At 63.2% G+C, this 57671-nt stretch carries 51 protein-coding genes and 1 tRNA gene (2 of these 52 only partly in view); 35 read left to right on the top strand and 17 right to left on the bottom strand.

The window, feature by feature from the left end:
* The 6 genes from A3840_RS10965 to A3840_RS10940 form a co-directional block, all read left to right on the top strand.
* On the top strand, positions 1–1324 hold the 3' portion of the coding sequence (locus A3840_RS10965) for an FAD-dependent oxidoreductase (protein WP_082903814.1). Its footprint begins 119 nt before the window's first position; only the last 1324 of its 1443 coding nucleotides appear in the window; its start codon lies beyond the left edge, outside the window; the stop codon is at positions 1322–1324.
* 103 nt (positions 1325–1427) lie between these two features.
* Entirely contained in the window at positions 1428–2855 is a 1428-nt protein-coding gene (locus A3840_RS10960; protein WP_165603170.1) for a sensor histidine kinase, read from the top strand.
* A 125-nt stretch (positions 2856–2980) separates the two neighbouring features.
* Positions 2981–3057 (top strand) — tRNA-Arg (locus A3840_RS10955).
* Between the two features lie 194 nt (positions 3058–3251).
* Positions 3252–4970, top strand: coding sequence for a site-specific DNA-methyltransferase (locus A3840_RS19455; RefSeq protein WP_067456392.1), 1719 nt, complete (start codon positions 3252–3254; stop codon positions 4968–4970).
* A gap of 2 nt (positions 4971–4972) precedes the next feature.
* The gene (locus tag A3840_RS10945; protein ID WP_067456212.1) at positions 4973–6031 is read left to right on the top strand and encodes a virulence RhuM family protein; all 1059 of its coding nucleotides are present in this window, start codon (positions 4973–4975) and stop codon (positions 6029–6031) included.
* Positions 6028–8679: a DEAD/DEAH box helicase gene (locus A3840_RS10940; protein WP_067456209.1), complete on the top strand. Its 2652-nt coding sequence runs from the start codon at positions 6028–6030 to the stop codon at positions 8677–8679. Before A3840_RS10945 ends, A3840_RS10940 begins: the two co-directional genes overlap by 4 nt.
* A 262-nt stretch (positions 8680–8941) precedes the next feature.
* On the opposite strand, the gene A3840_RS10935 is transcribed toward A3840_RS10940, so the two are convergent.
* From A3840_RS10935 to A3840_RS10910, 8 genes are all read right to left on the bottom strand, one after another.
* Positions 8942–11143 carry a phage/plasmid primase, P4 family gene (locus A3840_RS10935; RefSeq protein WP_165603169.1) on the bottom strand — a complete coding sequence of 734 codons (2202 nt, stop codon included), beginning with the start codon at positions 11141–11143 and terminating at the stop codon, positions 8942–8944.
* 127 nt (positions 11144–11270) lie between these two features.
* Positions 11271–11543, bottom strand: a complete 273-nt coding sequence (locus tag A3840_RS19450; RefSeq protein WP_131798304.1) for a hypothetical protein — start codon at positions 11541–11543, stop codon at positions 11271–11273.
* The gene (locus A3840_RS10930) at positions 11540–11794 is read right to left on the bottom strand and encodes a hypothetical protein (RefSeq protein WP_067456207.1); all 255 of its coding nucleotides are present in this window, start codon (positions 11792–11794) and stop codon (positions 11540–11542) included. Before A3840_RS10930 ends, A3840_RS19450 begins: the two co-directional genes overlap by 4 nt.
* A 17-nt stretch (positions 11795–11811) precedes the next feature.
* On the bottom strand, positions 11812–12141 hold the full coding sequence (locus A3840_RS10925) for a hypothetical protein (protein WP_067456204.1): 330 nt from the start codon (positions 12139–12141) through the stop codon (positions 11812–11814).
* Positions 12128–12778, bottom strand: a complete 651-nt coding sequence (locus A3840_RS10920) for a hypothetical protein (protein ID WP_131798303.1) — start codon at positions 12776–12778, stop codon at positions 12128–12130. The genes A3840_RS10925 and A3840_RS10920 overlap by 14 nt, the downstream gene beginning before the upstream one ends.
* Positions 12775–13002: a helix-turn-helix transcriptional regulator gene (locus A3840_RS19300; protein ID WP_109442309.1), complete on the bottom strand. Its 228-nt coding sequence runs from the start codon at positions 13000–13002 to the stop codon at positions 12775–12777. Before A3840_RS19300 ends, A3840_RS10920 begins: the two co-directional genes overlap by 4 nt.
* A 75-nt stretch (positions 13003–13077) precedes the next feature.
* Positions 13078–13755: a hypothetical protein gene (locus tag A3840_RS10915; protein WP_067456198.1), complete on the bottom strand. Its 678-nt coding sequence runs from the start codon at positions 13753–13755 to the stop codon at positions 13078–13080.
* Complete coding sequence (locus tag A3840_RS10910) at positions 13752–15101, bottom strand: tyrosine-type recombinase/integrase (protein ID WP_067456195.1); 1350 nt, start codon at positions 15099–15101, stop codon at positions 13752–13754. The genes A3840_RS10915 and A3840_RS10910 overlap by 4 nt, the downstream gene beginning before the upstream one ends.
* A 306-nt stretch (positions 15102–15407) precedes the next feature.
* Here A3840_RS10910 and A3840_RS19060 point away from each other — a divergent pair, with 306 nt between their 5' ends.
* The 3 genes from A3840_RS19060 to A3840_RS10900 all read left to right on the top strand — a co-directional run bounded on the left by A3840_RS19060 (position 15408) and on the right by A3840_RS10900 (position 16678).
* A complete protein-coding gene (locus A3840_RS19060; protein WP_082903813.1) occupies positions 15408–15695 on the top strand; it encodes a DUF2188 domain-containing protein in 288 nt (95 codons plus the stop codon).
* Positions 15696–15862: 167 nt separating this feature from the next.
* Positions 15863–16198 (top strand): hypothetical protein, encoded by a 336-nt coding sequence (locus A3840_RS10905; protein WP_067456192.1) that lies wholly within the window; start codon positions 15863–15865, stop codon positions 16196–16198.
* 168 nt (positions 16199–16366) lie between these two features.
* Positions 16367–16678: a hypothetical protein gene (locus A3840_RS10900; protein ID WP_131798301.1), complete on the top strand. Its 312-nt coding sequence runs from the start codon at positions 16367–16369 to the stop codon at positions 16676–16678.
* A 111-nt stretch (positions 16679–16789) separates the two neighbouring features.
* Here A3840_RS10900 and A3840_RS10895 read toward each other — a convergent pair whose 3' ends face one another.
* Entirely contained in the window at positions 16790–17773 is a 984-nt protein-coding gene (locus A3840_RS10895; protein ID WP_067456186.1) for a LysR family transcriptional regulator, read from the bottom strand.
* Positions 17774–17933: 160 nt separating this feature from the next.
* Here A3840_RS10895 and A3840_RS10890 point away from each other — a divergent pair, with 160 nt between their 5' ends.
* The 8 genes from A3840_RS10890 (at position 17934) to A3840_RS19710 (ending at position 26472) form a co-directional block, all read left to right on the top strand.
* Positions 17934–19511 (top strand): ABC transporter substrate-binding protein, encoded by a 1578-nt coding sequence (locus tag A3840_RS10890; protein ID WP_067456182.1) that lies wholly within the window; start codon positions 17934–17936, stop codon positions 19509–19511.
* 62 nt (positions 19512–19573) lie between these two features.
* Positions 19574–20554 (top strand): ABC transporter permease, encoded by a 981-nt coding sequence (locus A3840_RS10885; protein WP_067456178.1) that lies wholly within the window; start codon positions 19574–19576, stop codon positions 20552–20554.
* The gene (locus A3840_RS10880; RefSeq protein ID WP_067456175.1) at positions 20551–21492 is read left to right on the top strand and encodes an ABC transporter permease; all 942 of its coding nucleotides are present in this window, start codon (positions 20551–20553) and stop codon (positions 21490–21492) included. Before A3840_RS10885 ends, A3840_RS10880 begins: the two co-directional genes overlap by 4 nt.
* On the top strand, positions 21489–22460 hold the full coding sequence (locus A3840_RS10875; RefSeq protein WP_067456173.1) for an ABC transporter ATP-binding protein: 972 nt from the start codon (positions 21489–21491) through the stop codon (positions 22458–22460). Before A3840_RS10880 ends, A3840_RS10875 begins: the two co-directional genes overlap by 4 nt.
* Complete coding sequence (locus A3840_RS10870) at positions 22457–23455, top strand: ABC transporter ATP-binding protein (RefSeq protein WP_067456170.1); 999 nt, start codon at positions 22457–22459, stop codon at positions 23453–23455. Before A3840_RS10875 ends, A3840_RS10870 begins: the two co-directional genes overlap by 4 nt.
* Positions 23456–24523, top strand: coding sequence for an alpha/beta hydrolase family protein (locus A3840_RS10865; RefSeq protein WP_067456167.1), 1068 nt, complete (start codon positions 23456–23458; stop codon positions 24521–24523).
* A gap of 296 nt (positions 24524–24819) precedes the next feature.
* Entirely contained in the window at positions 24820–26184 is a 1365-nt protein-coding gene (locus A3840_RS10860) for an FAD/NAD(P)-binding protein (protein WP_067456164.1), read from the top strand.
* 138 nt (positions 26185–26322) lie between these two features.
* A complete protein-coding gene (locus A3840_RS19710) occupies positions 26323–26472 on the top strand; it encodes a hypothetical protein (protein ID WP_165603168.1) in 150 nt (49 codons plus the stop codon).
* A 99-nt stretch (positions 26473–26571) separates the two neighbouring features.
* Here the strand turns inward: A3840_RS19710 and A3840_RS10855 are convergent, their stop codons facing one another.
* From A3840_RS10855 to A3840_RS10840, 4 genes are all read right to left on the bottom strand, one after another.
* Positions 26572–27954, bottom strand: a complete 1383-nt coding sequence (locus tag A3840_RS10855) for a sensor histidine kinase (protein ID WP_082903811.1) — start codon at positions 27952–27954, stop codon at positions 26572–26574.
* Positions 27951–28625 (bottom strand): response regulator transcription factor, encoded by a 675-nt coding sequence (locus A3840_RS10850; RefSeq protein WP_067456158.1) that lies wholly within the window; start codon positions 28623–28625, stop codon positions 27951–27953. Before A3840_RS10850 ends, A3840_RS10855 begins: the two co-directional genes overlap by 4 nt.
* 116 nt (positions 28626–28741) lie before the next feature.
* Positions 28742–31855: an efflux RND transporter permease subunit gene (locus A3840_RS10845; protein WP_067456153.1), complete on the bottom strand. Its 3114-nt coding sequence runs from the start codon at positions 31853–31855 to the stop codon at positions 28742–28744.
* A gap of 12 nt (positions 31856–31867) precedes the next feature.
* Positions 31868–33040: an efflux RND transporter periplasmic adaptor subunit gene (locus A3840_RS10840; RefSeq protein ID WP_067456150.1), complete on the bottom strand. Its 1173-nt coding sequence runs from the start codon at positions 33038–33040 to the stop codon at positions 31868–31870.
* 283 nt (positions 33041–33323) lie between these two features.
* Between A3840_RS10840 and A3840_RS10835 the strand changes: the two genes are divergently transcribed.
* Positions 33324–35828 carry a PIG-L family deacetylase gene (locus tag A3840_RS10835; protein ID WP_067456146.1) on the top strand — a complete coding sequence of 835 codons (2505 nt, stop codon included), beginning with the start codon at positions 33324–33326 and terminating at the stop codon, positions 35826–35828.
* Positions 35829–36016: 188 nt separating this feature from the next.
* On the opposite strand, the gene A3840_RS10830 is transcribed toward A3840_RS10835, so the two are convergent.
* From A3840_RS10830 to A3840_RS10820, 3 genes are read right to left on the bottom strand one after another with little or no spacing between them, the layout of a single operon-like run.
* A complete protein-coding gene (locus A3840_RS10830; RefSeq protein ID WP_067456143.1) occupies positions 36017–36907 on the bottom strand; it encodes a DMT family transporter in 891 nt (296 codons plus the stop codon).
* A gap of 1 nt (position 36908) precedes the next feature.
* Positions 36909–39275, bottom strand: coding sequence for a PIG-L family deacetylase (locus A3840_RS10825; protein WP_067456141.1), 2367 nt, complete (start codon positions 39273–39275; stop codon positions 36909–36911).
* A 30-nt stretch (positions 39276–39305) separates the two neighbouring features.
* Entirely contained in the window at positions 39306–40529 is a 1224-nt protein-coding gene (locus tag A3840_RS10820; protein ID WP_067456386.1) for an ROK family protein, read from the bottom strand.
* A gap of 195 nt (positions 40530–40724) precedes the next feature.
* Between A3840_RS10820 and A3840_RS10815 the strand changes: the two genes are divergently transcribed.
* From A3840_RS10815 to A3840_RS10785, 7 genes are all read left to right on the top strand, one after another.
* A complete protein-coding gene (locus A3840_RS10815) occupies positions 40725–41963 on the top strand; it encodes a sugar ABC transporter substrate-binding protein (protein ID WP_067456138.1) in 1239 nt (412 codons plus the stop codon).
* A gap of 71 nt (positions 41964–42034) precedes the next feature.
* On the top strand, positions 42035–42967 hold the full coding sequence (locus A3840_RS10810; RefSeq protein ID WP_067456135.1) for a carbohydrate ABC transporter permease: 933 nt from the start codon (positions 42035–42037) through the stop codon (positions 42965–42967).
* Positions 42964–43824 carry a carbohydrate ABC transporter permease gene (locus A3840_RS10805; protein WP_067456132.1) on the top strand — a complete coding sequence of 287 codons (861 nt, stop codon included), beginning with the start codon at positions 42964–42966 and terminating at the stop codon, positions 43822–43824. Before A3840_RS10810 ends, A3840_RS10805 begins: the two co-directional genes overlap by 4 nt.
* Before the next feature lie 3 nt (positions 43825–43827).
* Entirely contained in the window at positions 43828–45336 is a 1509-nt protein-coding gene (argH, locus tag A3840_RS10800; RefSeq protein ID WP_067456129.1) for an argininosuccinate lyase, read from the top strand.
* The gene (locus tag A3840_RS10795) at positions 45336–46403 is read left to right on the top strand and encodes an ABC transporter ATP-binding protein (protein ID WP_067456126.1); all 1068 of its coding nucleotides are present in this window, start codon (positions 45336–45338) and stop codon (positions 46401–46403) included. The genes argH and A3840_RS10795 overlap by 1 nt, the downstream gene beginning before the upstream one ends.
* Positions 46400–47296, top strand: a complete 897-nt coding sequence (locus A3840_RS10790; protein ID WP_067456123.1) for a carbohydrate kinase family protein — start codon at positions 46400–46402, stop codon at positions 47294–47296. The genes A3840_RS10795 and A3840_RS10790 overlap by 4 nt, the downstream gene beginning before the upstream one ends.
* Before the next feature lie 35 nt (positions 47297–47331).
* Positions 47332–48066 (top strand): glucosamine-6-phosphate deaminase, encoded by a 735-nt coding sequence (locus A3840_RS10785; protein ID WP_067456120.1) that lies wholly within the window; start codon positions 47332–47334, stop codon positions 48064–48066.
* 7 nt (positions 48067–48073) lie between these two features.
* Here A3840_RS10785 and A3840_RS10780 read toward each other — a convergent pair whose 3' ends face one another.
* A complete protein-coding gene (locus tag A3840_RS10780; protein WP_067456117.1) occupies positions 48074–49093 on the bottom strand; it encodes a LacI family DNA-binding transcriptional regulator in 1020 nt (339 codons plus the stop codon).
* A gap of 125 nt (positions 49094–49218) precedes the next feature.
* Here A3840_RS10780 and A3840_RS10775 point away from each other — a divergent pair, with 125 nt between their 5' ends.
* The 10 genes from A3840_RS10775 to A3840_RS10730 form a co-directional block, all read left to right on the top strand.
* Positions 49219–50178 carry a glycoside hydrolase family protein gene (locus A3840_RS10775; RefSeq protein WP_067456114.1) on the top strand — a complete coding sequence of 320 codons (960 nt, stop codon included), beginning with the start codon at positions 49219–49221 and terminating at the stop codon, positions 50176–50178.
* Positions 50175–51326, top strand: a complete 1152-nt coding sequence (locus tag A3840_RS10770) for a serine hydrolase domain-containing protein (protein WP_067456111.1) — start codon at positions 50175–50177, stop codon at positions 51324–51326. Before A3840_RS10775 ends, A3840_RS10770 begins: the two co-directional genes overlap by 4 nt.
* A gap of 109 nt (positions 51327–51435) precedes the next feature.
* Positions 51436–52740: an ABC transporter substrate-binding protein gene (locus A3840_RS10765; RefSeq protein WP_205633366.1), complete on the top strand. Its 1305-nt coding sequence runs from the start codon at positions 51436–51438 to the stop codon at positions 52738–52740.
* A 119-nt stretch (positions 52741–52859) separates the two neighbouring features.
* Positions 52860–53711, top strand: coding sequence for a carbohydrate ABC transporter permease (locus A3840_RS10760; RefSeq protein WP_067456108.1), 852 nt, complete (start codon positions 52860–52862; stop codon positions 53709–53711).
* Positions 53708–54532, top strand: coding sequence for a carbohydrate ABC transporter permease (locus A3840_RS10755; protein WP_067456105.1), 825 nt, complete (start codon positions 53708–53710; stop codon positions 54530–54532). Before A3840_RS10760 ends, A3840_RS10755 begins: the two co-directional genes overlap by 4 nt.
* A gap of 15 nt (positions 54533–54547) precedes the next feature.
* The gene (locus A3840_RS10750) at positions 54548–55621 is read left to right on the top strand and encodes an ABC transporter ATP-binding protein (RefSeq protein WP_067456101.1); all 1074 of its coding nucleotides are present in this window, start codon (positions 54548–54550) and stop codon (positions 55619–55621) included.
* A 93-nt stretch (positions 55622–55714) separates the two neighbouring features.
* On the top strand, positions 55715–56608 hold the full coding sequence (locus A3840_RS10745; RefSeq protein WP_067456382.1) for an SDR family oxidoreductase: 894 nt from the start codon (positions 55715–55717) through the stop codon (positions 56606–56608).
* A 12-nt stretch (positions 56609–56620) separates the two neighbouring features.
* Positions 56621–56881, top strand: coding sequence for a hypothetical protein (locus A3840_RS10740; RefSeq protein ID WP_067456098.1), 261 nt, complete (start codon positions 56621–56623; stop codon positions 56879–56881).
* A gap of 92 nt (positions 56882–56973) precedes the next feature.
* Positions 56974–57618, top strand: coding sequence for a cysteine hydrolase family protein (locus A3840_RS10735; RefSeq protein WP_425388847.1), 645 nt, complete (start codon positions 56974–56976; stop codon positions 57616–57618).
* Positions 57615–57671 carry the 5' end (the start) of a TIGR03885 family FMN-dependent LLM class oxidoreductase gene (locus A3840_RS10730; protein WP_067456091.1) on the top strand. Its footprint extends 933 nt past the window's final position, so 57 of the gene's 990 nt are visible here — the first part of the coding sequence; it begins with the start codon at positions 57615–57617; its stop codon lies beyond the right edge, outside the window. Before A3840_RS10735 ends, A3840_RS10730 begins: the two co-directional genes overlap by 4 nt.

Below are 57671 nucleotides of genomic sequence, written 5' to 3'. Positions count from 1 at the left end.
TGAGCCCGGGGACGGCCCCCAGCAGGCGCTGCGGCTTGCCGCCTTGCAGGCCAGCGCGGCGCGCGCCCATGCGCTGCGCCAGGCCGCGGCGTTCGGCATGGCCGGCGTGGAGCCGAAAATCAGCATGAAGGCGGTGCAGGAGCGGGCCGCGGCCTTGGCCGCCGACCAGGCCCCGGCGACGGACCGAAACCGCTTGGCGGCATTGGGCATCGAGGTCGTTGGCGGCGCGACGCGCTTTGTCGACCGGAACAGTCTCATGGTCGGCGACAGGCAGATCCGGCCGCGCAATATGGTCCTGGCCGTGGGAGCTTCGCCCATCGTTCCGGCCGTGCCGGGCCTCGAGCAGATCAATTATTTCACCCCCGACACGATCCTGGGCAATAGCCGCAAGCTGACCCATCTGCTGGTTGTCGGTGGCGGCGCCTCGGCACTGGGCCTGGCGCAGGCTTTCGCCCGGCTAGGTTCGGCGGTGACCCTGGTGCCGCAAGGCACGCTCCTCGCCGGCTGCGATCCCGAACTGGTCTCCATCCTGGCGCGCAGCCTGGCCGCCGAAGGGCTGCGCATTCTCGACGGGGCAAGGCTCAGCGAAATCATACCCAGGGCTCAGGGTATCGGCGCGGTGGCGAACCTCGCCGATGGGCAGCAGGCCGTTCTGGACGTCTCGCATGTGCTGCTGGCGGCGGGAAATGGCGCCGATCTGGACGCCCTCGACGTCGCCGCAGCGCGCCTGCGTCCTTCGGAAGGGCAGGGGAGCCATTATGCGAGGGGGCCGTTGGGGGAGACCGGCAATCGGCGGGTTCGGGTCGTCGGCACAGCCGCAGGGCTGGACGATTGGCCGGCCGCGCTGGCCCATGGCCGGGCCGTGGTCGAAGCCCTGGTGTTGGGCGCGCCTGTGGAAAAACCAGTGTCGCAACCGGTCCTGGTGCCGACCGAGCCGGCCCTGGCGCAGATCGGCGGGCCTGCCGGATTGGGCGGGCCGGCGCGGGCCGGACAGAAGCTGCTGCGCACCAGCCTGGTCGAAAATGAGCAGGCGCGCGCCATGGGCTCGGCCGAAGGGTTGGCCAAGGTGATGACGGCCGCCGACGGCAAAATCCTCGCGGCCGGCTTTGTCGGGCCTGGCGCGGCGGAAATGGCCGCCTTCATGACGCTCGCCATGGAAAAGAACATCGCGCTCGACAGGCTCGCCCGCCTGTCGCTGCCGCGTCCGAGCCTGCTGGCCGCGGTGGTGGCGCTGGGCGAGGCGGCCGCGGCGGCACGGCCGGGGCCGCCAGGAAACCGGCGTCTAGCTGCGGCGCGGCAGCTGCTTTCGTTCTGGCGGCGATGATCTGCCGTCCTGCTGCTGCGTATCCTCGATAGCGCATGACCAAAGCGCTTTCTCCGGCCATGGGGGCTGACGCCAAAGGCGCGCCTGACATATGATCGAGGCGATGAAAGACCAGATCCCAGCCATCAACAGCCGGTTTTCCGGTCTGTCCAGCAAGCTGATCATCACCATTATCGGGGTGATCATGCTGGTCGAGATCGTCATCTATCTGCCCTCGCTCGCCTCCTTCCGCACCACCTGGCTCGAAGACCGGCTGCGCGTCGGCATCGTGGCGGCGCGCGTGCTGGACGCCGTGCCCGATGTCATGGCGCTGCCGCGCGAGCTGACCGATCGATTGCTGCTGTCGGCGGGGGCCGATGCCATCGTCTATCGGCGGGAGGGCCAGAGCCAGCTCATCGAGTTGACCGAGCCGGTGACGCCGGAGCGGGCCGTGACCGCCGATTTGCGGCAGCGGGACCTGCCCAGCCAGATCGCCGGGGCACTGGACACCTTGCTGGCCGGCCCCGGCCGCACCCTGCGAATCGTGGGGGAGGGCGACATGAACGAAAGCCTGCTCGAGCTCCTGATGCCCGAGGAACCGCTGCGCCGGGAGATGATCGATTATTCGCGCAGTATCGTGCTGGTCTCGCTCGGCATCGCGGCGGTGACCGCCTTTGCGCTCTATATGCTGGTGAGTACGCTGTTCATCGATCCGGTGCTGCGCCTGACCGCCAATATGCTGGCCTTCCGCAAGGCGCCCGAAAACGGCGCGCTGATCCTCAACCCGTCGCTGCGCCGCGACGAGATCGGTATTCTCGAGCGGGAATTGGCGGCCATGGAAAGCGAATTGTTCGCCATGTTGCGCCAGCGGCGGCATCTGGCCGATCTCGGCCTGGCCGTGGCCAAGATCAATCACGATCTGCGCAATACGCTGACCGCGGCGCAATTGCTCTCCGACCAGGTGGCTACGCTCGACGACCCCAAGGTGCAGCGGCTGGCGCCCCGGCTGGTCATGACCCTGGACAAGGCCATCGGCTTTGCCCAATCGGTGCTCGACTATGGCCGGGAGGCGGCCAAGCCACCGCAATTTACCCCCATTCCGCTGCGGGCCCTGGTGGAGGATGCCGGGTTCGAGGCGCGGGTCACCAATAATCCGCTCATCGCCTTCGACAATCTGGTTCCAGAGGATTTCCAGATCGTGGGCGATGCCGGGCAGATCGGGCGGTTGCTGGTCAACCTACTCAAGAATGCCCGCGAGGCGCTGGAAACCGTGCCCGGCGAGGGGCAGGACCGGCTCATTTCGGTGACCGCCGAAGCGCAGGCCGAGAACGCCGTCATTTCCGTTATCGACAATGGACCGGGCCTGCCCCCGCGCGCCCGCGAAAATCTCTTCGTCGCCTTCGAGGGCTCGGTACGGTCCGGTGGCACGGGGCTGGGCCTGGCAATCGCGCGCGAGATTGCCGAGGCGCATGGCGGCCGGCTGGAGCTGGGGGAAACCGCCACTGGCACGCGCTTCGATATCACGCTGCCGCTCCAGCAAACGATCGCCTGATCTTCCCCCGGAAAATCTCACCGGGCCGCTTGCAATGGTCCCGACACCCATGTATGGGTTGCCGCGCTTCAGGAGAAGACGGTTTCAAGTCCGCTCCCTGCAAGCCCGCCGCATCGTCGGCCTGCGCGCCCGTAGCTCAGCTGGATAGAGCACCAGACTACGAATCTGGGGGTCAGAGGTTCGAATCCTTTCGGGCGCGCCATTTTTCTTCAGCAAAATCAGAGACTTGCCAAGGCGTGATTTGCGCGCGATAGTGCTCACGTCGCGCTGAATCGCCACGGAGTCGCCACCGCGAAGCAAATCGTCCCCGTTGGGCAGCTTCCACTTCCCCGGCATTCGCCTGTGGTCAGGTCAGGCCGTGGCGGTTATGAGATGGAAGACTCGGGGGCGCTACACATGCCAACACTGGACTGGATCGGCAAGAAGGCCGTGGTGAATCATCACCGCGATGTGTCCTATCGGTTGATCCATTGCGACAAGGACAAGAGCGTCGGCGACCCGGACGCGGGCAACCTTCTCGTGCAGGGGGATAACCTTGAAGCGCTAAAGGCGCTGTTGCCGTATTACGCGGGTAAGGTGAAGTGCATCTACATCGACCCGCCGTACAACACGGGCAATGAGGGGTGGGTCTACAACGACAACGTGAACTCGCCGGAAATCAAGGCGTGGCTCGGCTCTGTGGTGGGCAAGGAAGCCGAAGACCTGTCACGCCACGACAAGTGGCTTTGCATGATGTATCCGCGCCTGCGGTTGCTGAAGGAGTTCTTAACCGGAGATGGCGTGATTTTCATCAGCATTGATGACAACGAACTTCATGCTCTCATTATGCTATGTGATGAAATCTTAAATGGTCGGAACTGGGTTGGAACTATCGTCTGGAAAAATGCGACGGATAACAATCCGACCAACATCTCGATTGAGCACGAATATATAGTGTGCTTCGCTCGCGACAAAACGAAGCTTCCGAAGGAATGGAAATCCAGTGCTTCTCCGGTTCGTGAAAAAATTCAGGAGAAAGCTGCGCAATTAATCGCAGAGCATGAAGGCGATTTGCTTGGGCTGAAGTCGGCCTATTCGGACTGGTTTCGAGAGAATAAGCCCTATCTTTGGCCGTTTCAGGAGTACGACGAGATAGACACAGATGGTGTCTTCACCGGGAGCCGCAGCGTCCACAACCCCGGCAAAGAGGGATATTTTTACGATATCCCGCACCCACGGACCGGAAAGCCATGCAAGATGCCCTTAATGGGGTACAGATTTCCAGAAGAAACATTCTTGGAGTTGAAAGCGAAAGATCGCATAATCTACGGAAAAGACGAAAACAAAATTATTGAGCTAAAGCTTTATATAAATGAATATAAGTCTAAACTTCCAAGTATCTATGAGCTGGATGGCAGGAGAGGAGCGAACGAACTTCGTTCAATGTTTCCTGATGCCAAAAGGACATTCAATAATCCGAAGCCAATTGAACTAATTTCGGAGCTAATATCTTTTGTCACCAGTGGTGATGACATTGTCATGGATGCATTTGCAGGCTCGGGCACAACAGGGCACTCCGTTCTGGATCAAAATAGTAAGGACTCTAGTGATCGTCGGTTTGTCGTTGTCGAGATGGATGCCGGGATTGCATCCGATATTACCGCCAAGAGACTGAAGAAGGCGGTCGAAGGATACGAGAGGACCGGTCGGAACGGGAGCAAAACAAGCATTCCGCCGCTAGGCGGTGGCTTTCGCTTCTGCACGCTCGGCGAACCGCTGTTTGACGCCGACGGCAATGTAAGCCCGGCCGTCACCTATCCCGATCTCGCCGCCCACGTCTTCTTCTGTGAGACGGGCTCGCCCATCCCGCGCCGGGCCGATGGTTCCTCGCCGTTGATCGGCACGTTTCAGGGCCGGGCGATCTATCTGTTGCACTCGGCGGACGCCATCGGCGTCGCCAGCGCTAATGCCGGCAACGTGCTAACAGCCGCCATGCTGGACAGCCTGCCCATGCCTGAGCCTGATTTCGCGGGCGCGCGGGTGGTCTATGCCGAAGGTTGCACCGTGCCCGATGACCGGCTTTCGCGCCACGGCGTCACCTTCAAGCAAATCCCCTATCAGATAGAGGGGCTTTGACCATGGCCGACAAGCCGACGCCGCGCGAGGGCGAAATCCTGCTTTATACCGGCACGGAAGGCGATATCCGGGTCGAGGTGCTGTTCGAGGACGACAGTTTCTGGCTCACGCAAAAGCGCATGGGCGAACTCTTTGAGGTGACGGTCCCGACAATCAGCTATCACCTGAAGGAGATTTTTGAGTCCGGCGAACTGGTGCGGGAGCGAACGGTTCGAAAATTTCTAACAGTTCAAACTGAAGGCAGCCGCGAGGTGGCTCGCGAAGTCGAGTTCTACAATCTCGACGCCATCATTGCCGTCGGCTACCGCGTCAATAGCCGGCAGGCGACGCAATTCCGAATATGGGCCACATCGGTCCTGCGGGAATACATTGTCAAGGGCTTCGCGCTCGACGACGAACGGCTGAAACTCAATCGGCGGCTTGGCAAGGACTATTTCGACGAACTCCTTGAACGCATCCGCGAGATTCGGGCGAGCGAGCGCCGGTTCTACCTCAAGATCACCGATATCTACGAACAGTGCAGCATCGACTACAGCAAGGACGCGGAAGTCACACAAACCTTTTTCAGAACCGTGCAGAACAAGCTGCATTGGGCGATCACCGGCCAGACGGCGGCCGAAATTATCAAGGATCGCGCCGACGCCTCGAAACCGAACATGGGGCTTCAGACATGGAAGAACGCGCCCGACGGCAAAATCCTGAAATCGGACGTTTCCATCGCTAAGAACTACATGCGCGAGGAAGAGATGAAGGCGTTGGAGCGCGTCGTCTCCATGTATCTCGACTATGCCGAGAACCAAGCGGCGCGGCAGATTCCCATGCGCATGACCGATTGGGTCGGCAAGCTCGACGCCTTTCTCACTTTCAATGAGTACGAAATCCTGAAGGACGCCGGGCGGGTTTCCCATGCGGTCGCGAAAGCCTTGGCAGAGAAGGAATATGATGTTTACCGGCCGATTCAAGATCGCGCCTTCGAAAGCGATTTCGAGCGCGAGGCTACACGAGCGATAGAGAAGGCCAAATCTAGCCGACCACGGAAGCGGAAGGAGGGCGAGGAATGAGCCTGCCCCTCTTCAAGCTCAAGGACTATCAGGTCCAGACACTCGCCAGCCTGCGGCGATTTCTCGAAAAGGCGGTGGAGCTAAACGACGCCGACACGGCCTTCTACGCCGTCACCAAGCGGCCGTTTACGCCACCGCCAAACCTTCCGGGCCTGCCATATGTGTGCCTGCGCATACCGACCGGGGGCGGCAAGACAATCCTCGCCGCACATTCGGTGGAGGTCGCGGCCGACAGCTTCCTACGCACCGATGCACCAACGGTCCTATGGCTCGTGCCGTCGCAGACGATCCGCGACCAAACGCTTGCGACATTGCAGGACCGTGCGCATCCGAACCGCCGGGCGCTTGCCGAGCGGTTCGGCGAGAATGTCCGGATCATGGGCATCACCGATGCGCTCTACGCCAAGCGGGCCGACTATGACGGCGGTGCGGTGGTGATCGTGTCTACGATCCAAGCCTTCCGCGTGGAAGAGACCGAAGGCCGCAAGGTCTATGAGGCCAACGGCGAACTCATGGACCATTTCAGCGGCCTCGCCGACGGCTTGCGCGATAAGCTCGAAACCGGCCCGTCCGGCGACCCGCTGCCGTCGCTCGCCAACGTGCTGCGGCTACGCCGGCCGATGGTGATCGTCGATGAAGCCCACAATGCGCGGACGAACCTTTCTTTCGATACGCTCGCCCGTCTCAGCCCCTCGCTCATTGTCGAGTTCACGGCAACGCCGGTGACGCCCGACGAAGCCAATCCGACGAAAGGCATCTACGCTTCCAACGTGCTGCACCATGTCTCGGCCGCCGAACTCAAGGCCGCCGACATGATAAAGCTGCCGGTCATCCTGCGCGGGCGGCCGGAACCGAAGGACACGATTGGCGACGCTATCGCGTGGCTGGACGAACTCGTCTCGCTAGCCACCGCCGAAGAGGGCGAGACCGGCGAGTTCGTGCGGCCGGTCATGCTCGTGCAGGCTGAGCAAAGATCGAAGGACAGGCCGACCCTTCATGCCGAAGAGGTCAAGAAGCTGTTGATGGAAGATTTCCGGGTGCCGGAAGAGCATATCGCGATTGCCACCGGCGACGCGCGCGAAATTGACGGCGTGGATCTGTTCGACCGGGATTGCAAAATCCGCTTCATCATCACGCAACAGGCGCTTCGCGAGGGGTGGGATTGCTCCTTCGCCTATGTCCTGTGTTCGGTCGCCGAACAGAAATCGCCGCGCGCGGTCGAACAACTACTCGGCCGCGTGCTTCGCCTGCCGCACGCCACGCGAAAGAAGCGCGAGGAATTGAACCGCGCCTATGCCTTCGCCACCACCACGAGTTTCCAGAACGCCGCGAATACGCTTCGCGACGGGCTCGTGAACAATGGTTTCGAGCGGGTCGAGGCCAAGGCGCTCGTGCGCGTCGCTCAGGATACAATCGAGGGCTTGGAAAAAGGCGGCTCGGCTTTCGTCTTCGAAGAGCCCATGCCGGAAGGAACGGACGCCGTAGCGCTCAAGGCGAATATCGAGAACGCCACCGGCGGCCGCGTCGAGGTCGATGTCGAAAAGGGCACGATCCGGGCGCGCGGCGCGCTTACCGACTATGACCGCACCGCCCTGTTGCTCGCGATGCCCGAAGCCGCCGCGACGGCGGTGGAAGCGCTCGTGCACAGGTCGCGCGGCGCGCGGCTGAAGCCCGCCGATGTCGAACAGGACGCGGTGCATTTCGCGGTTCCGAGATTAGGCGTGCGCTCGGCCGCCGGCCTCCAGCTTTTCGACCGGGCTCATTATCTCGATATCCCGTGGAAGCTGGAAGACAGCGATCCGGCTCCCGTCCTGGACTTCTTCGCGCCACCGAAACCGGGGGCCGATGAAGCCCATGTGGACGTGGACACGGGCGGTCACGTAACGCTGGCCTTCGTCACCGACCTGCACGAGCAATTGGCGCTCGCCCTACAGGAGAAGGGCTGGACCAAGAATGCGCTCGTGAATTGGCTCGACCGGCGACTGCCGTTTTCGTCGCGCCGCGATATCACCCGCGTTTCATCGACCCTGTTCATCGCCAAGGCGCTGGACGTGATTGACGCCAAGTTCGGCCTCGGCATCGAAGGGCTGGCGCGCGCCAAGTTCCGGCTCGTGGAAGCGCTCGTGAAGGTCATCGCCAAGCACCGCGACACGCGCGAGGCGACGGCATTCGAGCGCGCGCTTATCCCGCAAAGCGGCCTCGATTTCGAGACGAGCGCCGATGTCGAACTCGTGTTCGACGAAAGCCGCTACGGCTACAATTCGCCTTACCGGGGCGGCACCGATTTTCGGAAGCACCTGTTCCGCGTCATCGGCGACATGGAAACGAGCGGCGAGGAATATGAATGCGCCGTCTATCTGGAACGCCATAGGGACGTGAAGGCATGGGTGCGCAACACCGCTCGGCAGCCGCATTCCTTCTGGCTGCAAACGGCGTCCGACAAGTTCTATCCGGATTTCGTGGCGCTGTTGAACGATGGCCGCGTGCTCGTGGTCGAATACAAGGGCGGCTATATCTCGACCGCCGCCGACGCCAAGGAAAAGCGGCTCGTGGGCGATCTATGGGCGGACCGTTCGAACGGCCGTTGCCTGTTCTTGATGATAGAGAACAAGGAGTTCACCCGCATCGACCGCGCTATCAGTGGGTAGGCAACCGCCGGTCGTCAACGGACAACAGGGTCGCTTAGCTACCTTACGGGTGGGGCGTCATACCGGGGCCAGCGCTGAGCCCCGGTATAGGACAATTTTCCTGCTTGTCCGCAAATCATCATCTCATTTTTCTGGTCGCCAACTCCCGGTTGCGGGACAAGTGGGGCATGTGCTCCGCATAGAGCGCTACATGCGCGCGCGCGTAAGGCGATAAAATCGGAAGACATGCCCCACTTGTCCCAAACAACGCAAAATCAATGGGTTAGATAAATCGCTCGTCGTCACCTTTCGCATCGGCGCGCACGCGCAAGCCCTTGAAGCCACGGTTGCGGGTCGGGCCGACCTTCTTGGCCGAAACGAATCCACGTTGAGAAAGCGTCTCTGGGAAGGTGCGCATCTTGCTTCCGGGGTCTTCACCAAGGCCGTGAGCGTAGCTCTGCCATGACCGCCAAAGCTCTTCAGTCGTGTCTGCGAACTGTGGGCCGACCTCGCAACAGTCCTCCATCCACTGCTTGAACGTATCCTGTTCGTCGAAATAGGCGTTGGTGGCTTCTTCCACGACGGCAGGGCGGACCAAACCGTTTTCCTGCCAGTCGAGACAACCCACGATCAACCACGACAGGATTCCCGGCCATTCCACCTTCAACTTCTCTGGCAAGTCGGTATCCTTTTGCTCGGGCGGATGATCGAACGGCAAGATGATGAAGCGGCGCTTGACCGCACCGTCAACGTCCCTCAGGGCGGGCCGGTTATTGCCGAACACGGTGAGCTTGAACTCGGGCAGGAACGTGAACTCGTCTTGCCGCATGAAGCGCGCCTTAAGAGTGTCGCCGCCGGTCAGGAGCTTGATCCGGTTTTCGGCCCACGCGCGCCCCTTCTCTGTCTCCGATGCCCAAACCATACGCGCGCCACGAAGCGCGGCGATCTCGGTCGGATGGCGGTCATATTTCGAGGCGGTGAGAACTTCCATGGCGACTGGCGTGCCGTACTCACCCAAGAGCTTGCCGATTGTCTCTACGGCCGTGCTCTTGCCGGAACCGCCCGGACCATACGGAAACAACAGCGCATGTTCCTTGATCTCGCCGGTAAGGCTGTAGCCGCCCCATTGCTGAAACAATCGGATCGCCCCAGCGTCGCCGGCCAGTGCTTCGTCGAGGAATTTCAACCAACGGGGGCAATCGCGCTCAGGCTTGAACTTGTCGAGCGGAATCGGCGCGACCGCTGTCACCTTGGAGATAAAATCCTCCGGTCGGCCCGGCCGAAGCTCGCCAGTCACAAGCTCGACAGTTCCTCCGGGCGTGCCGAGAAGCATCTTGCCAAGATTCCACACGTCGGACGTGACGGAAAATTCGCGAACAGTCCTAGCGCCGCGCTCCACCGCCTCCCATGTGGGGACGCGCTTCAACGCTCTGACAAGCGCGCCGTCTTCCTCTCCTTCCGCCATTGCCAGCGACGATTCGCGGGCGAAGTGGTGGGCGAGCTTGGTGTTGTCGCGCCGCCAGCAGTTCCCGTCGTATTGGAACCATTTTCCTGCGTCGTGATCGAACTTCAGTTCGTCGGCATGGCTGGCGGTAAACGCGCGGATCACGCCATCTTCGTTCAACTCGAAACCGTCGAGCGTCGAGTCCTTCTCGGCAGGTTCGGGCTGTTTCTCCCATGCGCGATTAATCGCCCGGTCGCCCTCTTTGGCAACATGGGCAGATGCCGCGTCGTCATCGGGAATCGCTTCCTCGAAATCCTCGCGCGTGCCGCCCGCCCGCTTGATGTAGCCAGCGAGTCGGAAAAGTGCGCCGGAACCGGACTTGTCACGTTCGGCCGGTTTTCCACGTTTCCAGTCCGGCCCGCCCTCGAATATGAGCCACAACAGCGGCGCGAGGCCAATCACGCCAAGGTCGTCGTTGGTCGCGACAAGTTCGCAGATGTTGGCGTCTTGCCCGTAGCCGATACCGGTCACGGCGAAATAGCGATTAGAAAGGTGCAGGGCGACTTCCTTGCCTTTGCCGGGCGACCACGATTTGCCGTGCGCCGTCTTGCCGTCCTGCGTCCGGCCAAGCGCCTTACGCACTATCGGCATGTGCACGGTGCGGATGCGAAAATAGAGCTTCACACCGTTGCCGCTCGGCGAGATTTCGGGGTATGCGGTCGCAAAGCGCTGCACGATCTCTGCGGCGTGCGGTGCCAACACGCCGGTTTTCGAGAGGCAGGCGTCAAGGTCTATGCCGATTAGGGACGTTCCGTCACCAAGGTCGGCAAACATGACGCCGACGCCACCCTTGCCCTTCTTGGCGACGATCTTTGCCCCGATCTCTGCTTTGGATCGTACGGCCCATGTGGCCGGGTCGTCAGACTTGGCGTCGTGACCGCGATTGTTCGGGTCACGCGGAACCTTTGTCGCGTTACCATTGCGCATGACCTGCTTCCAGTAGACCCAGATCGGTAGGTCTGCGAGGCTGGTCAGGCTCACGGAATCGCCTTGCCCATCATGGGCGTTTGTGGTATCAGAATGCCACATCCCTGAGTCCTCTGCTTGGGTATGAAAACCATTTGTTCGAAGTGAGCGCCCGCCGGTTTCGTCCCCGGCGGGCACTTCTTTATTGTGCAGGTGAGAGGTGATCGAACAGGAATGCCCGAACGGCCGAGCGGCGCTCGGCGGGCACCAAGGCTGGATTGATCAAGATGAGAGGACGGCCATTCCGGAACACGATTTTTCCATCTTCGGCGGCCGCAGCGCCGGTCATTTTCGCGACCCGCGTTCGCCCCTTGGCCTCAGCCATTGCATAGGCGCGAGCAGTCGTCCGTGACATACCCGCTCCCCGCAATTCGGCCGTGCGCCGTCGCCGCCATTCTTGGTCAAATGCGGTCATTTCACCCGGCCGTAAATCGACCGCATGTCGGCGAGGAAAGCGGCGTCGGCCGAGTCGGCCAAGACCGCACAGCCGAGCCGGGAATACTCGGCGGCCTCTTCGGCCGTCGCCTCAAAAGTCGAGCCGTTGGCGATGGTCTCGGATATAGGCTGATACTTCAAATTCCCGTTGGCGTCGGTCTGTCCGGTGGTCTCGTAGCCGACGGCCCGCACAATTTGCGACGTAGCAATCAGGGTGATTTTCTCGTTCATTGTATTCTCTCCTTTGCTTAGCGACCAACGCGCTGCACGAGCGCCGGAACTTCGATCACGCCCTGCGGCGCGAGGACGTAGTGACGGTCGAATCCGTGATCGGTTGCCACAATGAAACCGGCACAAGAATCAGGATTGGATTCGAACATCCGCCTGATCCTGCCAATGTCCCGCGTGGCGAGGCCCCACCCACCGCGACCCGGACCGGCTTCCGCCGAGACGGGAACGAAAGTCGCACCCGAGCGCACGCACGGCCAGACACGAGCACCGGCCGCGACCGCCATTTCGGCGGCAGCGATACGCGGGGTGCCCGGCGCAATCTCAAGCAGGGTCTCAATCGTCTTCATTATCATCTCCTTCAATCTCGGCGGTCCAATCCTCCGCCAATCGTAGGGCGGCCTGATCCACGGCCGCCGGCCAATCCGACGGCGACCATCGCGCGAGCGCGCGCATCGCCTCGCCGGCAATCCAAGCGCCGTTGATGAGGTCGCCGTGCCGGGAGGGATCGTAGGAAAAGCGATTTCCGGCGAGCCGATGCCGCAGAAAATCGGCGGCAATCAACCGTGCGAGCGGCAATGCGAGTTTCGGAATGTCAGCGCTGATCTCGGCAAGCGCCTCGCGCTGAATCTCGGCCGACGCCAGTATCGCGGCATCGGCAATACGCGTCTCGATGTCCGGAAGAGAACACCGCGCCTCTTCTGCCTTTCGGCGGGCAATATCGGCAGCGCCACGATGGGCGACGACTTTCCGCAGAAGGTCGCCATGACGCCGGTCGAGGCGGCGCGCACCGGGAGCCTCATACCCTGCGTATGCGGCCTCAGCCTCACGTTCGGCGATCTCAGATTTGATTTTGTCGGCCTCTACGGCAAAACGGTCGGCTTCATTCTCGGCGGTTTCGCCCCGGGCTTCGATTTCGGCCACGGTCGCGAGGCAAGCGGCTTTCCGTGCGGCGAGCACGCGCAACTCCGTAAAAGCGGCGCTCATTCTGCACCACCTGTGCGATGAGCCGCCGCCCACGCCTCAAGATCAACCAGACGGTAGCGGATTGCCCTGCCGATCTTGATATAGGGCGGACCATCGGCATCGCCGAAGAAGCGTTTCTTTTCCAAAAACGAGCGCGAAACACTCAGACGCCGAGCGGCCTCGGGAGTATTTACGAGCAACGGCGGAGAGGGATTGATTTCCAAAGCAACCTCCATTTTGGTCATGGAGGGAGGCTGCCGGATTTAGATGGCGCTATCGACGGACATGCAAATTTGCACGTTCAAAGTCGATTTGCACGTTCACAGCTTCAGGATGCCGTCGGTGATCCAGTCGTAAATCGTGCGAGGCCCCACATACGTGCCGGACCAACTGTTTCTAATCCTACGAATGATTTCGGCCTTCCATGGCTTCTCACCACGCATGAGATTGGGTGGAAATTGGCCATCGACCATCAAGTCGGCGATCACGGCGCGAGCGTGAGCGACCATCGCAGCCCGAAACTGTTCGTGTCGCTCTCTTGTTTTCATGTTGCGTACGGCAATCCCCTCGGACGCCCGCCGCCGCTTTTCTTCTTGCTCCCTTAGGTCATCCGGTAGCCCTCTCCGGCACTCTGGGTCATCCAGCGCATAAAGCAGCCACGGGATTATGAGACCGGCGTCGTACGCCGCCTTGATCGCTTCGGGTGGCTTCATTGTAGCTAGTCCAAGCCCTGCCGTGGCCTCGATGCGTTGCTGCATCTCGGCGTCGTCTAGGTCTCTATCGTCGGGCTCTGCGGCGATCCGGGGTAGTAGCCACCAACCGCCTTTGCGAATATCTCCGGTGAGTTCCGGATCGAGCCCGGCGAGAAGCAGGTGCGACTCGTATGGAGTCCAGCTTGGCCGAGCAAGCCAATCGCGCAAGCGCTCCCGCCGGCGGTCTTCCATTGTCAACTTGGTGACAGGGCTGCCGCATAGACCGCTGATTACGTCATCCGTCATGCCCGTCTCCGCTCGTCGAAGCTCACGACGTTGCCGTGCAGTACGCCTGCAATCGTCTCAGCCGTGGCGTTGGCCGCGCGCCGGAGCGGATCGCTCGCGAGATGCGCATAGCGCTGCGTGGTCTTCACGTCGGCATGGCCGAGCAGCCCGCCTAGCAACGGCAGCCCCACGCCACCCCCAACCGCAAAGCTAGCGAAGGAGTGTCGAAGATCGTGAATCCGCAAGCCTGAAAGTCCGGCCCGGCGAGTCACGAGCGCCCACGGCTTTTTCAGGTCGTGGCGGGGTTGTTCCTCGGCCGTGCCAGCGCTTTCGCTGGCAATGACGAAGCTCCCGACGCGGGGCAGGCTTTCAAGGATTTCCACCGCCGGAGCCGACAAGAGCACGGTTTTACGGCCGGTCTTGCTATCGGGCAGGAACAGCGCGCCCCGTTCTAGGTCAACGTCGGCCCACCGCAGATTGAGGATTTCCCGGAGCCGAGCGCCTGTGAAGATCAAGAGCCGGAGCGCCGCGACGACGTGCGGGGTCAGCATCGTCGAGCGATTCTGCTTAGGAGTGTGCTTCGCCTTCGGTTTGGTCTCGTCAACTTCCCACGGGATGCCCACCGTCTCGGCCTCGTGAAGCGCCGCGCCAAGGCGTGCCAGTTCTTCGCTTGTCAAATAGCGCTCGCGCGCTTGCTCGCGGAACTTCTCAATCCCCAACGCTGGGTTACGATGCCCGTCGGGCAGCAAGCCCGCGTCGGCGGCCCAATTAAAGGCGGCCGACAGAAGCGCGACCACGCGATTAGCGACATACGTTCCGCCGCGTGGGGTTACTCGGGAGGCACGCGGCTTCGCCTCGGCCTTGCGCTTCTGCTTGCCCTTGGTGGCAACGGCCTCGTGCAGCCGGGCGACCTCCTGCTTGGTGACTGCAAGCGCCCGCTTCGTGCCGAGCGCCGGAATAATGTGCGTGTCTATTATCTGCCGATAGAGCGCGGCCGTGCTCCCCTTGCGCTTCGTGTCAACGTGCCGCCGAAGCCATGCGTCCAAGATTTCTTTCACCGTCTCGGCCCGGCGTTCCTCGGCGCGCTCGGCAGCCGGGTCCTTGCCCTTGCGAACGTCGGCAAGCATGTCCTTGGCTGCCCGGCGAGCCGTTTCCGGCGTCATCGTTTCAGGATCGCCGATAACAAGCCGCCTCTTCGACACGCCGCGACCGCCCGCGCCGGGGCGGTATTCAAGAATCCATGAGCGCGCACCGCTCGGCCGCACGAGCAACCCGAAGCCCCTCACGTCCGTGTCAAAGAACGTAGTCGGTCTCGCTGCCGGTTTAATCGCGGCAAGTGTGCGGCGGCCAATCTTGATTGTCGGCATGTCTGCTTCCTATCCCGGCTTCGGTGGCGACTCGGAAGCCGGAATCGCCACCGAGTCGCCACCGTGAACTGAAACGTCAAGATAGAGGCTGAATGTTGAGATAGCAATATACAAACAAAATCAGTTGGTTAATGAAACTCAATGCAAAGTGATGAAGGTTGGTGAAAGCCAAAAATTAAGACTACGAATCTGGGGGTCAGGAGTTCGAATCTCTTCGGGCGCGCCATTTGTTTTCAAGCACTTAGGTCTGTCGGGCCGTAGCCCTTGATATTGGTTTGCCACACTGGTGCCACAGTGAGACAACCGATGGCAAATATCCGTAATCGCAACGGCCGCTGGCAGGCGCAGGTCCGCCGGCAAGGCAGCGATACACTTACCAAGACATTTCCGACTCGAAAGGAAGCCCTCGCTTGGGCGAGGTCTCAGGAACATCAGATCGACAACGGTCGTGCCGTCGTGCGGCCGCAGTCAGACAAAGCCACCTTGGGCGATCTCCTCGATCGCTACCGTAGCAACATCACGCCGAATAAAAAAGAGCCGACGTGGAGAGGTATCGGATCGGCAAGATGCTGCGCCACCCGGTCTCTGCACTAGTGGCGACTATCTGGCATCCTATCTCACGGACGAACTCCTGTTGATCTCCGTGATGTCGACCGCAAGGACGGACGCGCTCGCTCGGGAAGTGTGGACCTTTGCGAAAGAGCAGTTGGATTGGACAGGCTCCGGTCACCGCTGCAAATGCTCTGCCAGCTGCGCGAAACATGCTTTGGGATTTGGGCAATGCAAGTCTCCATCTGAGCGGGTCGGACGGTCTTTCACTCCTACTGGAGTGGTGGTCCCAATCTGACATCGGCGAGTTCGCCGATATCGCGTTGGCGATGGCTCAGGACGAAAGCATCAGCCTAAGTCCTTGGCGCGACGGCGCAAGGCTATTGACGTTGATATTGGAACTGCATGGCAGCGGTTACTTCGATCCGGTCCGGCGGGCTAACGAGCTGATCAATATGCTGGACGATCTCGTGGCTGGTCTATTCGACGACTCCGACGATCTGCGTGCAATGTCCGATCTTCGAAGGCGCGAAATTCTACTCTCCTAAGCTGCGGTCGGCCTCGCACAAGGCGATCATGCAGGAGTTCAGCAAGGCGGAGAGGTCATCTCCGAAATCAGTTCCGAGTCCAGTATCGAGGAGCATGCCGACGCTCTGAGGCGACTGGCGACCCATGCCCTTGTTCCAAATTCCGTGTTGTCGCTGGCACTGAGCCACGTGGACGATTGGCTGGACGTCGATGCTGCCATGGAAATGGCTTTGGCCGGCCAGCGCAAGGGCAGTATCGAAACCATTAAGGACGACGGGATGATCCTCGCGACGCAAACCTGCAGCGCTATGATGTTGGATATGTTCGACGTCGATGTGGCGCGTATCACGCCAGCCGCAGTTGAATCGACTGCCTGTCAGCTGCGTGCGGCATTAAAAACAAGCGTAAGAAGAAGTAGACATCTCCGCGATCGAAAGCCTTGGGCTCCTGCCCGTCAACCTGACCGAGCCCGTGCGCTTGCCGATCAAGTGTTCCTTTAGACATCCATACAGGATGGGATGCATCACCCGTTGGGAGCCTCGATCATCTAGTCGCATGAGATATGATATCAATGCCCGATCGCTGATGCCTGAGTTCTTGGTGAAGCTGCTTCATCCTTCCAGATTATGGATCCCTTCGAAATCTCTGGAGAGATCAGACACTGTTTCCACTATGGCCTGCAGAAATATCTCTGCTTCGGCACTCATTTCCCCGCCCTTTTCAAGCAATAGTCCGAACTGGTTGCGAATGGCCGGGCGAAAGGGACGGATGACCAGGTTCGAGTCAGGGTATCCTCGCGCCACTATGGCATCGAGTACGGTTACGCCCAAGCCAGCCGAGGTGAAGGCGCAAGCCCCTGTCAGGGCGCCTGTCTCGACCAACCCGATGAGATCGACGCCAACTTTGCGGAAGCTGTCCACGATCTCGAAGCGCTCTTCATGGCGGCGGGAGAGCAGGATGACCACCTCATCGCGCAGGTCGGCCGGATCGAGACTGTCAAGCGCCACCAGCCTGTGCCCCTTGGGGAGCACGCAGACATATTCGCTGGTCATCAGCGGTTTCACATCTAGGCCGCGATGCGTCGCCGGAAGGCGGGCGATCGTGAGATCCCATTCCCCAGATGCGGCATAATCTATGGCGTCGCGCGTGGGCAGAAATTCGAGGGTGACGCCGATGCCAGGATGGCTCTTGCGCAAGCGGGCCAGCGCCTGCGGCACGATGTTGACCACAAAGCTCTGCGGCAGGACCACGTTGAGCCAGGCGCTCGACTTAGTGTGAAGGCGATTCGCCGTACTCGACAATTGCTCGATTGAGTTGAAGGTGCGATCCACCTCGGCGAAAAATTTCCGGGCATCCTGCGTGGGCACGAGCCGCTTGTGGATTCGCTGAAACAGCGTCACGCCAAGTTCGTTTTCGAGGCCTATGATAAGGTTGCTCACCGTGGGCTGAGACAGGCCCAGGGCATGCGCCGCCGAGGTGATCGATCCATTGCGAACGACTTCGCGAAATGCTTGCAGCTGCCGGATTTTAATCCGCATGACCGCAGTTCTCCCCATGCTTTGCAGGGCCTGCCGCCGGCCGGCCACCACAGGCATTTTACACATTTCTCCACCCGCGCGGAAATGACGGAAAATCTTAGGTCGAGCCTCCGCAGAAACCCTTTTTCAGTTCTCAAATGATGTCATTTGAGAAATAAATGATTGATCCAAAAGGACTTTTGGATTTCACCCTTCAGCAGGAAGGGAGAATTCCGATATGAATAAACTTGTTGCAGCCTCGTTGACCGCCCTCATGCTTGCCATGGGTTCGTCGTCGGCAATGGCCGAGAAGATCACCTGGTCTTATTCGGCCGACCTCGCGTCCCTCGACCCACACGCCTACGACAATACTTTCAATCTCGGCGTGCTCGGCAATGTCTACGAGGGCCTGATCGAGCGTGGTCCGAACATGGAGATCATCCCGGCCCTGGCGACGAGCTGGGAAGTGGTCGAGCCGACCCGGTGGCGCTTCCACCTGCGCGAGGGCGTGACCTTCCACGAGGGGCAGGCCTTCACGGCCGATGACGTCGTCTTCGCCGTCGAGCGCTCGCTGTCCGCCGGCTCGGTGATCAAGGGCTCGAAGATGTCGAGCGTCATCGGTGCCGAAAAGGTGGATGACTACACCGTAGACATCCTGCTCAATGCGCCCAGCCCCATCCTCATCAACAATTGGGGCAATTGGTACATCCTCTCCAAGAGCTGGGCTGAAGAAAACGGCATTTCCGCATCGCCGACCACGGAAGAGATGCAGAAGGCATATTCGGCGACCCATGCCAACGGCACTGGTCCCTATAAGGTCCAGTCACGCCAGCCCGACGCAAAGACCAGTTTCGTGCGCAATGACGATTGGTGGGGCGAGTTCGAGGGCAATGTGACCGAGGTGGATTTCCGCCCGATCGGCTCGGCGGCGACGCGCACGGCAGCCCTGTTGTCCGGCGAGATCGATCTGGCCATCGGCCTGCCGATCCAGGATCAGGATCGTGTCGAAAGCGCCCCGGATGTGCATCTGCTGTCCGGTCCGGAACTGCGTGTCGTCTTCCTGGGCTTCGATGTCGATGCCGAGGCCCTGCCCGAGAGCAATCTGGACACGAACCCGCTGGCCGACCGCAATGTGCGCGAAGCGGTCTATCGCGCCATCAACACTGATGCGATCCAGCGCGTGATCATGCGCGGCAAAGCCCTGCCCACCGCCGCCATGGTGCCGGCCGAGTTCCACGGCTTTCCCAAGGATCTGGAGCGCTATCCGTTCGACCTCGACCGCGCCAAGGAATTGATGGCGGCGGCGGGCTATGCCGATGGCTTCTCCACCGTCATGGAATGTCCCAACAACCGCTATGTAAACGACGAGGCCATCTGCACCTCCATCGTCTCGATGCTGCAGAAGATCGGCATCACGGTCGAACTCGACACCATGCCCATGGCGCAATATTCGCCGCGCATTCAGGACAAGGACGTGCGGCGCGGAATTTATTTCCTGGGCCTCTCCCCCGGCAATATCGATGCCAATGGGCTGATGCAGGAACTCGTCCATACGCGCGAAGGCAATTGGGGCACGTTCAATGCCGGCCGCGTCGCCAATGACGAGCTCGATGCCATCATCGAGGCTGCCGTCAGCGAGGGCGACATCGCCAAGCGGGATACGCTTCTGGCTCAGTCGCAGCAGATCCTGCACGACGAGGTCTATTTCGTGCCGCTGCACCAGCAGACGCTGTCCTGGGGCGTCAAGGACGATATCGACCTGATCCAGCGCCCCGACGATGTGTTCGTCTGGAAATACGCCACCGTCAACAACTGAGCCAGGGCTCAGGCGCCTCCGCCGCGCATGCGGCGGAGGCGCGTTGCTTGAGAGGAAGAGCAATGCTCCGCTATACGCTGCGCCGCGTGCTGCAGGCCATTTTCGTCATGCTGAGCGTTGGATTCATCTCCTTCAGCATGTTCACCTTCGTGGGTGACCCCATCCTGCACATGATCGGCACGGAAGGCACTGCCGCCGACCGGGAAGCACTGCGCAATGCGCTGGGCCTGAACGATCCGCTGATCGTTCAATATGTATCATTCCTGGGCAAGATGCTCACCGGCGATTTCGGCATCTCCTATCGCCTCTCCATGCCGGTGTCTGACCTGATCGTCGAGCGCCTTCCGGCCACGTTGGAGCTCGCCGCCTGCGCCATCGCGCTGTCCATCATCATCGGCATTCCCCTAGGCATCTTCACGGCCATCCGCCGTAAAAGCTGGGTGTCGCAAGGGATATTGATGGGCTCGCTGGTGGGAGTGTCGCTGCCCACCTTCGTCATCGGCATGTTCCTGATCCTGATCTTCTCGGTCAATCTTGGCTGGCTTCCCGCCTTCGGTCGAGGCGAAACGGCGATGGTCGGCAACTGGTCCACGGGCTTCCTCACCACAAGCGGCTTGCGCTCGCTGATCCTGCCCTCGATCATGCTGGCCTTCTTCCAGACCACCCTGATCATCCGCCTGGTTCGGGCGGAAATGCTCGAGGTTCTTGAGCAGGAATATATCCGCTTCGCCCGTGCCCGCGGCCTTTCGGACCGCGTCATCTGGTTTGGCGAGGCGCTCAAGAACACGCTGGTGCCGGTGATGACCATTGTCGGGCTGCAGATGGGCTCGGTCATCGCCTTCTCCATCATCACCGAGACCGTGTTCCAGTGGCCGGGCCTGGGCCTGTTGTTTATCCAGGCGGTCGAGAACGCCGATATTCCGGTGCTGGCAACCTATCTTGTCCTCGTCTCGGCCTTCTTTGTCGGCCTCAACCTCCTGGTCGATCTCCTCTATTACCTCGTCGATCCCCGCCTGCGCGGCGGCCAGGGAGCCCCCAAATGAGCGACGCCACTTCTCCGCGCCGCGGCCCGGCCGCTGCCTTGTCCCGCTTTTTCGATGGCGATTTGTGGTACAATTTCCGTACTTCGCCGCTCGCCGTCATCGCTGCGATCATCTTCTTCGGCTTGAGCCTTGCGGCGATTTTCGCGCAGTTCGTCGCCCCGCATAATCCGTTCCTCGCCCCCGACCTGATGGACGGCATGATGCCGCCCATGTGGGAAAGCGGCGGCAGCCAGACCTTCCTCCTGGGTACCGACGATCAGGGACGCGACGTCCTTTCCCTGATCCTGCATGGCATGCAGGTCTCGCTCTTTGTCGGCCTCGCCGCCGTTCTTCTGTCTGTGGTGCTTGGGGTGACGCTGGGCCTGATCGCCGGCTTTTTCGGCGGGGTGGTCGATGCGGTGATCATGCGTATCGCCGACATCCAGCTCAGCTTCCCCAATATCCTTGTCGCCCTGTTGATCGACGGCATGGTGAGCGCCAGCTTTGGGCGCGCCACCCAGGCCGCGCTGGCGCTGCCGGTTCTGGTCCTGGCCATCGGTCTTTCAGACTGGGTGCAATATGCTCGCACCGTGCGCGCCTCGACTCTGGTGGAGCGGCGCCGCGAATATGTGCAGGCCGCCCGCATCATGCATATTCCATCCGTCATCATCCTGTTCCGCCACATCCTGCCCAATATCATGGGACCGGTGGTCGTCATCGGCACGCTCGGCCTGGCCCACGCCATCATCGCCGAAGCTACCTTGTCCTTCCTCGGCGTAGGCCTGCCGCCGACCCAGCCGAGCCTGGGCACCCTGATCCGCACCGGCAACGATTATCTGTTCTCCGGCGAATGGTGGATGACGGTCTTTCCGGCCGTGACCCTGGTTCTGTTGTCGCTGTCGGTCAATGTGTTCGGCGACTGGCTGCGCGACGCGCTCAACCCGAGGATCGGCAAATGAGTGCCTTGCTCGAAATACGCAATCTCTCCGCGACCTTTGCGACGCGACGCGGCATCGTCAGCGCCCTGTCCAATATCGATCTGTCGCTGGCGCCCGGTGAAATCCTGGCCTTGGTCGGAGAATCCGGTGCGGGCAAATCCCTGGCCAGTTCCTGCATCAACGGCCTTTTGCCGCGAAATTGCCGGATCAGCGAAGGCGAAGTGCTGCTGGAAGGCCAGCGCATCGACAATCTCTCCAACAAGCAGATGGAGAAAATTCGCGGCGCGCAGATCGGGACCATCTTTCAGGACCCGCTGACCAGTCTCAACCCGCTCTATACTGTCTGCCAGCAGATCACGCGCACGCTGCGGGCGCACCGTTATATCTCGGACGCCGATGCGCAAAAGCGCGCACTCGAGCTGCTGGAGGAGGTCGGCATTCCCGGTGCCGCGCAGCGGCTCCACGCCTATCCGCATGAATTCTCGGGCGGCATGCGTCAGCGGGTGGTCATTGCCATGGCCCTGGCTCTACGCCCGAAACTGATCATCGCCGACGAGCCGACAACGGCGCTCGATGTCTCCATCCAGGCGCAGATCCTGGAATTGCTCCGGCGTCTCAGCAAGGATCACGGCGCCTCCGTTATCCTGGTGACCCATGACATGGGCGTGGTGGCCGAGACCGCCGACCGCGTCGCGGTGCTTTATGCCGGCCGCATTGCAGAAACCGGTCCGGTGGCCGACGTGCTGCTGCGCCCGGCGCACCCCTATACGCAAGGTTTGTTGGGCTCGATTCCCTCTATGGAACGCAAGCTGGCCCGGTTGCCGCAAATTCCCGGCTCCATGCCGGGCCTCACCGCCATTCCCCAAGGATGTGCCTTCAATCCGCGCTGCCCACGCACAGCCGATGTGTGCAGGCAGGTTCGACCAGAAGCACATCTTGCCGGCGCGCGTCGTGTGTTCTGTCACTTTGCCGAGGAGTTGGCGTCATGACGCAAGCCGATCCGGTGCCGACCGGCTTTGATCTGCAGGCTTCGGGCCTGCGCAAGACCTATGACCTCGCGCCTGGCCCGGGCCGCCCGAAGGGGCAGCAGGTGCACGCGGTTCGCGACGTATCCCTGACCCTGCGACCCGGCCGGACCACCGCATTGGTGGGCGAGAGCGGCTGTGGCAAATCGACTATTGCCAAGATGCTCGTTGGCCTCGAGAGCATTTCCGGCGGTGCCGTCCGGCTCGATGGCGGCCCGCTCGACAGCCAGGCGGCGCGCAAGAAGGCATGGGATGCCAAGCGGCGCATCCAGATGGTGTTCCAGGATCCCTATGCCAGCCTCAATCCGCGCTGGCGCGTTTCCAGGATCATCGCCGAAGCCCTTGCGGCCTCGGGTCTCAGGGGCGGTGCCGCGATCAAGGCGCGGACGCTGGAAATCCTGTCCCAGGTCGGGCTGCCCGAAGTGGCGGCGGACAAGTTCCCGCACGAATTCTCCGGTGGCCAGCGCCAACGCATATCGATCGCGCGCGCCCTTGCCTGCGAACCGCAATTCCTGATCTGCGACGAGCCGACATCGGCGCTCGACGTTTCGGTTCAGGCGCAGATTCTCAACCTTCTCAAGGATTTACAGGATCGTCACGCGCTGGCTTACCTGTTGATCACCCACGATCTCTCGGTCGTCCACCACATGGCCGATCACGTCGGGGTCATGTATCTGGGAATGCTGGTGGAGGATCGCTCGGCAGCCGACCTGTTTTCACAGCCGCTGCATCCCTATACGCAGACGCTGCTCGAAACGATCCCGCGCGCCGATCAGCCGGGCCGTGAGCCGCCTCGTCTCAGCGGCGAAGTGCCCAATCCGCTCAATCCGCCCTCGGGCTGTCCATTTCATCCGCGCTGTGCTGCCGCCAATGACCGCTGCCGCGCGGAGCAACCCCAAGCCATTGCCGTTTCCGGCGGGACCGTGTCCTGCCATGCCGTAGAAGAAGGCCGTCTTTGAATGTGTGATCACTGCTCCACCCAATTCGTATTCGACCCGCAGGATCTGCATTTCAACCTGATGGAAGTCGCCCCGCGCCGGTTGGCTTTCGATGGCCAGGACGCCTCGGATGAATGGGCATCCGCCCTGCGCGGGAAGGTTAGCGAATTGCTGCGCATGCCTGCCTATCCGCACGATGCGCCGGCGATTTCTTTCCGCGGTGAAGCGCAGGATATGGGCGATCACATCCGGCGCGAACTGGTGTTCGAAGCCGAGCCCGGCGCGCATGTCCCCGTCACCATGCTGACGCCCAAGGATGGCAAAGGTCCCTGGCCGGTCATGATCTGCCTTCAGGGGCATACGACCGGCCGCCACATCTCGATGGGCGAGGCAAAATATCCCGGCGACGAGAATTCGCTTGGCGGCGACCGCGACTTTGGCCTGCAGGCCGTGCGCCGCGGATTTGTGGCGCTGGCGCTCGAACTGCGCGCCTTCGGGGAACGCAATGACAGTCGCCCCGACCCGGTGCGCCGCACGCATGAGCTGGCGCGCAACGACGACAACCGCACGTGCAAGCACAGTGCGATGACCGCATTGCTGCTGGGGCGCACGCTGTTGGGCGAGCGGGTTTTCGACGTGCGCCGGATATGCGACGCCATTGAACAGATCCCGGAACTGGATGCCGATCGCATCTATCTCATGGGCCAGTCCGGCGGTGGCACTGTCGGATGGTATGCCGCAGCCGTGGAGCCCCGCCTCAGAGGCGTGATGCTCGCCTCGTTCTTCGGAACGGTCACCGGCACGATCGGCCGTATCGACCATTGCACCGACAATTACCTGCCCGACATGCTGACCTGGTTCGATTTCCCCGATATCGCCGGCGCTTTCGGAGACACCAAGGTGCTGGTGGTCATGGGACGCCAGGACCCGCTATTTCCCCAAGCGAGCGTGAAACAGGCAGCAGAACACGTGCGTTCGATCTTTTCGGCGCAGGCGCGCAGCGATGCCTTCGATCTTCGCTTCGGCGAGGAAGGCCATCGCTTCTACGCCGCCGTTGGCTGGCCAAGGTTTCTTGAAATGGTCAAGTAACCAAGCTCTCATCGGCAGCAGTTGGCGTTCGAAATGGGCGCGTTCCTGATCGGCGGCTCACTACCCATTGCCGTCTTCGATCTGCTCAACGATGCATCAGTTCTTCCGTTGCCAGGGCATGGACCTGTTCCGATGAACCGCGTGGCCTCGCCTGTTCGACCCGCCGCCCGGCTTGGACGACGAACTGGCCCAGCAGGTTGTGGATTGGATGGATAGCCGCAAGACGCAAATGCGGGTATCGAACCTGCCGGGATCAACCCGTTGACCGACGATCTTGGATATAGGGACAGGCTGCCATGACTTCGAATAACCAGCAATCGGTGGTGATCGTCGGCGGCGGCGCCAGTGGTGTTCTGGTTGCATCGCAATTGTTGCGTAGCCCCGATCCGGATCTGCGCGTAACGCTGATCGAACGCCAGGGCCGTTTTGGGCAGGGTCTCGCTTATTCGGCTCAGCATCGCAATCATCGCGTCAATGTTCCTGCACGCGGCATGAGTGCCTTTCCCGACGATGCGGAGCATTTCTGGCGCTGGCTGCAGCGCAAGGAGCCCGGCCAACACCCGTCCTCATGGACCTTCGTGCCGCGCCGGCTCTATGGCGTCTATCTTGAAGATGTGCTCCGGGAGGCCGCGGACCGCATCCCCGGCCGGCTTGTTGTCCTGTCCGAGGAGGTCCTCGCCGTGAACGAGACGCGAAAGGGCGTCGAGGTCGTTCTGGGCAATGGCGCGAGCCTGGCCGCCCGCACTGCAGTCCTCGCGGTCGGTCACGAGACGCAACCGGCGCGCGGCAAGGGCATCGCCGTCCATGCGGGATCGGATCGCGATACGCCGCTCGATCCGAGCGCCCATGTGATGATCCTGGGGTCCGGGCTCAGCATGGTCGATGCCTGGGTTTCCTTGTCCGACGCCCGGCACACGGGACCCATTACCGTTGTGTCCCGCAATGGGCTCGTGCCGAGAGGTCACCTGGACGTTGCTCCGCTCGATATCGATGCGGCGGTTATTCCTTTCGGCGCCGGCCTGGCCTCTTTGACGAGATGGTTCAGGTCCCTGATCCGTGCGGCGGAGAGCCAGGGGCAGGATTGGCGCAGCGCGGTAGATGGACTTCGCCCATATAATCAGCGCCTTTGGCAGAGCTGGCCCGAGCGGGAAAAGCGTCAATTCCTGCGCCACGTGCGGCCCTGGTGGAACACGCACCGTCATCGGCTGCCGCCCGAATTGCAGGAGGGATTGCTGCGTTCCATTGCCAGCGGTCAGGTGAAACTGGTCGCCGCTGAATTCATCGACATCGAGCGCGCTGACGACAAGGTTCGCGCCATTATCCGCCCACGCTCGACGAGTCTGCGCCAGGTCATGGACGTCGCCCGCGTCTATGATTGCGGCGGCGTGACGGTCGATGTCCGCGCCAGTGCCAATCCCGTCATCCAGCACGTCATTCGGACAGGCATGGCCCGGCCCGATGCGATGCGTATCGGGCTCGACGTCGATGAACATTGCGCCCTGATCGGGGCGGATGGCGCGGTGTCGAGGCGCATTCACGTTGTCGGTCCTCTAACCCGCGGGCGCTTTTTTGAGATCGAGGCGATCCCGGATATCCGCGTTCAGAGTGCCGCCCTGGCCCAAACCATTCTTCACCAGGAAGCGGGCTCGGGCGAGACCTGAGCCGGTTCTCCTCGTTCGCCAGTCGACTTGCCTAGCTCTGCAAAATTTAATGATTTCAAAGGCATCCGTAATGTTCGGGACAAGGTTCACGCAATGTTGGGGGATTACATTGGCAGCGTTGAACGAAAGGAATGTCGTATGAAAAAGGTAGCAGCACTTTTGGTTGGTCTGACGCTTGTTGCCGGGGTTGCCGCTCCGGCCTTCGCTCAGAGCACCTGGAAAAATTGTCCCTTCCAGGACTCTTCGCTGTGCAAGGTCGAATCGATCGGGTCGCTTAACAACGACTGATATCCGGTCGCGGATCCTGTAATGCCGGCCCCCTGTCCCGGGGGCCGGCATACTTATTTGCCGAACCCACGCACGGTGAGCAGTTTCGGGTCCGGCAGGCTAGGATGCGGATATCTCGGGCTTGCCCGGCCAAGCTTGGAACCGGATCGCGAATTCGGCGCCGCCGGTCGCCGACGCTCCTACCGATATGGCGCCGCGATGCTTTTTGACGATGGCCTCGACTAAGGTGAGGCCGAGACCGGCCCCCGACCTTGACGGCCTCACCCGATAAAAAGGCTCAAAAATCCGGGCCCGATCCGTTTCAGGAATGCCCGGCCCATCGTCCGAAACGGTGACTGCTCCATTTGCGGAAACCTTGACACGGATGCTGCCGCGATTTTCGGCATGGCTGATCGCGTTGCGCGCCAGATTAGTAATTGCCCGCTCGACGCTCACACTTTCCCCCAAGATGAGAACCGGTGCGGAGGGGGCCTCCAGCTCCAATTGGTAGCCGGCCGCTGCTGCGAGCGGGGCCAGATCGGCGACGACTTCGGTTCCGATGGCGACCAGATCGACGGCCTCCAGCCTTTGCTCGCTCAGGTCGAGCCGCTGCATATCCAGCAATTGCGTTGTCAGCGCCGACAGGCGGACGACATCGGATAAAAGGTGGTCCTGCCCCTCGAAGGGTTGAGCGGTTTCTATCCGGGCTGTCAGCACGGCAAGGGGCGTGCGAAGCTCGTGCGCCGCGTCGGCGAGGAAGCGTTCACGAAGGGCATGGGCATCGTCGAGCCGTTCGAGCGCTTCGTTGACTGCATGGACCAGCGTCAGCACTTCCGCCGGCAGGCCTTGTTCGGGAATCCGGATGCCGCGTTGACCGATATTGATCGTGCCGGCGGCCTTGGCGGCCGCGTCCAGTCCGCGCATTTCACGGTTTATGAAGCGGGGGATCGCGATAATACTGGCGAGAGCGAGGAAGAAAAAGATCGCCAGCATGACGGCCAGGCTGATCGAGGGGATGAGTTTCGACAATCCCAAGGTCGGCCCGCCGGAGAAAGCCAGCTTGACTGGGCCTCCGGGATAATCGAGCGAACGAACCACCAGGTTGGCGGTTCCTCCATTGTTATCCATGAGGATTTCGAGCGAGACGAGATGGTCCAATGCCGGCCGGATGCGGTCGGGTTCGGAAGGCACCTGGCCGAAGCTGATTTCCTGCCCATCGGCGGTCCCCGCGATGAACCAGAAATCCGGATGCTCTGCAGCCATGTCGCTCAGGGACGGCGTCGGCTGCAAAAGCAAGATCCGATCGATGCCGAAATGCACTGACTCGCCGATCGCCGCCATGACCGAGGGGGCCGGGGGGTGTACGTTTCGGGTTCCGGACATGGCCGGCAATACGATCATGGGGATCAGGACAAGCACGAAGCAGGCGGTCAGCGTGATCAATTGCACCACGATCATCCGTCGCGTCAGCAATTGGGTCAGGCGCTTGCTTCTCCCTTTCATTTCATTTCCCGAAGCAGGTAGCCGACACCGCGGACCGGGTGAATTTCCACGTTTGCCCCCATGTCCGCAAGCTTGCGCCGCAGGCGCGAAATGATTGCCTCCAGGGAATTGGACTGGATTTCGTCATCCGCGCCATACATGCTTTCTTCGAGACTCGACCGGCGCAGGGTCTGGCCCGCCCGACGCATCAAGGCCTCGAGCGCCAGGCGCTCGCGCCGTTGCAGAACCAGTGGGTGCCCGTCGACTTCGGCTTCTCCTCCGAGCACGTCGAACGAGACATTGCCGAAAGCAATCGCCTGATCCTGCATCTGGGTGGGCCGCCGCAGAACGGCCCGCATTCGCGCCACCAGCTCCTCTATGAGGAAGGGCTTGGCAAGATAATCGTCGGCGCCCTGTTCCAGTCCATGGATGCGATCGAGGGGTTTCCCCAGGGCCGAAATGACGATCACGGGGACGCCGGGACGACGCTGGCGGAGCATCGGGATCAGTTCGATTCCATCGCCATCGGCCAATTGACGGTCGAGGAGCACGACATCGTGCTCGATCAGGGCAAGAGCCTCCTCCGCCATTGCCACCGTGCTGACGAGATCGACGACGAAGCCTTGTCGTTCGAGCGCCGTGCGGACCATGGAAGCAAGGTCCGGTTCATCTTCTACCAATAGGGTCCGCATGTCTTTTGCATGCCATGCATGGTTAAGCCTGACAACTGCATGGCTGCCAGCATCTATAGGCGCAGGTCAGGCAATGTTGTGGCAATGTCGCCGGGTTAGGCTGGCAGCGCCCCCCTTCACACTTGCGACGGCTCGTTCAGGGCGTCGTCCAGTTCCTTTTCCAGCCGCACCTCTTCTTCCGCCTTGGGTTTGGAGAAGCGGGCAAGCAGCAGATAGGCGACGGGGGTGAGATAGAGGGTCGATATGGCGGCGAAGGAGAGGCCGCCGACAATGACCCAGCCCAGGGCGGCGCGGGCTTCGGCGCCGGCGCCCGAGGCCAGGACCAGGGGCACGCCGCCGATGATCGTCGCCAGCATGGTCATCATGACCGGGCGCAGCCGGATATTGGAGGCGTCCTCGATGGCCCGCCGCACCGGCAGGCCCCTTTCGCGGAGCTGGTTGGCGAATTCGACGATGAGAATGCCGTTCTTAGCCATGATGCCGACCACCAGAACCAGCCCGATCTGGCTGAAAATATTGAGAGAACCGCCGGTGACCAGGATGGCGTAGAGCCCTGCTGCCAGCCCGAAGGGCACCGTGGTCATGACGATGATGGCGCTCCAGAAGCTTTCGAACTGGGCGGCCAGCACCAGCAGGATGATGACCAGGGCGAAGCCGAACGTGACGAAGAGCGCGTTATTGGCTTCGCCCAGCGTTTTCGCTTCCGCCAGCGGCAGGATGGACGTGCCTTCGGGCAGGAGCGGCGCGGCGATCCGTTGCAATTCGGCATAGGCGTCACCCAGGGCCAGACCCTCCTCGAGGCTTGCGGTAACGGTCACGGCGCGGCGCTGGGCCTCGCGGCGCAAGGAGGGCGGTACGGCGGATTCGGTGATGGTGGCGATGGTGGACATGGGCACGTAGCGGCCATCGCCGGTGCGCACGAAGAGGGTTTCGAGGTCGCGCGGATCGTTGACCGGATGGGTGGTCGAGACCAGGCGCACCGAATAGGAGGTGTCGTTGATGAAGATATTGCCCACCTGGCTGCCGTCGATCATCGCCTGCATGGTCGTGGCGAGGCCGTTGATGTCGATGCCCAGGGCGTCGGAGCGGGCGCGGTCCACAGTCAGGGTCAGCTGTGGCTGGGTCGTGTCGAAATTGACATTGACGCGGCCGAAGCGGCCATCCGCTTCCAATTGGTCGGCGATGTTCTCGGCGGTTTCGGCGAGCAGCGCATAATCGGAGCCGGCCACCGCGAATTGCAGGCCCGATCCGCCACCGCGAATGCCCAGGCTATTGCCTTGTCGTACCGAGGCGCGGACGCCGGGCACCTGGGTCATCAGGGTGCTGATCTCGGCGGCGATGTCCTGTTGGCTGCGGCTTCGCTCTTCCCAAGGCGCCAAAGTGAGGGTCATGTTGCCGCCCGTACCCCAGCCCGAAAGCACGAAAAGCGAGGTGGCTTCGCCGCTTTCGATATAGGGCTGGAGCATGGCTTCGACTTGGCCCAGGCGGGTGCGGACGAAATCCAGGCTGACCGTATTGGGCGCGAAGACGCCCACGCTGATCACCGAGCGATCTTCGGGCGGCGTCATTTCCTGGCGGATATTGCCGTAGACGAAGAAGGCCGAGCCGGCGAAAAGCGCCGCCACGAGCAGCACCACGACCGGATTGTGCAGGGCGAGGCGCAGCGTGGTGCGATAGACGCCGCCCACGCTCCTGCCGATGGCTCCGAATATGCCGCCATGGCCGCCCTTGCCGCCATCGTCCCGGAGCAGGCGCGATGCCACCATCGGCCCCATGGAGAGCGCGACGACGGAGGAGAGCAGCACGGCGATGGCCAGGGTGAAGCCGAATTCGCGGAAGAGCTGCCCGGTCTGGCCCTCGAGGAAGGAAAGAGGAACGAAGACGGCAGCGAGGGTGAGCGTGGTGGCGACGACGGCGAAGAACACTTCCTGCGTGCCCAGCACGGCGGCCGCCCTGGGGCCGGCGCCCATATGCTTGCGGCGCACGATATTTTCGAGCACCACGATGGCGTCGTCCACCACCAGGCCCGTGGCCAGCACCAGCGCCAACAGCGTGATGATGTTGAGCGAGAAGCCGGCGAGATACATGCCGGCCACCGCGCCCAGAAGCGCGATGGGCATGGAGATGGCCGGGACGATGACCGCGCGCCAGTCCAGCAGGAACAGGTAGATGATGACGATGACGGCGACCAGCGCGACGATCAGCGCGATCTCCACCTCGTGCAGCGCGCCCTGGATAAAGACGGCATCGTCGCTGGAAATTTGCACGCGGACGCCGGCGGGCAATGTCTGGTTGAGCGTGTCCACAGCGGCGTGAACGGCTTCCGAGATGGCGATGGTATTGGACTGGGCCTGGCGGACAATGCCGAGGCCGATGCCGGGCCGGCCATCGGCGCGGATGGCCGAGGTGCTGGCGGCCGCGTCGAAGACCACGCTTGCCACGTCTCCCAGCCGGGTCCGGTCGCGGATGATGAGATTCTCGAAATCCTCCGGCCGGGTGATTTCGGAAATGGCGCGTACCGAGATGTTCTGGTTGGGGCCATTGATGGAACCGGCCGGCGCGTCGAAGGCGATGGTGGCCAGGGCATTGCGCAGATCGGCGACCGTCAGGCCGCGGCTCGCGAGCTTGACCGGATCGACATCGATCTCGAAACTGGTCTGGCGGGTGCCGTAGACCTGCACCTCGGCCACGCCGTCGATGGCGCTCAGGCGCTCGGCCACGATATTTTCGACCACGTCGCTGAGTTCGGCCACGCTCAGCGTATCCGAGGTGACCGCGAGCTGCATCACCGCCTGCGCGTCGCTGTCGGCCTTGAAGATCATCGGCTCCTCGGCGTCGTCGGGCAGGCTCCGGGTCACCCGGCTCAGCGCGTCGCGGACATCGGAGGTGGCGATGTCGAGATTGGTGCTTTCGGAGAATTCCAGCGTTACGCGGCTGCTGCCCACCGAGGATGAGGAGGAGATGGCGGCGACGCCCTGGATGCGGGCCACGGCCCCCTCCACGATCGCGGTGATTTCGCGGTCCACGGTTTCGGAAGCAGCGCCGGGAAAGCTGGTGGAGATGGACAGGACCGGCCGCTCGACGCTGGGCAGTTCGCGCACTTCGATGGCGAGCAGGGCGGCAAGGCCCGCTACCATGATCAGCGCATTGATGACCACGGCCATGACCGGCCGCCGCACGAAGAGCGTGGCCAGGGCGCCACCGCGTTCATTCTTGCCGGCGATGGACATGGCGGCGTCTCCCTATCTGTTGGCGGACGGGGTTCGGGCGGCCTGCCGTGCGTCGTCGGCGCCCGGGCCTTCGAGGACATTGACCGGCATGCCTTCGCTCAATTGCAGGATGCCCTCGGTGATGATGACATCGCCGGGGGCGAGATCGGCGCGGACCAGGACGCCGTCGCTGTTGCGTTGCACGATCTCGGCCATGACCCGGGTGGCAGCGCCATCCTGGTATTTCCAGACATAGGAACCCTCGGCGGACCACAGGACCGCCAGCGGATTGACCGTCGGATAGTTTTCGCCCGGAAAGCCCAGCGCGACGGAAAAGCTCATGCCCGAACGCAGGGCATTGTCCGGATTGGGAATTTCGGCCTGTACCTGCAAGGTGCGGCTGGCAGGGTCGATGCGATTGTCGATGGCCGAGATGTCGCCGGTGAAATCGCGGCCGGGCAGGGAGACGGCGCTGACACTGACCGGCATGCCGGGGCGGATTTGTGCGGCGTAGCGTTCCGGCACCCAGAAATCGATGAGAATGGAGGACGTATCGTCGATCGTGGTGATGGCGGTCTGGGCAGCGACATAATTGCCGGGCGTGACGCGGATAAGGCCGACCGAGCCGGCAATGGGGCTGGTAATGGTCCGGCGCCCCAGCGCCAGTTCGGCATTGCGCAGCGCTAGTTGGGCATTGGCATGGGCCAGTTCGGCCGCAGCGAGGGCGGTGCCGGCGACCACGTTGGAATTGGCCAGGCCCGTGGTGCGCGCCAGGGTGGCTGCCGCGTCTTCGGCGGCGAGCGCGGCCCTGTCATATTCGATCTGCTCCGCCGCCGAATCGAAGCGGGCAATGACGTCGCCCGCCTCCACCATCTGACCCGGCCGCACCAGCACTTCCGCCAGAGTGCCGGCGCTGGCCGCCATCACGGTGACGGAGCGGGCGGGCGTGCCCTCGCCGATGGCGTTGAGCGTATCGTTGATGGTGGCGCTGGCCACCGCCGCCGTCACCACATTGGTCACGCGGCCGGCAAAACCGCCCATGCGGGGACCGCCCGAGCCGGTGCCGGCTTCGGTCTGCGTCGAAGGGCCGAAGGGCAGCACGATCCCCACCCGGGCCAAGGTGTCGGGCGCACCGGGCACGAGAAACAGCCAGGCAATGCCGGCGGCAAGGAGAATGACGAGCGAGGCCAGGAATTGCCGGATCAAGCCAAACCTCTGGAACGGTTTCGAAACGTGGATGACAGGTTCGTGCGGAACCTAACAGCGGCGGACGGGGAACGACATTACAAAACAGTAATATCGCAAAGCCTTGACCTAAAGACGTTCTGCCCGAGCAAAACCCCTCCGCTCCGAGCCTCTAGCGCCTCATACGAAAGAATCTGATTAACACACTTGAGTTAAGTTAATGGGGTCCGCATAGTCCGTCACATGATCGTCGCAAATGGCCTTGGAGGGTCAGGCTGCGGGCGGTCGTGGAGAGGAAAGACCAATGACACGTTTGACTCGGCGAACTTTTATCGCTTCGGTGCCGCCCCTCTTGGCGGCGACCCAGATTCCCGCCTGGGCGGCTCCGGCCTCCAATCTGGATTTGATTGCGGCTCAGAAGGGTGAGCCCGCCATCGTCAAGCTCTACCGCCAGCTCGAGCGCCTGACGTCAACCGTCACGCTCATGACCACCGGTGCCCATCCGGACGACGAGCCCAGCGGCATGCTGGCGGCCTTGCGCCATGTCTATGGCATTCATCCCGTGCTCTATTGCATCACTCGCGGCGAGGGCGGCCAGAACGCCATCGGCCCCGAACGCGGCTCGGTGCTCGGTGTGCTGCGCACCCGCGAAATGACCGAAGCCTCTCGCGCGCTCGATGCCTCGCTGGCCTTTGGCGGCCAGGGGCATCACGACAGCGTGCACGATTTCGGTTTCTCCAAGGATCCGAACCAGACGATCGACCGCTGGGGCCGCGACCGCGTCATCGAGCGCATGACCTGGGCGTTCCGCTATTACCGCCCGGACGTGATCATGAACTGCTTCCTCGATGTGGGCGGGCAGCATGGCCATCACCGCGCCGCCAATGTCGCGACCTTCGTGACTGCCGAGATTTCCGGCAATCCGGACGAATTCCCCAACCAGATCGCCGCCGGGCTCAAGCCTTGGAGCGTGCCGAAGATTTACCAGCCCGCATGGGGTGGTGGTGGCGGCGTCTATGACGACGAAACCCCGCCGCCGCCGCAGACGCTGGTGGTGCGTGCGCCGGAACGCGACCCGATCTCCGGCGCGACCTTCCCGCAGATGGGCGAATGGTCCCGTTCCTGCCACCTGACCCAGGGCATGGGCTCCTGGCGCCCCGATCCGCAGACCGAATGGCCGCTGAACCTGAGCTGGGCCGCCAATGGCGAAGCCGGCCGGCAGGAAGAGGATATTCGCGACGGCTTGATCGCCACGGTCGGTCATATCGCCGAGCTCGACGGCATGCCGGCTTCGGCAGCGGATGCCCTGCGCAATGCGCATGGTCTCATCGAGGAAGCCATTTCCGACTACGGCGACCCGGTCGCGGTGACCGGGAAACTGGTCGAAATCGGCAAGGCGATTGCCGAAGCCCGCACCAACCTGCCCGAGGAACTGGAATTGCAGGCCGGACATCGCCTCGATCGCAAGATCAAGGAAGTCGACCTGGCGCTGGCGACTGCCGCTGGCATGCATATCCGGGCCTTCACCGATGGCGGCGATCTGCGCCCGGGCCAGGACATCGTGGTCAAGACCATCGTCGATGCGCCGGACAATATCACCGTCGAAGCCGTTGCGGTCGTGGCCCGCGAGGGGATCAGCAGCGAGTCCACCGAAGACGGCGTCAAGGTCAGCATCGCCGCTGATGCCGAGCTCACCAATCCGCTCAACGAGCAGTTCGATCCGCTCGGGGGCAATGGCGATGCCTATGTGCAGCTCACCGCCGACATCAATGGCTACAAGGCGGTGCTGGACATCGACCTCGAAGACGCGCTGCGCGTCCTGCCGGAAGCCTCGCTCGAGCTCAAGCCCGATGCCGTGGTGTTCAATACCGAAACGGAGATCGTTCCGGTGGAGATGACCGCCGTGGTGTCCGGCGCGACCACTGCCGATCTCGATTTCAACCTGCCCGAAGGCTGGTCGATGACGGCGATGGGGGAAACCGGCGCGGAAGCCGGCACGTTCGAGCTGGCGCCGCCGGCGGAACTCGGCACCGAGCGCATCACCATCGCGCCCAAGCTGCTCGACAAGCAGGCCTATGCCATCAATGTGTTCTCCTATCCCCATATCGGGCGTTCAGTCGTGCCGACCGAAGTGGCCGTTCCGGTGCAATCCGTCGGCGCGCTGATCCCGGAAGGGAAGATCGGCTATATCGGGGGCGGCAACGACAATGTCGCCACCTGGCTCAAGCGGCTGGGCGTAGCCCTGACCGAACTGAGCCCCTCGGACATGGAAGCGGGTGCCTATCGCGATCTCGATACCCTGGTCGTGGGCATCTTCTCCTTCGGACGTCGTCCCGATCTGGTCGCGGCGCTGCCGGGCGTGCATGAATGGGTGAAGAATGGCGGTCACCTGGTGACGCTTTATCACCGGCCTTCGGATGGCTGGAACACCGACACGGTGCCTTTGGCCTATCTCAAGATCGGCACGCCATCGATCCGTTACCGCGTGACCGATGCCAATGCGCCGGTAACGGTGCTCGAGGCCGATCATCCGCTGCTCAATTATCCCAATGTCATCACCGAAGAAGACTGGGCCAATTGGGACAAGGAACGCGGTCTCTACTTCGCCTCCGAATGGGATGAGGTCTATAAGCCCCTGCTCGCCATGAGCGATGCGGGTGAAGAGCCGCTGACTGGGTCACTGCTTTCCGCCGAGATCGGCGAAGGCCGCCATACCCATACCAGCCTCGTCCTGCACCACCAGCTGGACAAGCTGACCCCGGGCGCTTTCCGGATCATGGCCAATCTGATCCAGCCAGCCAAGCGCTGAGCCAGGCTTCCGGTCCGCGGCAACCTCCCGTCGCGGGCCGTTTAGGCCGCGCATCGATAGCGGCAAAGGCCTCCGATCCTCTCCGGGATCGGGGGCCTCTTCTTGTTATGAAACGTCGTTTGGAGTTTTGGGCGAACAATAGTCCTCAGGGTGAGGTCTATTGGTGCTTCCGCGGAACTTGAAACGGCCTACGAAGCTGGATCATCCGCCGGCGCGATCCGCTGCGGCCGCCTCCGATCCAGCCGTGCGGTCAGGGCGAGGGCGAAAAGGATGACGGCGATGCCAACCAGCGTGGTCCAGGCCGGTACTTCGCCGAAGGCGAGATAGCCGGCCAGGCTGGCCATGACGATGGACAGATAGCCCAGCGGCGCCAGCACATTGGCGGGTGAGGACTGATAGGCGCGCAGATAGCAATATTGCGCGATCTGGGCGATCACGCCGATGCCGAGCAGCAGGGGCCAGGAATGCGGCGCAACCGGTTGCCAGGCGATGGCGGCGGGGATGGCGGTGAAAAGCGTGATGCCGATTGTATAGAACACCATCAATATGGTGGTGTTCTCATCCTTGAGGGCGCGCGTCTGCACCGTGGCCAGCGATCCGAAGAGGACGGCGGCCAGGGCCGCCAGGATGCCGGCGCTCCAGGCCATTTCGCCCGGCGCCACCATGATCAGGACGCCGGCAAAGCCTATGGCCGCGCCGACCCAGCGCCAGGGCCCGGAACGCTCGCCCAGCATGAATGTCGCCAGGGCCAGCACGACCAGCGGCCGCATGAAGCCGATGGCGTTGGCCAGTGCCAGGGGCAGGGCGGTCAGCGCGGCGAAATTGGCATTGAGCGCTGCCGTATTGCAGAAGACGCGGAAGGCATGGCGCCCCCATTGCCGGGTCTGCCGCAGGGCATACCGATGCCGCCAGGCCATGGGCAGCACGCTCACCAGGCCGACGAGGGAGCGGATGAACACCATCTGCACGGCCGGATAGTCGGCGCCGCCGAGCTTGACCAGGACGGTCATGATCGTGACCAGGCTCATGTCGCATAGCAGCCAGGCCATGCCGATATTGGGCGCGGCGGCTTTGGGCATATCAGGCTGGCTGCAGCAGGTTGGCCATGATGCGGAAGGCGCCGGGCACCAGACGGTCGAGCTGATGGTGCAGGACAAGGCTGGTATGGGTATGGCGGCCTTTTCCGATCTCGGCGGAGAGTAGCGACCCGGTCAGCGGCTCCTCACCTGCATCGTTCATGGCGAGCAGAGGTCTGTAGACCTCATCCCATTCCGACGCGAAATAGAGACCACGCTCCTTGTCCCAGCCGGCAAAATCTTCTGCCGTGATGCGGTTCGGTCCCGTCAGCAACTTATGGTCGGGTTCCAGCAGCGTCACCGCCGCCGTCGGATCGGTAACCCGCCAGCGCAGCGAGGGCGAGCCGATGACCAGGCGCCGTGCCGGCGTGCGGTCCGGATCCCACCTATCGCTGGGGCGATGATAAAGGGTCACGAGGTGGCCACCGGCCTCGACCCAGTCGCGCAGTCGCGCATTGGCGGCGGCAAGGTCGGGGCGGTTGCCATAGGCGAAGATGCCGACGACGATCGTATCCAGATCGGCCAGGCTGCCGCCGAGCGCTTCCGCATCGAGGATGGTCGGGCGGGCACCCATGCGCTCCAGCCAGTGGCCGACCCGGTCGCTGCCGCCGCCGATATAGCCGATGCGTGCTTCGGGCAGGTTGAGATCGAGCGCCAGCACGTCCAGGGTCAGTGGGCGGACAAAGCGCGTGCGGCCGATATGCGGATAGGCGATGGGGGTCACCACATGGGCCGGACGGCCATCGACCGCAACCGGCAGGCTATGGCGGCCGGCCTGCAGGTCCGGCCCGGCGGCCAGCACGATTTCGGTGCCTTGCCGTTCCAGTGCCAGGCCGGCGGGCGTGCCGAGGGTGAGCCGGGCCGCATCGATCCCGGGCTTGGTCGCGACCACATGCCGGCCCTGGGCCGGAAGCGGCAGGATGATGGCTTCCGGTGAGAGGCGCAGCGCGTGCGGCGGCGCCACTTGCAGCGGCTCCTCTGTATCCACCATGAAGGCGACGTGCTCGCCGCCTAATTCGGCACGTACCATCACCGAGAGCGCGCCATTGCCGCCCAGGCTCTGCCAATCCGGCGCGAAGCTATTGGTGACAGGCGCGTCGGCGCGGACCCGGATCGGCAGGACGAGCTGCGAATCGGGCATTCGATGCGGCTCGATCGGTTCGAGCAGGTCGTTTGTCATCGGCTCGACGGTGATGGTTTCGGCCAGGCCCGGGTCCGCCTCCACGATCAGCTCGAGCGCGGCACCGGGGACGATATCGGCGGATGAGAGGCTCGCCATGATGCGGATATTGGCCGCGGAGGCCATGGCGGTGTCGATCTCGGCCAGCTTGCGGGTGAGGCGATGGTCATGCAGAGCGAGAGCCGCATCGCTCATCCGATCCTGGGCCGCCCGGATGGCGCGGCGTGCGCCGGCCAGATTGTCCAGAACTTTGCCAGCGTCCGGAAAGGCGGCCAGCGCGGCTGCCATGGCCTCGTCGGCCTCGGCCAATTCGTCGAGATCCACCAGGTCAGCGAGGCAGTTCGGCAGGCCCTGGCCGATGGCGTTTTCGGGCTTGCCGCCCACCAGGTGCAGCGCCCAGGATTGCTCGGCGGGGTGTAGCCAATGGCCCATGTCCTGGCTGGCATGGCCGGCACGGGAAACCTCGCCGAGCCGGTCATAGGGTAGGCCAGTGGCCGGGTCGGCGCCTAGCGCCCGGATATAGGTGGTGGCCGGGGGCGGCGGCACCTCGTCGTCATAATAGCCATTGCCGCCACCCGACCAGGCCGGCAGGTAATATTTGGCGACTTTCCAGGGGCGCAATCCCTCGGCGGCGTGTTCGGGAAAGGCGGTTGGGTCGGCGGCCAGGGCCAGGGCGGCTTCGGCCGCCTGGGTCATGGCGCGATGGTGGCCGTGTTGCCCGGGTACGTCGAGAAAGGTGGGGATGACGATATCGGGGCGGAATTGCCGATAGGCGCGGACCAGCCGTTCGAGCGTCCGCTCTTCGCCCCAGCGTGCCAGCGTGTCCGGGCCGGATTTGGAAAAGCCGAAATCATGCACCGGATCGTCCGGCCCGTGGCCGAGCCAGGCGATATCGGCATCGATGGCGCGGGCGGCCTCTTCCATCTCGCGCGACCGCAAAACGCCCAGCGCGCCGCCGCGTTCGGGGCCGAGAATGTTCTGGCCGCCTTCGCCGCGCGTCGAGCAGGCGATCACGATGCGCATGCCGTGCTGGTGGCGCAGGGTGGCCAGCATGCCGTTCTGCTCGTCATCAGGATGCGCGCCGGTATTCATCACGGTGAGCGGCGAGCCCAGCCGGCCCAGGGCGTGGCGAAAGGCGACGAGGTGGGGTGTGGCGGCCTGGCGGCGGAGTCGGTCGCGGCTGGAAAGCATCAGCACATCTCCGGATCGGGAATAGGAAGGTCAGTTGGCCGGATCGGCAACGCTGAGATGGGGCGAGACGGTGTCGAGCAGCGGCAGGGCGGCCGCGCCCAGGGCGGCGGTCAATTGCCCGGTCTGTCCGCGCAGCACCCGGGGCAGCGAGCGTTGCAGGCGCGTGGCGACGGAGACCGGCAGGGGATCGAGCGCGGCGATCACCGCATTCAGCACCGAATCGGGCAGGCCGCCGCCAAAGATCACCGTTTCCGGATCGAAGATGTTTTCAAGCATGGCGACGGTCGGGGCCAGGTGATCGGCGGCCAGGGCGATCCAGTCCTTGAGGGTCTGGTTGTTCTCGTCGTGCAGTTTCTGGATGTCTTCGACCGTCGCGGCATAAATGCCGGCCATGGCCAGCCGCTCGCGCAGGGCGAAGACGGAAACGAAGCGTTCCAGCGCGCCGGCGGGTCCGTAAATGCCCTTGCCCTTGCGCGGCGTCAGCCCGATATGGCCGATTTCGCCGGCATTGCCGAAGGCGCCGCGCACCGGTCTTCCGTCCTGGATGACGCCCAGGCCCAGCCCGACGCCGAAATAGAGATAGCAGAAATTGCCCAATTGCCGGCCGGCGCCGTAGAGCCGTTCGCCGACCACGGCGGCAGTGGCGTCGTTTTCCACAACCACGTGCTGGCCTGTCGCCTTGGCGAAAAGCGGGGCGGGGTCCACGCCGGTCCAGCCGGGCAGGGTGGCCGGACCTACCGAGCTCATGCCTTCGATCTCGAAGGGGCCGGGCATGACCACGCCGATGCCCAGGAGCTTGCTGCTATCGGCGCCAAGCGTGGTCTGCAATTGGCGCACCTGGCTGGCCGCCAGCTCTGGCACCGCATCGGGTCCCGGGTCTGCGAGGGCGACGATGGACTGGCCGCGAACGCCCCCGGACAGGTCCAGCAGCACGGTCACCATATGGTCTGCCGCGACCTCGATGCCGGCGGTCAGCGGTCCATTGGGATTGACAGCGAACTGGATGGGCGGCTGGCCGCGGCCGGAGCGGAGCCGGCCCAGCTCGATGAGCAGGCCTTCTTCCAGCAATTCCTCGACGATATTGGCCACGGCCTGGGGTGTCAGCTGGGCGCGCCGGGCAATTTCAGTGCGGCCCAGATGCTCGTGCATGCGGATGACTTCGAGCACCACACGCCTGTTGTGGGCGCGGTTGCGCTCGGGGTTGGAGCCGATGGCGACGCGCTGGCGTAGGGTTCGCTTGCTGCGACTGTTCACTGTCCGGCCCTCCAACCTCACGCTTATACGACGTGGAGAAACCAGACTAGCCGCGAAACAGAATAACTCAAGTAGATTATTTTATTGACAAGCCGGTGTCGCATATCTCACGCTGAGGACGGATTGGCGGTCGTGCGCCTGTCTCGCACCAGAGATTGCCGTCGCAAAAAGGCGATGGCTCAAACGGAGGGATTAATGTTCACCAAGGCAAAGATGGCCGGGCTCGCAGCCGGCGTTAGCTTGTTGGCGCTGGGCTCCGCCCAGGCGGTGGAAATCGAATATTGGCAATATGTCTTCGACAGCCGCGTCCAGGCGATGGACAAGCTGATCGAGAATTTCGAGGCGGCCAACCCCGACATCACCGTCAAGCACACCACCTTCCCCTATGCCGATTACCAGACCCGCGTCGTCGCGGCCAAGGTTGCCGGCCAGGGCCCGGACGTGGTGCAGCTCTTCTACGGCTGGACCGACCAGTTCGTGAACGGCGGCCTGATCAAGCCGCTGGACCCGGCCGTGTTCCCGCATGAGGAAATCGAAGCCGACTTCTTCCCGATCGTGTCGGCGATGAAGCGTGGCGATGATTATTACGGCCTGCCGACCGCCGTGCGGTCGCTGGCGCTGTTCTACAACAAGGCCCTCTTCGAGGAAGCCGGCGTCGAGCCCCCCGATACGCTCGACGAGCTGCTGGCGGCCGCCGAAGCCACCACCAAGCGCGATGGCGGTGGCAATATCACCACGGCCGGCATCACGCTGGACATGGCTGGCCAGGACCACCATTGGTGGCGCGAAGACCTGGTGCGTCAGTTCGGTGGCGCGCCCTACGACGCCGACGGCAATGTCGCCTATGACGACGAGGCCGGTGCCGCTGCGCTGAAGTTCTATACGGATCTCCAGACCGAGCATAATGTCGGCCTGGTCGGCTTCATGGACGAGGGCCAGGCCGCATTCCGCGCCGGCATGGCGGCGATGACCATCGACGGCACGTTCCGTCTCGGCGCCTTCGCCAACAACCCGTTCGAATGGGGCGTTGTCGAGCTTCCGGCCAATGCCGACGGCCTGCGCTCGAACTATTCGAGCTATTTCGCCAATGCCATCGGCGCGACCGCCGAAGGTGAAGAGCTCGAAGCCGCCCAGAAGTTCCTTGCCTACATTTCCTCGCCGGAAGCGATGGAAATCTGGCTGGAAACCGTTGGCGAGCTGCCGGCCCGCCGCGACGTGGCTCTTACCGAGACCAACCTGGCCGACCCCATCCTCGGGCCGTTCCTCAAGGGCCTCGAATACGCGCATACTACCCAGTTCTATGATGAAGCTGCCCAGCGCCAGACCGCGATCGACATGGTCAATCGCGTCCTGCTCGAAGGCCAGTCCATCGAGGACTCGCTGGCCCAGGCCGCTCAGGCCGAACAGGCGATCATCGACGCCGGCCGCCAGTAAACCTAACGTCAAACAATCGGTCGGTGGCGGCGTCGTGCCGCCACCGGTCGTCTGCTTCCCAAGGAGCGATCATGGCGTCGGCAAACGCAACCTCCCCCGCAGGCCCGTCTCGCTTCTGGGATCGCCTGAATATCAGCACCAAGCGTGTGATCTGGGCCTGGGCCTTCCTGGCTCTCCCCATTCTCTTCTATACGGGTATCCGCTTTTATCCCACCTTCCAGGCCTTCTGGCTGTCCCTGACCAATTGGGACCTGCTGCGCCCGGCCCAGTTCATCGGCTTTGCGAACTACGAGAAGATGTTTGCCGATCCGATGTTCTGGAAAGTGTTCCAGAACACCTTCCTCTATCTCATCATCGGCACGCCGGTGAGCCTCGTGATCTCCTTCGTGATCGCCTATTACCTCGATCGCGTCCGCTTCATGCACGGCTTCATCCGCGCCCTTTATTTCCTGCCCTTCCTGACCACGGCGGCGGCCATGGGCTGGGTCTGGCGCTGGTTCTATCAGCCCGTGCCTATCGGGGTGATCAACGGTTTCCTCGCCTCCATCGGCATCGCCCAGCAGCCGTTCCTGCGCTCGGTCGATCAGGCTTTGATCTCGATCCTGATCCCGGCGATCTGGGCGGGCCTGGGCTTCCAGATCATCATCTTCATGGCCGGCCTGCGCGCCATCCCCAATACGTTCTACGAAGCGGCGCGCATCGACGGCCTCGGTGACGGGGCGATCCTGCGCAAGATCACCATTCCGCTGCTCAAGCCCACGACGGTCTTTCTGGTCGTGTTCTCCTCGATCGGCTTCCTGCGCATTTTCGATCAGGTCTACAACATGACCACCAATGATCCCGGCGGGCCGCTCAATTCGACCAAGCCGCTGGTGCTCATGATCTATCAGACCGCCTTTTCCTCGTACCAGATGGGCTACGCGGCCGCGCAGACCGTGGTGCTGTTCACCATCCTGCTCATCGTCTCGCTGCTCCAGCTCTATGTGCTGAGGGAAAAGAAATGACCGCCACCACGACCGCATCCACCGAATTGGCGGCCAATCGTCGCGATATCCGCCCCGGCCGCATCATCGCCTGGACCCTGCTGTTCATCGGCGGGCTGATCATGATCACCCCGCTGCTCTTCATGTTCTCGACCTCGCTCAAGACCTCGGGCCAGGTCTATGATCTGCGCCTCATCCCGGCGGCGCCGACGCTGGACAATTACGTCCGCGTGCTGAGCGATGGCCGCTTCATGCAGTGGTTCTTCAATTCCACCTTCATCGCGCTCACCGTCACGCTCTCCAATGTCTTCTTCGACAGCCTCGTCGGCTATACGCTGGCCAAGTTCGAGTTCCGGGGGCGCTATTTCATCTTCCTCGCCATTCTCTCGACCCTGATGATCCCCACCGAAATGCTGGTGATCCCCTGGTACCTGATGTCGAGCCAGCTCGGCTGGATCGATAGCTATTGGGGCATCATGTTCCCCGGCCTGATGACGGCCTTCGGCACTTTCCTCATGAAGCAGTTCTTCGAAGGCGTGCCCAACGACTTCCTGGAAGCGGCGCGGGTGGATGGACTCAACGAGTTCACCATCTGGTGGAAGATCGCTATGCCCATGGTGGTTCCGGCCATTTCGGCCTTGGCCATCTTCACCTTCCTGGGCAATTGGACCGCGTTCTTCTGGCCGCTGATCGTCACCACCTCCAAGGAGCTCTATACGCTGCCTGTGGGCATTTCGAGCTTCTCGGCTGAATCCTCCATCCAGTGGGAATTGATCATGACCGGCGCGGCGCTGGGCACCATTCCCACGCTTCTGGTCTTCCTGGCCCTGCAGCGCTTCATCGTGCGCGGCGTCATGCTGGCCGGCCTCAAGGGTTGATCCATGACCGATCCACGTCTGTCCGATAAGTCGGTCTTTCCCGACCCCGTCTATAAGCAAACCGTCCTGGCGCCATTGTTCGATGGCGCCAAGGACCACCATGTCGAAGGCTTCCGGGCCATCGATCGCGCGCATCTGGTGATGCTGGCCGAGACTGGCATTCTCGATGCAGCCCAGGCGCGCGATATCGCCAAGGCGCTCGACAGCATCGATGCCGAGATCGATCCGGCACAGCTCGTCTATACCGGTGAGGTGGAGGACTTCTTCTTCCTCATCGAAAAGGAGCTGAAAAAGCGCGTCGGCCCCGATCTGGGCGGACGCCTGCACACGGCGCGCTCCCGCAACGATATCGACCATACCCTGTTCAAGCTGGGCCTGCGCGAGCGGCTCAATGTGCTGATCGGTAAGGCTCTGGCCCTGCATACGGCGCTGATCGAAGCGGCTGAGCGGGAAAAGGACACGTTGATCGTCGCCTATACTCATGGCCAGCCGGCGCAGCCCACCACGTTCGGCCATTATCTCTCGGCCATCGTCGAATTCGTCGGCCGCGATATCGAGCGCCTGTTCGAGGCCTACAGGATCGTCGATCTCTCCCCCATGGGCGCGGCGGCGATCACCACCACCGGTTTCCCCACCGACCGGGCCCGCGTCGCCGAATTGCTCGGCTTTGCCGCGCCGCTGCAGAATTCCTATTCCTGCATTGCCGGGGTCGACTATATCACCGCGACCTATTCGGCCATCGAGCTGATGTTCCTCCATCTCGGCCGTCCGATCCAGGATTTCCAGGTCTGGACCAGCTTCGAGGTCGGGCAGATTTATGTGCCCAATGCGCTGGTGCAGATTTCCTCGATCATGCCGCAGAAGCGCAATCCGGTGCCGATCGAGCATCTTCGCCATCTGGCGAGCCAGACTTATGGGCGGGCGCAGGCCATGCTCACGGTGATGCACAATACGCCCTTCACCGACATGAACGACAGCGAGGGCGAGACCCAGTCCATGGGCTACCAGGCCTTTGACAGCGCCTATCGCGTGCTCGATCTGCTGGCGGCCCTGGTGGCGCAGATCCGTATCGATCCGGCGCGGGTGCGGGCTAATATCAGCCGCTCATGCATCACCATTACCGAGTTGGCCGACAGCCTGGTGCGCCGGGAAGGCCTGTCCTTCCGCGAGGGCCACGAAATCGCCGCCGCCGTTGCCAAGGTCGTGGTCGCCATGGGCGGCGATCTGGGCCGCGATGGCTACGCGCCCTTCGCCGATGCCTTCGAAAAGGCCACCGGCCGCAAGCCGGGTCTGGACCAGGCCAGTTTCGCCGAAATCGTCTCGCCCGAGTACTTCGTGGCCGTGCGCACCCGCTATGGCGGCCCGGCGCCCGAACCACTGGGCGCGGCCATTGCCGGCTACAGAAAAGACGCGGCCGATCTCGCCGCCCGACACGACAATCTGCTGCGCCGCCAGGCCGATGCCGCGCGCATGCTCAAAGAGCGTTTCGACGCATTGAAGGGGAAAGCCTGATGGCCAAGATCGAACTCCAGGGCCTGGTCAAGGCCTATGGCAATACCCGCGCCGTGCACGGCATCGACCTCACCATCGAGGATGGCGAATTCGTCGTTTTCGTCGGCCCCTCGGGCTGCGGCAAGTCCACCACTCTGCGCATGATCGCGGGCCTCGAGGATATTTCCGGCGGCGTGCTCAAGATCGGCGATGAGGTGGTCAACCAGCGCGAGCCCAAGCAGCGCAACATCGCCATGGTGTTCCAGAACTACGCCATCTATCCGCATATGACCGTGGGGCAGAATATCGGCTTCGGGCTTTACACGTCCAAGCTCTCCAAGGCCGAAAAGCAGAAGCGCATCGAAGAGACCGGCAAGATTCTCGGGCTCGAAAAGCTGCTGGATCGCCGTCCGGCCGCGCTTTCCGGCGGTCAGCGCCAGCGTGTCGCCATCGGCCGCGCCATGGTGCGCGACCCCGTGGCCTTCCTCTTCGATGAGCCGCTCTCCAATCTCGATGCGCAATTGCGCAGCCAGATGCGCATGGAGATCAAGAGCCTGCATCGCCGGCTGGGCACCACCATCGTCTATGTGACGCATGACCAGGTCGAGGCCATGACCATGGCCGACAAGATCGTGGTGATGCGCGAGGGCAATATCCTGCAGGTCGGCACGCCCACCGATCTCTACGAAAACCCGGTGGACGTGTTCACCGCCCGCTTCATCGGCAGCCCGTCCATGAACATGATGGAAGCCGATCTCACCGGTGGCAATCTGGCCATCGAGGGCGTGACGGTCTCAGGCCTCAGCCTGCCCACCCATGAGGGCAACGTCATTGTCGGCATCCGCCCGCACGATCTAGTGGTCGGCGAAGGCAATGGCGCCGGCCTCAGCGGTTCCGGATTGGTCGAGGCCGTCGAGCCGCTGGGTTCGGAAACCCTGGTCCATCTCATGCTCGGCAAGACGCTGGTGACGGCCACGGCACCCGGCCGCGTCGTTCCGGCCATCGGCAGCACGGTCGCGGTGCGGGCCGAAGCCGGCGCGCTCTACCTGTTCGACGCCGCCAGCGAAAAGGCTCTGGGTCGCGCATGAGGTCGTCACCATCCAAGGCCAGGGCTGTTCTCAGCCTTGGCCGCATCTATTGCGACCTGGTGTTCCGGGGCCTCGACGGCATGCCGCAATTGGGTCGTGAGCTCTTCGCGCGCGAATTTGCCATGACGCCGGGCGGCGGCGCCTTGATCACGGCGGCGCATCTGGCCGCGCGGGGCCGTCCCTCGGCATTGCTCGCCCGCTTCGGCACCGATTCCCTGTCGGCCGCACTGGCTGGCGAGATCGAGGCCCTGGGGCTCGACCTGCAATTTCTCGATCGGCACGAAACCGCCGGCCCGCAGCTCACCGTGGTCATGGTCAACGACAATGATCGCGCCTTCCTGTCCCGCCGGGCGGGGCATGCGCGACCGGCCAGCTTCGAGCGCGCTTTGGCCTGGCCCGAGGCGGGGCACCTGCATATCGCCGAATATGCCACGCTCCACGAAATGCGCGACGCCATCAGCGCGGCCAAGGCCAATGGCCTCACGGTGTCGCTCGATCCGAGCTGGGACGACGAGCTTATCCGCGATCCGATGTTCTTCGAGCGCACCGCCGGCACGGACATCTTCATGCCCAATATGGAAGAGGCCCATGCCCTGACCGGCGCCAGCGACCCGGAAGCGGCCTTGGCGATCCTGGCGCGCCATTTCCCCGTCGTCGCGCTCAAATGCGGCGCCGATGGCGCGCTTCTGGCCATGGATGGCACCATCACCGCCCGGCCGAGCCCCAAGGTCGATGTCGTGGACACGACCGGCGCGGGCGATGCCTTCAATGCCGGCTTCCTCGATGCCTGGCTGGATGGCGCGGGGCCCGATCAATGCCTTACCGCCGCCATCGGCGCCGGGTCGCGCTCCGTCCAGGCCTCCGGCGGCACCGGCAGTCTCGCCTCGGCATAATTCTCTCAAAAGGCGTCCGCGCCATTGCTATCGGTATGAACAAGCCAGATTTTCGTGTCTTCCCATCTCCTGCCGCAATCGCTGATGCCGTGGCAGCCTATCTCGCCGAGCGCCTGACCGCTCAGCCGGCCACCCGTCTTGGCCTGGCCACCGGCAATACTTTCGTGCCCATCTATGCGCGCCTGGTGGCGCGCTACCGGGCCGGCGGTTTTTCCTTCGTCCGGGCGGCCAGCTTCAATCTCGATGAATATGTCGGCCTGCCTGCCGGCCATCCCGCCTCGTTCCGGGCCTATATGCAGGCGCACCTGTTCGACCATGTCGATCTGCCGGCCGGAAAGGGCGCCCTGCCGGGCGTCGAGGGCGATATCGAAGCAGCCTGCCAGGCCTACGAAGCCGCGATCGGATCCGAGGGCGGTATCGACCTGCAAATGCTCGGCATCGGCCGCAATGGCCATATCGGGTTCAACGAACCCGGCTCGCCCTTCGATAGCCGCACCCGCCAGGTCGATCTGGCGCCCTCGACGCGGGAGGCCAATAAAGGCGATTTTCCTGCTGGGGAAGTGGTGCCGCCCACGGCGGTGACCATGGGCATCGGCACCATTCTCGAGGCCCGGGAGATCGTCCTCGTCGCCATCGGCGCCGCCAAGGCGGAGGCGCTGGACCGGGCCTTCCGGCAGGAGGCCAGCCCCGATTGCCCGGCTTCGGCCCTGCAGAGCCACGGCCGGGTCACCATTTTCTGCGATTCCGAAGCCGCCGGCGCGCTGGCCTGAAGGCCGTTCAGCGCGCCGCGCCGGGCAGCGAGCCCCGGATCAGCACGGGCATGTCCACCAGGGCCGGCCTGGGCGACGGCGCCAGCAGCAATTCGATGGCCTTGCGCCCCATGGCTTCGTGCGGCAGGCCGATCGTGGTCAGGCCGGGCCGCAGATAGGATGCGATCTCGTCATTGTCGAAGGAGACGAGGCCGACATCCTGGGGAATGCGCAATCCGGCCTCGGCCAAGGCCTGATAGGCGCCAAAGGCCAGCCGGTCGTTGAGGCAGAGCAGGGCGCGGGGCTTCTGCCGGGCCAGCAATTGGCGGGTCAGGTCATAGCCATAGCCCGGCTCCCAGTCCCAGGAACTCAGTTCCGCGGCGAAATCCAGCCCCGCTTCGGCCATGGCGTCGCGGATGCCGGCAAAGCGGCGGGAAATGGCTTCCGAGCGGAAGAGCCCGGCTTCCTCATTGGCATTGTGCCCCAGCAGCACGATCCCCTCGCCGATCCCGGCCCGTACCAGCAATTCGACGGCCATGCGGCCGCCTCTATATTCGTCGGGCAGGACGGAGACGGGAAAGCGCGCGCTCGTGCCGTTGAGCATGACCGTCGGAATGGTGATGGCGATATCGGGCACGAAGACTTCGCGGGCGCGCATGGCAGCGAAGATCAGCCCGTCCACCTGGCGGTCCAGGGCCGCCTCGACCGCCTGGATTTCGCGCGCCGGCTCGCCCCCGGTTTCCAGCACCAGCATGACATGCTTGGCGGCTTCCGCGCCGGCCAGCGCCCCGCGAATGAGCCCGCTGGCGAAGCGGGTGGTGGCGACATAGTCGGAGATGAAGGCGATGGAGCGCGACTTGTCCGTCCGCAGCGCCCGCGCCGCCACATTGGGGCGATAGCCCAGGCTGGCGGCGGCCGCATGCACCTTGGCATGGGCATCGGCGGAAAGGCGGGTATCGGGCCTGCCGGTCAGGATCATGGAGGCGGCGGCGGTCGAGAGGCCCGCCAGGCGCGCGACATCGGCCAAGGTAACGCGTTTCTTTGCCAAGCGATCGTGCCCCCTCTGGCATGCGCTGCACCGCCATGCCCCTTCGATTGGATAGAGATGCAAGTCCGGCTTGACAACAGCCCTGCCGCATTGCATGTGCTAAATGGTTTTAGCAGGGGTGGGAAATGGCTTTCAAGCGTCCCGATCACTGGGTTTGGGATTTCTGGCTCGCCGATGACGGCGAGCGCTTCCACCTGTTCTATCTGCATGCGCCCAAATCGCTGGGCAATCCCGATCTGCGGCATCGCAATGCCCGGATCGGCCATGCCACCTCCACCGATCTCGGCGACTGGACCGATCATGGCCTCGCCTTCGATGCCGGCGCGCCGGGCACGTTCGATGGCAGCGCCACCTGGACCGGCAGCGTCATTCGCGACGATGCCGGCCTGTGGCGGATGTTCTATACCGGCTCGCGCTTCCTCGCGCCCGACAGCGCCGCCAATGTCGAAACCATTGGCCTCGCCACCTCGCCCGATCTGTTCACCTGGACCAAGGCCAACGGCCCGGTCTGCGCGGCCGATCCGGCGCTTTACGAAATTCTGGGCACGTCGAGTTGGCCCGAAGAAGCCTGGCGCGATCCCTGGGTTTTCCGCGATGAGGCCGACGGCCTCTGGCACATGCTGATCACCGCTCGCGGCAAGCACGGCGCCGAGCCCGATCGCGGCGTCATGGGCCATGCCACCTCGCCCGATCTCGATGTCTGGACGGTGCAGCCCGCGCTCAGCGCGGCGGGCTCGGGCTTTGCCCATCTCGAAGTGTTCCAGCTCGTCGAAGTCGATGGCCAGAACCACATGGTTTTCTGCTGCGATACGCCAAAGCTGTGCGGGTTGCGGGCAGGGCAGGTGGGTGGCATCTGGAGCCTGCCGGTCGGGGCAATGCCCGGGCAGGTCGACTTTTCCCAAGCCCGGCTTCTCGTCGATGAAAGGCTCTATGCCGGCCGCGTCGTCACCGACCGGCAGGGCCGGGCCTGCCTTCTGGCTTTCGACAATTCCACCATCGACGGCCAGTTCATGGGCGGCATTTGCGATCCCATCCCATTGCGCGTCGATGCCGACGGCTATCTTTCGGTAAAGGTGCGGCCATGACCATCAATGGATCGGTAAAACCCGGTTTCGAGCCGCTGGCCATCGCGTTCGAGCGCGCTTTCAAGAGACGTCCGGCCATGGGGGCGAGCCTGCATGTCCTGGTTGGCGGCGAATGTGTCGCCGATCTCTGGGGCGGTGTCGCCGATGCGCGCAATGGCCGAGCCTGGGTCAAGGACACGCCGACCACGATCTTCTCCTGCACCAAGGGGCTGGTCTCCATTCTCGCCGCGCGCCTCGTGCAGGAAGGCCGGCTCGATTATGACGCGCCGGTCAGCCGCTATTGGCCCGAATTCGCCGCCGCCGGCAAGGACGGGGTGACTGTGGGGCAGGCGCTGGCGCATCAGGCCGGCCTGTCGGCCCCGCGCACCGATCTCAGCGAAGACGATATCGTCGATTGGGATCGGGTCACCGCGATCCTGGCCGCGCAGGAACCGCTCTGGCCGCTCGGCACGGGCTATCAATATCACGCGCTGACCCATGGCTGGCTCGCCGGCGAAATCATCCGTCGGGTCACCGGCATGTCGGTCGGCGCCTATTTCCGCGAGCTGATCACCGCGCCGCTGGGCGTCGATGCCTGGATCGGCCTGCCCGATGCGCTCGCCGACAAGCCCGCTCATATCCAGGTCAGTCAGCCCCTGATCGATCTCTGGGCCGCTGAAGCAGGAAAGCCCGGGCCGAACTGGCCATACAAGGCCATGACGCTTGGCAATGCCCTGCCGGTCGATCTGGTCAGCGAGCAAGGCGGCTTCAACAAGCAGCGCATCCGCGCCGCCGAAATTCCTGGTGCCGGCGGCATTGCCAGTGCCGAGGCGCTGGCGACCATCTGGTCGGCCGCGGTGACGCCGACACGCGGCGTCAGGCTGCTCGATACTCCGGTCATCGCCGAGGCAACGCGGACGCAGAGCCAGGGTGTCGCGGTCTTTGGCGGCGATCCGCCCTATTCCCGCTGGGGCTATGGCTTCCAGCTCGATTCCGAGGCCCGGCGCTATCTGGCCGATGGCTGTTTCGGACATGACGGCGCAGGCGGTCAGGTCGGCTTCGCCGATCCCGCGCGCCAGATCGGTTTCGGCTTCGTCACCAATTGGATGATGGGGCCGGAAGATGAGCGCGCGACCGGGATCATCTCGGCCCTGCGCTCGATCGTCTAAGTCGCCGCTCATGGGCAGAAAGGCCATATTGACAGCGCCTTTTGCTCATGCGCTAAATCCATTTAGCAGGCGGAAATATCCGCTGCTTTTCGCCCTGGAGGAGGTCGTCTTGAGAAATCAGTCCCGCCACGCACTTCGTATCGCCGCTCTTACCCTTTCGGTCGCGGCAACCGCCGGCACCGCCCTTGCAGCCCCCAGCTGCGGCACCGACCCGGTCGTGCTCAATTCCTATTTCGAAACCGGCTTCCCGCTGCCCACGCGCCTGGCCGAGGAATTCACCCGGCAATTCCCCAATGTCACCTTCGACATCAAGGAAGACCAGTTCGCCAATATGATGGAGAATTCCCCGCGCATCCTGTCCGAGCCCAATGCGCCGGACCTGATCCGCGTCCCCTCCATCACCGACCTGGTGGCCAATAACCTGCTGCGCAATCTCGACGCCGATTTCGACGCCCTTGGCTGGGACCAGTTCCCGGCCGGCCAGCTCGTGCAGCTGCGCGTCGAAGAAGGCGGCCGCCCGCGCGGCACCGGTTCGCTCTATGGCATGGGCATCAATTACTCGATGACCGGCGTGTTCTATAACAAGGAACTGGCCGCCCAGATCGGCATGACCGAAGCGCCCAAAAGCGTGGCCGAGCTCGATGCGCTGATGGCCAAGGCCAAGGAAGCCGGCATCCTGCCGGTCATGCAGTGGAATAAGGGCACCGGCGGCTTCGCCTTCCCGCTCCAGAATCTGATGGGCGCCTATGGCGCACCCGAGCCGATCAACGACTGGATTTTCCAGAAGGACGGCGCCACCATCAATACCGCGGACAATCTCAAGGCCGCCGAACATCTCGAAGGCTGGATCAAGGCGGGCTATTTCCCCTCCGACGCCAATGCCATCGAATATTTCCAGATGATGAGCCGCTTCATGGGCGGTGAAGGCCTGTTCATGTTCAACGGCGATTGGGAATCGGGCAATCTCGATACCAATGCCAAGGACAAGTTCGGCTTCTTCATCATGCCGAGCCTGGAAGAGGGCGGCCGCCATGCCTCCATGTCTTCCCCGCTCACCTTCGGCATCAGCGCCAATGCCGCCAATCCCGAATGCGCTGCCTTCTTCCTCGATTGGGTCGCCCGCAACGAAGAAGCCCGCAAGATCAACGTTGAAGTCGGCGGGTCCAATCCCGGCGGCCCGACCGATCTGCCCATGCCCGCTGTCGAGCCCGGCTCGGTGACCGAGCAGTCGCTGGCGGCCGGCGCGACCCTGGCGCAGGACAATGGCGCCATGGACTTCATCGCCAATGCCACCGGCGCCATCTTCGCCGCGGGCTGGACGCCGGAATTGCAGAAAATGGTCGGCGGCCAGCAGAACGCTGGGGGCTTGCTCGAAGCGGTGCAGCGCGAATACGAGACCCAGCTCAGCCGGTGAGGCTCTCGCTCCGCTGCGCGCCTGTCATCTGAGTGATGGTGAAAAACATGACCTCGACTTCAGCCGCGCAGCGGCCACAAAAACGGCTCCCCCCGGCAAGGGGGAGCCGCAAGGCCCGATTGACGGCCTGGCTCTTCATCGCCCCCGCCGCCATCGCCTATGCCGCCTTCGTGCTCGTGCCCCTGGCGATGAGCTTCTACTATTCCTTCCTCCGCTGGGACGGCATCGGCGAGGCCCGTTTCCATGGGCTCACCAATTATCTCACCGTGCTGACCGATCCCAAGCTGTTGCAGATCATCGGTAACGCCTTCCAGCTCGTGGGCTATTTCACCATCATTCCCGTGTTGCTGGGGCTCGCCGTGGCCTCGGTCATTCGCGGCCACATGGCCGGCCCCTTCGGCACCGCCACCCGCACCATCCTCTTCCTGCCTCAGGTCATTCCGCTGGTGGCCGCCGGCATCGCCTGGAGCTGGATGTTTGCCTCGACCGGCGTGGTCAATCAGGGCCTGCGCGCCATCGGCATGTCCGATTGGGCCCGCGGCTGGCTGGGTGATTTCGTCTGGGCCTTGCCCGCCGTCGGTATTATCGGGGCCTGGGTGCTGCTCGGCCTCTGCACCATGCTGCTGGTCACCGGCATCACCAAGATCGATCCCAGCCTTTACGAAGCTGCCCGGCTCGACGGCGCCCGTCCCTGGCATGAATTCCGCTACATTACCCTGCCGGGCCTGCGCCAGGAGATCGCCGTCTGCGTGACGCTCACCGTCATCTCGGCCCTGGCCAGTTTCGATATCGTCTACATCTCCACCCTTGGCGGACCGGGCATCACCACCACGGTGCCGGGGCTCGAGATTTATCGCCTCGCCTTCGCCCATCGCCAGGTCGGCCTGGCCTCGGCGCTCGCCATCGTCCTCATGGTGCTGGTGCTGATCTCCATCGCGCCGATCCAGTGGTTCGCCCGGGAAAAGAAATGAAGACCGCCCTCTCCAACACGCTGGTGGCGCGCGGCCTGATCATCCTTCTGATGATCGTCACGCTTCTGCCCTTCATCGCCATGTTCTCCGCCGCGCTCGCGCCGCAGGGCACCTATCCCAATGGCTTGCAATGGCCGGCCGATCCGCAATGGGGCAATTTCGTCCGCGCCTTCGAGGTCTCGAAGATGGACCAGCTCCTGCTCTCCAGCACGCTGATCGTGCTCGGCGTGGTGCCCATTTCGGTGCTGATCGCCACCATGGCCGGCTATGGCCTGGCCAAGCTCACCACCAACAAATACAAATGGCTCTATCTCGCCTTCGTCTTCGGCCTGACCCTGCCGTTTGAGGCGGTGATCACGCCGCTCTATTATGAAGTGCGGGCACTGGGCCTGCTCAATACGCGCTTTGCGATCATTCTGCCGCTGATCGGGCTCTACATGCCCTTCGGCGTCTATTGGATGCGCGCCCATTTCCTCAACGTGCCGCATGACCTCACCGAGGCGGCCCAGCTCGATGGCGCCACGCGCTGGAAGGAATTCTGGCTGGTGCAGGTGCCGCTGGCGCGCCCGGCCATCATGAGCCTCACCATCCTGCTGTTCCTCTGGACCTGGAACCAGTTCCTGCTTCCGGTGGTCCTGGTGCAGGACCCCATGCAGCGCACCATGGCCGGCGCGCTCGGCGCCTTCCAGGGCCAATGGGGCACCGACATTCCGTTGCTCTGCGCGGGGGCGCTGCTGATCCTGGCGCCCACCATCGTGCTTTTCCTCATGTTCCAGCGCCAATTCGTCGCCGCCCTGATGCAGGGCGCGGTGAAGGGCTAGCAAGGAGTTTCGATCATGGCAGGATTGACCCTGCGTTCCGTCCGCAAGAATTACGGCGAAGTGCCCGTCATCAAGGGTGTCGATCTCGATATCGCCCATGGCGAATTCGTGGTCTTTGTCGGCCCCTCGGGCTGCGGCAAGTCCACCCTGCTGCGCATGATCGCCGGGCTCGAGGACATCAGTGATGGCCAGATCGGCATCGGCGACCGCGTGGTCAACGATGTCGAGCCGCGCGACCGGGGCGTCGCCATGGTGTTCCAGTCCTATGCGCTCTATCCGCATATGAGCGTCTACGACAATGTCGGCTTCGGGTTGAAGCTGGCCGGCACGCCCAGGGATATCCGCGACCGGAAAATCCGCGAGGCCGCCAAGGTGTTGCAGATGGAGCATCTGCTCGACCGCCGCCCGGCCCAGCTTTCCGGCGGCCAGCGCCAGCGCGTCGCTATCGGCAGGGCCATCGTGCGCCAGCCGGACGTCTTCCTGTTCGATGAACCGCTCTCCAATCTCGACGCAGCGCTGCGCGGCGACATGCGCATGGAGCTGGCGCGGCTGCACCGCGATCTCGATGCCACCATGATCTATGTTACCCATGACCAGGTGGAAGCCATGACCCTGGCCGACAAGATCGTGGTGCTCGATGCCGGCATCGTCCAGCAGGTGGGCAGCCCGCTCGACCTCTATAACCGGCCGGCCAATCTCTTTGTCGCCGGCTTTATCGGCGCACCGAAGATGAACTTGGTCTCCGCCAGGGTCGCGGCCGTTGATGACAGTGGCCTGACTCTCGCCTCGGACGCCCTGGCCGCGCCCGTCGTCCTGCCGGGCGGCATCGCGGCGGCCAATGGCGACGGCGTCACCCTCGGCATTCGCCCGCACGATCTCCAGGTGGAAAGCAATGGTCCCTTCCGCGGCCAGGTGCAGCTCGTCGAGCGGCTGGGCAATGAAACCATCATCCGCATCGCCCTGTCCGATGGCGTCGAGATCACCGCCGCCTTGCCGGGGCAGGGGGCCTTTGCGATAGGCTCGACCATCGCGCTCGGCCTCCGCCCCGAGGCTGCCCATATCTTTGACGCGTCGGGCATGCGGCTTTAAGGCGCCGCGCTCCGGCGCGGCGCAAGCGTGAGCGATCCGGTCGGAACACTTTGCGTCCCATAGGCATTGGCCTTCCATCTCAAGGAGGCCGATATGCCAGACCGTTTCACCATGCAGGACCCGCGCCATCAATATCCGGCGCCCCCCTTTCCGCGCCAGCCGCAATCCCCGCCCGGCATTGTCGGCAAGATGGAGCCGCCGCCCGACCACGGCGAGGAAAGCTATGCCGGCTTCGGCCGCCTCATGGGCCGCAAGGCGCTGATCACCGGCGGCGATTCCGGCATCGGCCGGGCGGCCGCCATCGCCTTTGCCCGCGAGGGCGCCGATGTGGCCATCGGTTTCCTGCCCTCCGAAATCGACGACGCCAACGAGGTGATCGGCTATATCGAGCGGGCCGGCACCAAGGCGGTGGCCCTGCCGGGCGACGTGTCGGACGAGGCCACTTGCAAGCGCATCGTGGAAGAGGCCGTGGCCCAATTGGGCGGCCTCGATATCCTCGTCGTCAATGCCGCGCGCCAGCAGGCCCGGGAATCGGTGGATGCGGTCAGCAGCGCCGACTTCGACAAGACCATGAAGACCAATCTCTATGCGCTGCATTGGCTGAGCCAGGCGGCGGTGCCGCATCTGCCGCCGGGCGCCTCGGTCATCAACACCGCCTCGATCCAGGCCTATGAACCCTCTGCGCACCTGCTCGACTACGCCACCACCAAGGCCGGCATCGTCGCCTATACCAAGGCGCTGGCCGAGCAGCTCATCGAAAAGGGCATCCGCGTCAACGCGGTGGCGCCCGGACCCTTCTGGACCGTGCTGCAACCCAGCGGCGGACAATTCCCCGAAAAGGTCGAGACGTTCGGCCAGAACAGCGCCTTCGGCCGGCCGGGCCAGCCGGTAGAGCTGGCGCCGATCTATGTGCTGCTGGCCTCCCAGGAGGGCAGCTACATCACCGGCGAAGTCTTCGGCGTCACCGGCGGCAAGGGCATTGCCTAGAGGAGCATCATCATGAGCAAGCAGATCAATGGGGAACAATTGCGCGCCGACATTGATGCAGGCCGGACCGGGGACAAGGTCGCCTTCCCCGATCCGGCTGCGGCGCCTCTCGAAACCGATGCCGAGGCCGGCGGCGCGGCCAGCCGCTATTACGCCGAGCGAAGGGATATCCCGGTCGAAAACCGGGGCCGCTGGGACGGCCTGTGGCTCTATGGCGCGGCCATAGCCGGGCTCGCCATCGTCGCCATACTCATCGTGCGGCTGGCGGTCTGACCTCCTTATCCTGGGTTATCGAAATGACGATCGCGCAACTTCGGCAGGAAAAACCGGTTGGAGGTGCGAATTCCGGGCCCGATTCCCGATTGATGACGCTGCAAGAGCGGATCGGGCCCGGAATTCGTCCACACAGGTCGGGGACATTCATGAAGCATGGCGCTCATCTCTGCGTGGATATGCAAACCATGTTCGCCACCGATACCGAATGGGCCGCGCCCTGGATGTCGCGCGTCCTGCCGGCCATCGCGGCGCTGAGCGAGAAATATGCCGCCTCCACCATCTTCACCCGTTTCGTGCCGGCGCTCCGGCCCGAGGCGGCAGCGGGCGGCTGGCAGCGCTATTACCAGCGCTGGCCCAATATGACGCTGGAGCGGCTGCATCCCGAGCTTCTCGACATCGTGCCGGAGCTGCGCCGCCATATGCCGCCGGCGGTGCAGTTCGACAAGCACACCTATTCTCCCTGGCATGGCGGACATCTGCACCGCGCCCTGCAGGCGCGCGGCGCCCGTACCCTGCTGATCAGCGGCGGAGAGACCGATATCTGCGTGCTCGCCACCATGCTGGGCGCCATCGATCTGGGCTATCGCGTCGTCTTGGCTGAGGATGCCCTGTTCGGCTCGGCCGACGAAACGCACGACGCCATCCTCACCGTCTATCGCAACCGCTTCGGTCAGCAGCTCACCATGTGCCGCGCCGAGGACGTGCTTCATCATTGGGAGGATCTGGCGGCATGACCCTTCTGGGCTATCACGCGGCGCATGAGCAATTTCCGCCCGGCCACCTGCTG

The organism is Devosia elaeis (genome assembly GCF_001650025.1).
Taxonomy (GTDB): Bacteria; Pseudomonadota; Alphaproteobacteria; order Rhizobiales; family Devosiaceae; genus Devosia; species Devosia elaeis.
This window is presented reverse-complemented; position numbering and strand designations above follow the sequence as displayed.

Bases quoted from the DNA above. Each gene is read 5' to 3' on its own strand.
- A3840_RS10960 (WP_165603170.1), top strand. From the start codon at position 1,428: ATGAAAGACCAGATCCCAGCCATCAACAGCCGGTTTTCCGGTCTGTCC.
- A3840_RS19455 (WP_067456392.1), top strand. From the start codon at position 3,252: ATGCCAACACTGGACTGGATCGGCAAGAAGGCCGTGGTGAATCATCAC.
- A3840_RS10945 (WP_067456212.1), top strand. From the start codon at position 4,973: ATGGCCGACAAGCCGACGCCGCGCGAGGGCGAAATCCTGCTTTATACC.
- A3840_RS10940 (WP_067456209.1), top strand. From the start codon at position 6,028: ATGAGCCTGCCCCTCTTCAAGCTCAAGGACTATCAGGTCCAGACACTC.
- A3840_RS19450 (WP_131798304.1), bottom strand. From the start codon at position 11,543: ATGACCGCATTTGACCAAGAATGGCGGCGACGGCGCACGGCCGAATTG.
- A3840_RS10930 (WP_067456207.1), bottom strand. From the start codon at position 11,794: ATGAACGAGAAAATCACCCTGATTGCTACGTCGCAAATTGTGCGGGCC.
- A3840_RS10925 (WP_067456204.1), bottom strand. From the start codon at position 12,141: ATGAAGACGATTGAGACCCTGCTTGAGATTGCGCCGGGCACCCCGCGT.
- A3840_RS10920 (WP_131798303.1), bottom strand. From the start codon at position 12,778: ATGAGCGCCGCTTTTACGGAGTTGCGCGTGCTCGCCGCACGGAAAGCC.
- A3840_RS19300 (WP_109442309.1), bottom strand. From the start codon at position 13,002: ATGACCAAAATGGAGGTTGCTTTGGAAATCAATCCCTCTCCGCCGTTG.
- A3840_RS10915 (WP_067456198.1), bottom strand. From the start codon at position 13,755: ATGACGGATGACGTAATCAGCGGTCTATGCGGCAGCCCTGTCACCAAG.
- A3840_RS10910 (WP_067456195.1), bottom strand. From the start codon at position 15,101: ATGCCGACAATCAAGATTGGCCGCCGCACACTTGCCGCGATTAAACCG.
- A3840_RS19060 (WP_082903813.1), top strand. From the start codon at position 15,408: ATGGCAAATATCCGTAATCGCAACGGCCGCTGGCAGGCGCAGGTCCGC.
- A3840_RS10905 (WP_067456192.1), top strand. From the start codon at position 15,863: ATGCTTTGGGATTTGGGCAATGCAAGTCTCCATCTGAGCGGGTCGGAC.
- A3840_RS10895 (WP_067456186.1), bottom strand. From the start codon at position 17,773: ATGCCTGTGGTGGCCGGCCGGCGGCAGGCCCTGCAAAGCATGGGGAGA.
- A3840_RS10890 (WP_067456182.1), top strand. From the start codon at position 17,934: ATGAATAAACTTGTTGCAGCCTCGTTGACCGCCCTCATGCTTGCCATG.
- A3840_RS10885 (WP_067456178.1), top strand. From the start codon at position 19,574: ATGCTCCGCTATACGCTGCGCCGCGTGCTGCAGGCCATTTTCGTCATG.
- A3840_RS10880 (WP_067456175.1), top strand. From the start codon at position 20,551: ATGAGCGACGCCACTTCTCCGCGCCGCGGCCCGGCCGCTGCCTTGTCC.
- A3840_RS10875 (WP_067456173.1), top strand. From the start codon at position 21,489: ATGAGTGCCTTGCTCGAAATACGCAATCTCTCCGCGACCTTTGCGACG.
- A3840_RS10870 (WP_067456170.1), top strand. From the start codon at position 22,457: ATGACGCAAGCCGATCCGGTGCCGACCGGCTTTGATCTGCAGGCTTCG.
- A3840_RS10865 (WP_067456167.1), top strand. From the start codon at position 23,456: ATGTGTGATCACTGCTCCACCCAATTCGTATTCGACCCGCAGGATCTG.
- A3840_RS10860 (WP_067456164.1), top strand. From the start codon at position 24,820: ATGACTTCGAATAACCAGCAATCGGTGGTGATCGTCGGCGGCGGCGCC.
- A3840_RS19710 (WP_165603168.1), top strand. From the start codon at position 26,323: ATGAAAAAGGTAGCAGCACTTTTGGTTGGTCTGACGCTTGTTGCCGGG.
- A3840_RS10855 (WP_082903811.1), bottom strand. From the start codon at position 27,954: ATGAAAGGGAGAAGCAAGCGCCTGACCCAATTGCTGACGCGACGGATG.
- A3840_RS10850 (WP_067456158.1), bottom strand. From the start codon at position 28,625: ATGCGGACCCTATTGGTAGAAGATGAACCGGACCTTGCTTCCATGGTC.
- A3840_RS10845 (WP_067456153.1), bottom strand. From the start codon at position 31,855: ATGTCCATCGCCGGCAAGAATGAACGCGGTGGCGCCCTGGCCACGCTC.
- A3840_RS10835 (WP_067456146.1), top strand. From the start codon at position 33,324: ATGACACGTTTGACTCGGCGAACTTTTATCGCTTCGGTGCCGCCCCTC.
- A3840_RS10830 (WP_067456143.1), bottom strand. From the start codon at position 36,907: ATGCCCAAAGCCGCCGCGCCCAATATCGGCATGGCCTGGCTGCTATGC.
- A3840_RS10825 (WP_067456141.1), bottom strand. From the start codon at position 39,275: ATGCTTTCCAGCCGCGACCGACTCCGCCGCCAGGCCGCCACACCCCAC.
- A3840_RS10815 (WP_067456138.1), top strand. From the start codon at position 40,725: ATGTTCACCAAGGCAAAGATGGCCGGGCTCGCAGCCGGCGTTAGCTTG.
- A3840_RS10810 (WP_067456135.1), top strand. From the start codon at position 42,035: ATGGCGTCGGCAAACGCAACCTCCCCCGCAGGCCCGTCTCGCTTCTGG.
- A3840_RS10805 (WP_067456132.1), top strand. From the start codon at position 42,964: ATGACCGCCACCACGACCGCATCCACCGAATTGGCGGCCAATCGTCGC.
- argH (WP_067456129.1), top strand. From the start codon at position 43,828: ATGACCGATCCACGTCTGTCCGATAAGTCGGTCTTTCCCGACCCCGTC.
- A3840_RS10795 (WP_067456126.1), top strand. From the start codon at position 45,336: ATGGCCAAGATCGAACTCCAGGGCCTGGTCAAGGCCTATGGCAATACC.
- A3840_RS10790 (WP_067456123.1), top strand. From the start codon at position 46,400: ATGAGGTCGTCACCATCCAAGGCCAGGGCTGTTCTCAGCCTTGGCCGC.
- A3840_RS10785 (WP_067456120.1), top strand. From the start codon at position 47,332: ATGAACAAGCCAGATTTTCGTGTCTTCCCATCTCCTGCCGCAATCGCT.
- A3840_RS10775 (WP_067456114.1), top strand. From the start codon at position 49,219: ATGGCTTTCAAGCGTCCCGATCACTGGGTTTGGGATTTCTGGCTCGCC.
- A3840_RS10770 (WP_067456111.1), top strand. From the start codon at position 50,175: ATGACCATCAATGGATCGGTAAAACCCGGTTTCGAGCCGCTGGCCATC.
- A3840_RS10755 (WP_067456105.1), top strand. From the start codon at position 53,708: ATGAAGACCGCCCTCTCCAACACGCTGGTGGCGCGCGGCCTGATCATC.
- A3840_RS10750 (WP_067456101.1), top strand. From the start codon at position 54,548: ATGGCAGGATTGACCCTGCGTTCCGTCCGCAAGAATTACGGCGAAGTG.
- A3840_RS10745 (WP_067456382.1), top strand. From the start codon at position 55,715: ATGCCAGACCGTTTCACCATGCAGGACCCGCGCCATCAATATCCGGCG.
- A3840_RS10740 (WP_067456098.1), top strand. From the start codon at position 56,621: ATGAGCAAGCAGATCAATGGGGAACAATTGCGCGCCGACATTGATGCA.
- A3840_RS10735 (WP_425388847.1), top strand. From the start codon at position 56,974: ATGACGCTGCAAGAGCGGATCGGGCCCGGAATTCGTCCACACAGGTCG.